55 protein-coding genes and 1 tRNA gene (1 of these 56 cut by a window edge) are annotated in these 57,355 nt (G+C 64.7%); 37 read left to right on the forward strand and 19 right to left on the reverse strand.

Annotated elements, in window-relative coordinates; all coding sequences use genetic code 11:
• On the forward strand, window positions 1–641 hold a 641-nt coding region (locus A8G08_RS27895; RefSeq protein WP_245672597.1), incomplete at its 5' end, for a hypothetical protein.
• Window positions 642–724: 83 nt separating this feature from the next.
• Here A8G08_RS27895 and A8G08_RS03330 read toward each other — a convergent pair.
• On the reverse strand, window positions 725–1,570 hold the full coding sequence (locus A8G08_RS03330; RefSeq protein WP_068270127.1) for a crotonase/enoyl-CoA hydratase family protein: 846 nt from the start codon (window positions 1,568–1,570) through the stop codon (window positions 725–727).
• 76 nt (window positions 1,571–1,646) lie between these two features.
• On the opposite strand from A8G08_RS03330, the gene A8G08_RS03335 reads away from it, so the two are divergent.
• The 3 genes from A8G08_RS03335 to A8G08_RS03345 all read left to right on the forward strand — a co-directional run bounded on the left by A8G08_RS03335 (window position 1,647) and on the right by A8G08_RS03345 (window position 5,745).
• A complete protein-coding gene (locus A8G08_RS03335) occupies window positions 1,647–3,293 on the forward strand; it encodes an acyl-CoA synthetase (protein WP_068270135.1) in 1,647 nt (548 codons plus the stop codon).
• Window positions 3,293–4,408 (forward strand): NAD(P)H-dependent flavin oxidoreductase, encoded by a 1,116-nt coding sequence (locus A8G08_RS03340; RefSeq protein ID WP_068270138.1) that lies wholly within the window; start codon window positions 3,293–3,295, stop codon window positions 4,406–4,408. The genes A8G08_RS03335 and A8G08_RS03340 overlap by 1 nt, the downstream gene beginning before the upstream one ends.
• A 65-nt stretch (window positions 4,409–4,473) precedes the next feature.
• Window positions 4,474–5,745 carry an MFS transporter gene (locus tag A8G08_RS03345; RefSeq protein WP_245672599.1) on the forward strand — a complete coding sequence of 424 codons (1,272 nt, stop codon included), beginning with the start codon at window positions 4,474–4,476 and terminating at the stop codon, window positions 5,743–5,745.
• Between the two features lie 146 nt (window positions 5,746–5,891).
• Here A8G08_RS03345 and A8G08_RS03350 read toward each other — a convergent pair whose 3' ends face one another.
• Genes A8G08_RS03350 through A8G08_RS03360 form a run of 3 tightly spaced genes read right to left on the reverse strand, consistent with a single transcriptional unit; the run spans window position 5,892 to window position 9,832 of the window.
• Entirely contained in the window at window positions 5,892–7,490 is a 1,599-nt protein-coding gene (locus A8G08_RS03350) for a long-chain-fatty-acid--CoA ligase (RefSeq protein WP_068270141.1), read from the reverse strand.
• 1 nt (window position 7,491) lies between these two features.
• Window positions 7,492–8,604: an acyl-CoA dehydrogenase family protein gene (locus A8G08_RS03355; protein WP_068270143.1), complete on the reverse strand. Its 1,113-nt coding sequence runs from the start codon at window positions 8,602–8,604 to the stop codon at window positions 7,492–7,494.
• 28 nt (window positions 8,605–8,632) lie between these two features.
• Entirely contained in the window at window positions 8,633–9,832 is a 1,200-nt protein-coding gene (locus A8G08_RS03360) for an acyl-CoA dehydrogenase family protein (protein WP_068270146.1), read from the reverse strand.
• A gap of 345 nt (window positions 9,833–10,177) precedes the next feature.
• Between A8G08_RS03360 and A8G08_RS03365 the strand changes: the two genes are divergently transcribed.
• The 12 genes from A8G08_RS03365 (at window position 10,178) to A8G08_RS03420 (ending at window position 21,633) form a co-directional block, all read left to right on the forward strand.
• Complete coding sequence (locus tag A8G08_RS03365) at window positions 10,178–10,369, forward strand: ferredoxin (RefSeq protein WP_068270263.1); 192 nt, start codon at window positions 10,178–10,180, stop codon at window positions 10,367–10,369.
• A gap of 58 nt (window positions 10,370–10,427) precedes the next feature.
• On the forward strand, window positions 10,428–11,333 hold the full coding sequence (locus A8G08_RS03370; RefSeq protein ID WP_068270149.1) for a 3-oxoacyl-ACP reductase: 906 nt from the start codon (window positions 10,428–10,430) through the stop codon (window positions 11,331–11,333).
• A gap of 228 nt (window positions 11,334–11,561) precedes the next feature.
• A complete protein-coding gene (locus tag A8G08_RS03375; RefSeq protein ID WP_068270152.1) occupies window positions 11,562–12,326 on the forward strand; it encodes an MlaE family ABC transporter permease in 765 nt (254 codons plus the stop codon).
• A gap of 4 nt (window positions 12,327–12,330) precedes the next feature.
• On the forward strand, window positions 12,331–13,185 hold the full coding sequence (locus A8G08_RS03380) for an MlaE family ABC transporter permease (RefSeq protein ID WP_068270153.1): 855 nt from the start codon (window positions 12,331–12,333) through the stop codon (window positions 13,183–13,185).
• A gap of 16 nt (window positions 13,186–13,201) precedes the next feature.
• A complete protein-coding gene (locus A8G08_RS03385) occupies window positions 13,202–14,371 on the forward strand; it encodes an MCE family protein (RefSeq protein ID WP_068270154.1) in 1,170 nt (389 codons plus the stop codon).
• Window positions 14,368–15,393 carry an MCE family protein gene (locus A8G08_RS03390; RefSeq protein ID WP_068270155.1) on the forward strand — a complete coding sequence of 342 codons (1,026 nt, stop codon included), beginning with the start codon at window positions 14,368–14,370 and terminating at the stop codon, window positions 15,391–15,393. Before A8G08_RS03385 ends, A8G08_RS03390 begins: the two co-directional genes overlap by 4 nt.
• Complete coding sequence (locus tag A8G08_RS03395) at window positions 15,393–16,442, forward strand: MCE family protein (RefSeq protein ID WP_068270158.1); 1,050 nt, start codon at window positions 15,393–15,395, stop codon at window positions 16,440–16,442. Before A8G08_RS03390 ends, A8G08_RS03395 begins: the two co-directional genes overlap by 1 nt.
• The gene (locus tag A8G08_RS03400) at window positions 16,439–17,710 is read left to right on the forward strand and encodes an MCE family protein (RefSeq protein WP_068270161.1); all 1,272 of its coding nucleotides are present in this window, start codon (window positions 16,439–16,441) and stop codon (window positions 17,708–17,710) included. Before A8G08_RS03395 ends, A8G08_RS03400 begins: the two co-directional genes overlap by 4 nt.
• On the forward strand, window positions 17,707–18,972 hold the full coding sequence (locus tag A8G08_RS03405) for an MCE family protein (protein WP_425394524.1): 1,266 nt from the start codon (window positions 17,707–17,709) through the stop codon (window positions 18,970–18,972). The genes A8G08_RS03400 and A8G08_RS03405 overlap by 4 nt, the downstream gene beginning before the upstream one ends.
• Window positions 18,969–20,390: an MCE family protein gene (locus A8G08_RS03410; protein WP_068270164.1), complete on the forward strand. Its 1,422-nt coding sequence runs from the start codon at window positions 18,969–18,971 to the stop codon at window positions 20,388–20,390. Before A8G08_RS03405 ends, A8G08_RS03410 begins: the two co-directional genes overlap by 4 nt.
• Entirely contained in the window at window positions 20,387–21,124 is a 738-nt protein-coding gene (locus A8G08_RS27900) for a hypothetical protein (RefSeq protein WP_084435912.1), read from the forward strand. Before A8G08_RS03410 ends, A8G08_RS27900 begins: the two co-directional genes overlap by 4 nt.
• Entirely contained in the window at window positions 21,121–21,633 is a 513-nt protein-coding gene (locus A8G08_RS03420) for a hypothetical protein (protein ID WP_068270167.1), read from the forward strand. The genes A8G08_RS27900 and A8G08_RS03420 overlap by 4 nt, the downstream gene beginning before the upstream one ends.
• Window positions 21,634–21,724: 91 nt before the next feature.
• On the opposite strand, the gene A8G08_RS03425 is transcribed toward A8G08_RS03420, so the two are convergent.
• Window positions 21,725–23,194 carry an alpha,alpha-trehalose-phosphate synthase (UDP-forming) gene (locus A8G08_RS03425; RefSeq protein ID WP_068270170.1) on the reverse strand — a complete coding sequence of 490 codons (1,470 nt, stop codon included), beginning with the start codon at window positions 23,192–23,194 and terminating at the stop codon, window positions 21,725–21,727.
• Window positions 23,195–23,260: 66 nt separating this feature from the next.
• Window positions 23,261–23,431: a hypothetical protein gene (locus tag A8G08_RS27365; protein ID WP_169823253.1), complete on the reverse strand. Its 171-nt coding sequence runs from the start codon at window positions 23,429–23,431 to the stop codon at window positions 23,261–23,263.
• 207 nt (window positions 23,432–23,638) lie between these two features.
• Between A8G08_RS27365 and A8G08_RS03430 the strand changes: the two genes are divergently transcribed.
• A complete protein-coding gene (locus A8G08_RS03430; protein ID WP_068270176.1) occupies window positions 23,639–24,442 on the forward strand; it encodes an alpha/beta fold hydrolase in 804 nt (267 codons plus the stop codon).
• 173 nt (window positions 24,443–24,615) lie between these two features.
• On the forward strand, window positions 24,616–24,852 hold the full coding sequence (locus tag A8G08_RS03435) for an MbtH family protein (RefSeq protein WP_068270179.1): 237 nt from the start codon (window positions 24,616–24,618) through the stop codon (window positions 24,850–24,852).
• Window positions 24,853–24,863: 11 nt separating this feature from the next.
• Here A8G08_RS03435 and A8G08_RS03440 read toward each other — a convergent pair whose 3' ends face one another.
• Both A8G08_RS03440 and A8G08_RS03445 read right to left on the reverse strand, forming a co-directional pair.
• Complete coding sequence (locus A8G08_RS03440; protein WP_084435913.1) at window positions 24,864–26,375, reverse strand: threonine/serine exporter family protein; 1,512 nt, start codon at window positions 26,373–26,375, stop codon at window positions 24,864–24,866.
• An 11-nt stretch (window positions 26,376–26,386) separates the two neighbouring features.
• The gene (locus A8G08_RS03445) at window positions 26,387–26,767 is read right to left on the reverse strand and encodes a nuclear transport factor 2 family protein (RefSeq protein WP_068270180.1); all 381 of its coding nucleotides are present in this window, start codon (window positions 26,765–26,767) and stop codon (window positions 26,387–26,389) included.
• Between the two features lie 63 nt (window positions 26,768–26,830).
• Here A8G08_RS03445 and A8G08_RS03450 point away from each other — a divergent pair.
• Window positions 26,831–26,905: transfer RNA gene (locus A8G08_RS03450), tRNA-Thr, on the forward strand.
• 17 nt (window positions 26,906–26,922) lie between these two features.
• Here the strand turns inward: A8G08_RS03450 and A8G08_RS03455 are convergent.
• The 4 genes from A8G08_RS03455 to A8G08_RS03470 are packed head-to-tail and all read right to left on the reverse strand — an operon-like array spanning window position 26,923 to window position 31,976.
• On the reverse strand, window positions 26,923–29,106 hold the full coding sequence (locus A8G08_RS03455; RefSeq protein ID WP_068270181.1) for a molybdopterin-containing oxidoreductase family protein: 2,184 nt from the start codon (window positions 29,104–29,106) through the stop codon (window positions 26,923–26,925).
• Complete coding sequence (locus A8G08_RS03460; RefSeq protein WP_068270182.1) at window positions 29,103–29,813, reverse strand: TetR/AcrR family transcriptional regulator C-terminal domain-containing protein; 711 nt, start codon at window positions 29,811–29,813, stop codon at window positions 29,103–29,105. Before A8G08_RS03460 ends, A8G08_RS03455 begins: the two co-directional genes overlap by 4 nt.
• Before the next feature lie 5 nt (window positions 29,814–29,818).
• Entirely contained in the window at window positions 29,819–30,895 is a 1,077-nt protein-coding gene (locus A8G08_RS03465; RefSeq protein ID WP_068270184.1) for a TIGR03857 family LLM class F420-dependent oxidoreductase, read from the reverse strand.
• Between the two features lie 4 nt (window positions 30,896–30,899).
• Window positions 30,900–31,976 carry a phosphotransferase family protein gene (locus A8G08_RS03470; RefSeq protein ID WP_068270272.1) on the reverse strand — a complete coding sequence of 359 codons (1,077 nt, stop codon included), beginning with the start codon at window positions 31,974–31,976 and terminating at the stop codon, window positions 30,900–30,902.
• 633 nt (window positions 31,977–32,609) lie between these two features.
• On the opposite strand from A8G08_RS03470, the gene A8G08_RS03475 reads away from it, so the two are divergent.
• Window positions 32,610–33,707 carry an NAD(P)H-dependent amine dehydrogenase family protein gene (locus A8G08_RS03475; protein ID WP_068270186.1) on the forward strand — a complete coding sequence of 366 codons (1,098 nt, stop codon included), beginning with the start codon at window positions 32,610–32,612 and terminating at the stop codon, window positions 33,705–33,707.
• 306 nt (window positions 33,708–34,013) lie between these two features.
• Here the strand turns inward: A8G08_RS03475 and A8G08_RS03480 are convergent, their stop codons facing one another.
• Both A8G08_RS03480 and A8G08_RS03485 read right to left on the reverse strand, forming a co-directional pair.
• Window positions 34,014–35,345, reverse strand: a complete 1,332-nt coding sequence (locus tag A8G08_RS03480) for a deoxyguanosinetriphosphate triphosphohydrolase family protein (protein ID WP_068270189.1) — start codon at window positions 35,343–35,345, stop codon at window positions 34,014–34,016.
• A gap of 11 nt (window positions 35,346–35,356) precedes the next feature.
• A complete protein-coding gene (locus A8G08_RS03485; RefSeq protein ID WP_068270192.1) occupies window positions 35,357–35,608 on the reverse strand; it encodes a hypothetical protein in 252 nt (83 codons plus the stop codon).
• A gap of 42 nt (window positions 35,609–35,650) precedes the next feature.
• Here A8G08_RS03485 and A8G08_RS28220 point away from each other — a divergent pair, with 42 nt between their 5' ends.
• Window positions 35,651–35,782 carry a hypothetical protein gene (locus tag A8G08_RS28220; RefSeq protein WP_281182113.1) on the forward strand — a complete coding sequence of 44 codons (132 nt, stop codon included), beginning with the start codon at window positions 35,651–35,653 and terminating at the stop codon, window positions 35,780–35,782.
• A gap of 277 nt (window positions 35,783–36,059) precedes the next feature.
• Here A8G08_RS28220 and A8G08_RS03490 read toward each other — a convergent pair whose 3' ends face one another.
• Together A8G08_RS03490 and A8G08_RS03495 are read right to left on the reverse strand one after the other, a co-directional pair.
• The gene (locus A8G08_RS03490) at window positions 36,060–37,106 is read right to left on the reverse strand and encodes an LLM class flavin-dependent oxidoreductase (RefSeq protein WP_068270195.1); all 1,047 of its coding nucleotides are present in this window, start codon (window positions 37,104–37,106) and stop codon (window positions 36,060–36,062) included.
• A 38-nt stretch (window positions 37,107–37,144) separates the two neighbouring features.
• Window positions 37,145–38,353 (reverse strand): cytochrome P450, encoded by a 1,209-nt coding sequence (locus tag A8G08_RS03495; RefSeq protein ID WP_068270275.1) that lies wholly within the window; start codon window positions 38,351–38,353, stop codon window positions 37,145–37,147.
• A 117-nt stretch (window positions 38,354–38,470) separates the two neighbouring features.
• Here A8G08_RS03495 and A8G08_RS03500 point away from each other — a divergent pair, with 117 nt between their 5' ends.
• Window positions 38,471–39,097 (forward strand): TetR/AcrR family transcriptional regulator, encoded by a 627-nt coding sequence (locus A8G08_RS03500; RefSeq protein WP_068270198.1) that lies wholly within the window; start codon window positions 38,471–38,473, stop codon window positions 39,095–39,097.
• Between the two features lie 7 nt (window positions 39,098–39,104).
• Here the strand turns inward: A8G08_RS03500 and A8G08_RS03505 are convergent, their stop codons facing one another.
• Entirely contained in the window at window positions 39,105–39,707 is a 603-nt protein-coding gene (locus A8G08_RS03505) for a TetR/AcrR family transcriptional regulator (RefSeq protein WP_068270200.1), read from the reverse strand.
• A gap of 112 nt (window positions 39,708–39,819) precedes the next feature.
• Here A8G08_RS03505 and A8G08_RS03510 point away from each other — a divergent pair, with 112 nt between their 5' ends.
• From A8G08_RS03510 to A8G08_RS03555, 10 genes are all read left to right on the forward strand, one after another.
• Entirely contained in the window at window positions 39,820–40,989 is a 1,170-nt protein-coding gene (locus A8G08_RS03510; protein WP_068270203.1) for a spirocyclase AveC family protein, read from the forward strand.
• Window positions 40,990–40,993: 4 nt separating this feature from the next.
• Complete coding sequence (locus A8G08_RS03515) at window positions 40,994–41,809, forward strand: CbbQ/NirQ/NorQ/GpvN family protein (protein WP_169823255.1); 816 nt, start codon at window positions 40,994–40,996, stop codon at window positions 41,807–41,809.
• A complete protein-coding gene (locus A8G08_RS03520; RefSeq protein WP_068270208.1) occupies window positions 41,806–43,503 on the forward strand; it encodes a nitric oxide reductase activation protein NorD in 1,698 nt (565 codons plus the stop codon). Before A8G08_RS03515 ends, A8G08_RS03520 begins: the two co-directional genes overlap by 4 nt.
• Before the next feature lie 3 nt (window positions 43,504–43,506).
• Complete coding sequence (locus A8G08_RS03525; protein ID WP_068270278.1) at window positions 43,507–44,484, forward strand: NAD-dependent epimerase/dehydratase family protein; 978 nt, start codon at window positions 43,507–43,509, stop codon at window positions 44,482–44,484.
• Between the two features lie 142 nt (window positions 44,485–44,626).
• Window positions 44,627–46,294 carry an FAD-binding protein gene (locus A8G08_RS03530; RefSeq protein ID WP_157108386.1) on the forward strand — a complete coding sequence of 556 codons (1,668 nt, stop codon included), beginning with the start codon at window positions 44,627–44,629 and terminating at the stop codon, window positions 46,292–46,294.
• Window positions 46,295–46,333: 39 nt separating this feature from the next.
• Entirely contained in the window at window positions 46,334–46,774 is a 441-nt protein-coding gene (locus A8G08_RS03535; protein ID WP_068270210.1) for a YkvA family protein, read from the forward strand.
• Window positions 46,775–47,001: 227 nt separating this feature from the next.
• Window positions 47,002–48,363 (forward strand): aromatic ring-hydroxylating oxygenase subunit alpha, encoded by a 1,362-nt coding sequence (locus A8G08_RS03540; RefSeq protein ID WP_068270215.1) that lies wholly within the window; start codon window positions 47,002–47,004, stop codon window positions 48,361–48,363.
• A 44-nt stretch (window positions 48,364–48,407) separates the two neighbouring features.
• On the forward strand, window positions 48,408–48,872 hold the full coding sequence (locus tag A8G08_RS03545) for a hypothetical protein (RefSeq protein ID WP_068270217.1): 465 nt from the start codon (window positions 48,408–48,410) through the stop codon (window positions 48,870–48,872).
• Between the two features lie 23 nt (window positions 48,873–48,895).
• Entirely contained in the window at window positions 48,896–50,179 is a 1,284-nt protein-coding gene (locus tag A8G08_RS03550; protein WP_425394525.1) for a cytochrome P450, read from the forward strand.
• Window positions 50,176–50,370 carry a ferredoxin gene (locus A8G08_RS03555; protein WP_068270223.1) on the forward strand — a complete coding sequence of 65 codons (195 nt, stop codon included), beginning with the start codon at window positions 50,176–50,178 and terminating at the stop codon, window positions 50,368–50,370. The genes A8G08_RS03550 and A8G08_RS03555 overlap by 4 nt, the downstream gene beginning before the upstream one ends.
• A 19-nt stretch (window positions 50,371–50,389) precedes the next feature.
• On the opposite strand, the gene A8G08_RS03560 is transcribed toward A8G08_RS03555, so the two are convergent.
• On the reverse strand, window positions 50,390–50,995 hold the full coding sequence (locus A8G08_RS03560; protein WP_068270283.1) for a TetR/AcrR family transcriptional regulator: 606 nt from the start codon (window positions 50,993–50,995) through the stop codon (window positions 50,390–50,392).
• 244 nt (window positions 50,996–51,239) lie between these two features.
• Between A8G08_RS03560 and A8G08_RS03565 the strand changes: the two genes are divergently transcribed.
• The 5 genes from A8G08_RS03565 to A8G08_RS03585 all read left to right on the forward strand — a co-directional run bounded on the left by A8G08_RS03565 (window position 51,240) and on the right by A8G08_RS03585 (window position 56,834).
• Complete coding sequence (locus tag A8G08_RS03565) at window positions 51,240–51,764, forward strand: nuclear transport factor 2-like protein (RefSeq protein ID WP_068270224.1); 525 nt, start codon at window positions 51,240–51,242, stop codon at window positions 51,762–51,764.
• Between the two features lie 35 nt (window positions 51,765–51,799).
• A complete protein-coding gene (locus A8G08_RS03570) occupies window positions 51,800–53,002 on the forward strand; it encodes a cytochrome P450 (RefSeq protein ID WP_068270225.1) in 1,203 nt (400 codons plus the stop codon).
• A 393-nt stretch (window positions 53,003–53,395) separates the two neighbouring features.
• Window positions 53,396–53,656, forward strand: a complete 261-nt coding sequence (locus A8G08_RS03575; RefSeq protein ID WP_068270228.1) for a hypothetical protein — start codon at window positions 53,396–53,398, stop codon at window positions 53,654–53,656.
• A 182-nt stretch (window positions 53,657–53,838) separates the two neighbouring features.
• Complete coding sequence (locus A8G08_RS03580; RefSeq protein ID WP_068270229.1) at window positions 53,839–56,199, forward strand: heavy metal translocating P-type ATPase; 2,361 nt, start codon at window positions 53,839–53,841, stop codon at window positions 56,197–56,199.
• Between the two features lie 14 nt (window positions 56,200–56,213).
• Window positions 56,214–56,834 carry a DUF305 domain-containing protein gene (locus A8G08_RS03585; protein WP_068270230.1) on the forward strand — a complete coding sequence of 207 codons (621 nt, stop codon included), beginning with the start codon at window positions 56,214–56,216 and terminating at the stop codon, window positions 56,832–56,834.
• A gap of 3 nt (window positions 56,835–56,837) precedes the next feature.
• Here A8G08_RS03585 and A8G08_RS03590 read toward each other — a convergent pair whose 3' ends face one another.
• Window positions 56,838–57,355: the end of a sensor histidine kinase gene (locus A8G08_RS03590; protein WP_068270233.1), read on the reverse strand. Its footprint extends 604 nt past the window's final position; only the last 518 of its 1,122 coding nucleotides appear in the window; the start codon falls outside the window, past its right edge; its stop codon occupies window positions 56,838–56,840.

Genomic DNA, 57,355 nt, shown 5'->3' on the forward strand with positions numbered 1-57,355 from the left:
GACGCGTGCAATCTCGGGACTTCTTGTATGTCGAACGGACAACGAGACTTCCGCACCCAGAGATGCGCAGTGGCCTCCCGTGCGCACCGATCGCTCGAGCCGTCGTGGATGCGGCGAGGCGAACGACGACGCTCGATACGACGCGGGACGTGATCGCACGCGCGGTCCAGCGCGGGGCGACATCAGTCCCAGACCTCGCCGTCGAGCTCGAGGATGGGAGTAATCGGGGCTCGGCGTTACCGCGAATCGCGATCTCCGAGGTCGGTGCGGACGTTCACTCGGTGGCGGAGATCGAAGCACGCGAATTGTGGTCCCGCAGTGGGCTACCCGAGATGGTCTTCAATGTCGACGTGTACGACGCCCGGGGACGGTTCATTGCACGTCCAGATGGGTGGATTGATTCGGTCGCATTCGCGTGGGAGATCGACTCGTTCGCATGGCATCTATCGCCCACCCATTATCGCGCGACGCTCGAACGGCGAGCGGTAATGCAATCGCACGGCATCATCGTGTTCTCTACTGCACCAACAATGATCCTGAAAACGCCAGAGCGGACGCTGCGCAACCTTCGGGCTCATTATGAGCTCGCTGCACAGCGCCCGCGTCCGCGTGTTTCGATCCGACCTCGGGCGGCGTCGTGAACGGAAGATTTGTTGAGTTAGACGGAGTGAACGCTTCCGTTCACTCCGCCCAGAGGGAGTGCAGCGGGAGTGCGATCGAGGACTTACTTGCCCTCGAAGTTCGGCTTCCGCTTCTCCTTGAACGCCTTCGGGCCTTCCTTGGCATCGGCGGACTTGAAGACCGCGATACCGATCTCGGCGTCGAGCTTGAACGCCTCGTTCTCTTGCATGCCCTCGGTCTCCCGGATGGTGCGCAGGATGGCCTGCACGGCGAGCGGGCCGTTGTTCGCGATGATCTCGGCGAGCTCGAGTGCCTTGGTGAGCGCCTGGCCGTCCGGAACGACGTGGCCGATGAGGCCCATCTCCAGCGCCTCGGGGGCGGTGATGTGACGGCCGGTCAACAGAATGTCGGCGGCGATGGTGTACGGAACCTGGCGCACGAGGCGGACCGCGGAACCACCGAGCGGGTAGAGGCTCCACTTGGCCTCGGAGACGCCGAACTTGGCGCTTTCACCGGCGACGCGGATGTCGGTGCCCTGGAGGATTTCGGTGCCGCCGGCGATGGCCGGGCCCTCGACCGCCGCGATGAGCGGCTTGGTCAGGCGACGGCCCTTGAGCAGTGCGTCGATGCGGGACATGTCCATCAGCCCGCTGCCGCCGGTGCCCTTACCGAACGAGTCGCCGGGGTGGCTCTGCGTCATCGCCTTGAGATCGGCACCAGCACAGAACGCTCCGCCGGCACCGGTCAGGATTGCGACGCGGATCTCGGGATCGTTGTCCACCTGGTCCCAGGCGTCGCGCATGATCGCGGTCATCTCGGCAGAGAGCGCGTTGCGGGCCTCGGGACGGTTCATCGTCACGATCAGCACGTTGCCGCGCTTCTCGACCAGGCAGTGCGGCTGCGCTGCCTCGGTGGAGTTGGTTGCGGTGGTGTCGGATGGGGAGGACACTGGCTGCTCCGATACAGGTGTGAGGTAGGTCTCCGGGCGTCTTGCACGAAACGGTAACACGTTCTATTTTTAGGCCGTGGCTTACAACATCGCAGACCTTGTCGAACACGCTATCGATCTCATGCCGGAGCGTGTCGTACTCGCTGACGACCACCATGAGGTGACCTACGCGCAGCTGGAGGACCGGGCCAACCGTTTGGCCCACTACCTGCAGGAACAAGGTGTTGTAGCCGGCGACAAGGTGGGCATCTACTCGCGCAATACGTGCGAGGCCATCGAGGCGATGATCGCCATCTTCAAGCTGCGCGCGGTGATGGTGAACGTGAACTACCGCTACGTCGAGAACGAGTTGCATTACATTTTCGACAATTCGGACATGGTGGCCCTCGTGCACGAGCGCCGCTACTCGTCGAAGGTGGCCGCGGTCATCGGGCGCACTCCGGCGCTGAAGACCACCGTCGTGGTCGAGGACGGCACCGACGAGGCATTCGATGGCATCGAGTACGAGGCTGCCCTCGCGCAGTCCTCGCCCGAGCGTGATTTCGAAGAGCGCAGCGGCGACGACATCTACATGCTCTACACCGGTGGCACCACCGGCATGCCCAAGGGCGTCATGTGGCGGCACGAGGACGTCTGGCGCGTGCTCGGCGGCGGCATCAACTTCCTCACCGGCGAGTACGTCAACGACGAGTGGGAGCTCGCGCGACAGGGCGCTGAGAACCCGCCGATGACGCGCTTCCCGATCCCGCCGATGATTCACGGCGGCTCGCAGTGGGCCACGTTCCAGAGCCTCTTTGCCGGCAGCAAGTGCGTGATGATCCCAGACTTCGACGCGCACGGCGTGTGGCAGGCGATCGACAACCACAAGATCAACCTGATCTTCATCACCGGTGACGCGATGGCGCGCCCGATGCTCGACGCGCTGAAGGAAGGCAACCCGAACACGGGCGAACCCTACGACCTGTCGACGCTCTGGATGATGGCCTCGAGTGCGGCGCTGTTCTCGCCGGCCCTCAAGGACGAGTACGTCGATCTGCTCCCGAACCGCATGATCACCGACTCGATCGGTTCATCCGAGACCGGCTTCGGTGGACTCAGCACCGTGACGAAGGGCCAGCACGACGGCGGGCCGCGCGTCAAGATGGATGCCTCCACCACGGTCCTCAACGACGACGGCTACCCGGTCACGCCGGGCTCCGGTGAGATCGGCTTCATCGCGCGCAAGGGTCACATCCCCCTCGGTTACTACAAGGACGAGGAGAAGACCAAGGCGACGTTCAAGGAGTTCCACGGCGTTCGCTACTCCATCCCCGGCGACTTCGCGCGGGTCGAGGAGGACCTCACCGTCACCATGCTGGGCCGCGGCTCGGTGAGCATCAACAGTGGCGGCGAGAAGATCTACCCCGAAGAGGTCGAGGGCGCGCTGAAGGCGCACCCGGACGTGTTCGACGCGATCGTCGTCGGCGTGGCGGACGAGCGTTGGGGCCAGCGGGTCGCCGCGGTCATCCACCCGCGTGAGGGCAAGCGCCCGACGTTCGCCGAGCTGCGTCCGGTCCTCGAGAAGGAGATCGCCTCCTACAAGTTCCCGCGTTCGTTCTGGTTCGTCGACGAGATCAAGCGCTCGCCGGCCGGCAAGCCCGACTACAAGTGGGCCAAGGAGCAGGCGGAGTCCCGTCCCGCGGACGAGGTCGCCGAGGCGCCGAAGCAGGCGGAGTCGGTCTGATGCGTTCACCCCTGTGCGACCGGTTCGGCATCGAATACCCGATCTTCGCGTTCACGCCCTCGCAGGACGTGGCGGCCGCCGTCACCCGTGCCGGCGGCATGGGTGTGCTCGGCTGCGTGCGGTTCAACGACGCCGATGAGCTCGACGAAGTCCTGACCTGGATGGACGAGAACACCGACGGCAAGCCGTACGGCGTCGACATCGTCATGCCGGCGAAGGTGCCCACCGAGGGCAAAGCCGTCGACCTCGACCAGCTGATTCCGGCCGAGCACCGAGCGTTCGTCGAGCGCACGCTCGCCGAGCTGAACGTGCCGCCGCTGGACACCAGCGCGGAGCATGCAACGGGCGTTCTCGGCTGGCTGCACTCGGTGGCCCGCTCGCACGTGGACGTCGCGCTCAAGCACCCGATCAAGCTGATCGCCAACGCGCTCGGCTCGCCGCCGCCGGATGTCATTGCGCAGGCTCATGAGCACGGCGTGCCCGTCGCGGCGCTCGCGGGCGCGGTCGAGCATGCCAAGCGGCACCGGGAGAACGGTGTCGATCTCGTGATCGCGCAGGGCTACGAGGCCGGTGGGCACACCGGTGAGATCGCCTCGATGGTGCTGTGGCCCGAGATCGTCGACGCGGTCGGTGGCGAAAACGTCCTTGCCGCAGGCGGAGTCGGCAGCGGTCGGCAGATCGCCGCGGCCCTTGCACTCGGTGCGTCGGGCGTCTGGATGGGCTCTTACTGGCTCACCGCCGCCGAGTACCGGCTCGGCAGTGCCGCGAATGGAATCTCGACCACCCAGCGCGCGCTGCTGAAGGCCACCTCGGCCGACACGGTGCGCACTCGGATCTATTCCGGCAAGCCCGCCCGTCTGCTCAAGACCAAGTGGACCCAGGCCTGGGCCGCGCCGGATGCGCCCGAGGCGCTGCCGATGCCGCTGCAGAATCTCCTCGTCAGCGAGGCGCACCAGCGCATCTCGGCCTCCACCGACCCCGATGTGGTCGCCATGCCGGCAGGTCAGATCATCGGTCGGATGAACGAGATCAAGCCGGTCGCCGACATCTTCGCCGAGCTCCTGCGCGAGTTCGACGAGGCTGCCGACCGCATCCAGGGTGCGCGCGAGAAGTAGTTCCACAAGCAACACACGCGAATGCGCGGCTGTATCAGCAGCCGCGCATTTTGCGTTTGCTGTCGGTGGCAGACGCGAAGATGGTCGGCGTGCGAATTGGCCGAGCAGACCTGGGACGGCCGTTCGCGTGGTTGTGGGCGTCCTACGCGGCCAGCGCGTATGGAACCGGGCTCGGATTCGGCGCATTCGCTATCGTCGCCATTCAGGTACTACATGCCAGCCCGGTGGAAGTCGCGGCACTGTCGTCATTCGGGTTGGCGATCGGCGCGCTGCTGGCAGTGCCGCTCGGGCCGTGGATGGAGGTTCGCGAGAAGCGGCCGGTGATGATCGCGGCGGATGTCTGCCGATTCGCGGCGCTCGTTACGATACCCATCGCCTATTGGCTGGGTGTACTGACGTTCCCGCAACTGCTGGCGGTCTCCATCGTCGCGGCGGCCGCGAAGATCGTGTTCACCGCGGCGAGCGGAAGTTATCTCAAGTCGATCCTCCCCGAGGACCGAATTGTGTTGGCGACGAGTCGATTCGAAGCCGCAACATGGTCGGCCACGATCGTCGGGCCACCGCTCGGCGGTCTCGCGATCGGCCTCTTGGGTCCGGTCGTCACGATCCTTCTCGACGCGGTCAGCTACTTGCTATCCGCGCTCGGCATCGTCGCGATCCGGCAGCGTGAGATGCCGCCGGTCCGGCGGATGACGCAGTCGAATCGGTGGAGCAGCATCGCCGAGGGCTGGCGCTACATCCTCGCGCACCGCACGCTGCGCCGACTGTTCGTCAACACCATGGCCGTCAATGGCCTGATCATGGCCACCGAACCGTTGCTGGCGGTCCTGATGCTCGGACACCTCGGCTTCTCGGCCTGGCAGTACGGCCTCGTGTTCGCCGTGCCATGCATTGGCGGTCTGATTGGTTCGCGACTGGCGCCGCGAATTTCCCTCCGATTGGGCCAGCAATCGGCGATCCGGGTGTTCGGCACGCTGCGGGCGTGTTGGCTGCTCGGGTTGGTGTTCGTCCAACCGGGTCCCGCAGGCCTTGCGATCGTGATGATCACCGAACTCGGATTGATCATCTGCGCAAGCATTTTCAACCCGGTCTTCGCGGCCTACCGGTTGAACACGGTCGACGCCGGACGCCGCACGCGGGTGCTCGCCGCGTGGTCGATCACCACGAGCCTCAGCACCGCCGCGCTCACCCTGCTGTGGGGGCTGCTCGCGCATTTCACGGGACCGCGCATCGCCATTGCGGTCGCCGGGATCCTCTTGCTGTGCACGCCGATCGTGCTGACGCGGACCATCGCACAGTCTGCGCCGCGCGAAAGTGTCAACGCGAACGCGCGCTAAACGGGTGCGAATTGTGTTCGTGGGTGCGAAGTTTCGCCCCCGTTTGGAAGATTCGCACCCGTTTGGGCACTGCTCACCGGTGCAAAACTTGTTCGTGGGTGCGACGTTTCGCCCCCGTTTGGAAGATTTGCACCCGTTGGGACTGCTTAGGCGCGCTCGAACCCATCGCCGGACCGGATCCACATCGGGTCGTTGCACTGCGTGCCCTCTGCGGCAAGCACCCGGGTGAGCACCTTGAATGTCGCGGTCTGGGGGAGATCGGCGCACACGCGCACGAACCGCGGCCACTGCTTTGGCCCGAGGTCCGGCTGGGCGCCGAGGAATTTCGCGAACTGAGCGGCGTCGAAGTCGCCGTCCGGCACCACTGCGGCCATCACCTGGTCGCCGCCGGCCGGGTCCGGTGTGGCGTAAACAGCGACACGTCGGAAGGCCGGATAGCGCAGCAGGATTCGCTCGATAGGCGCGGCTGCGAGGTTCTCGCCGTCAACACGCAACCACCCCGAGGTGCGGCCGGCGAAGTAGACGAAGCCATCCACGTCGAGGTAGCCGAGGTCGCCGCTGTAGTACTTGCCGTCGCGCATACGGTCGGCATCCGCGTCCGGATCGTTGTAGTAGCCGGCAAACGCGCCAGGCCCGTTGGTGTTGACCAGTTCTCCGATTGCCACATCGCCGTTGATCAGTCGGCCATCGGCATCGAACTCTGCCGGGGCGCAGACATTTCCGTCCCGGTCGAGAATCGCGACACCGGCCGGAAGCCGGCCGAGCGCACCTGCGGGTGCGGCGGGATCGGGGGAGATGGCGACGCCGCCCTCGGTGGAGCCGAACGCGTCGGAGACGCGCACGTCGAACCGGCGGGAGAATTGGTCGACGATTCCGGAGGATCCCTCGTTGCCGTACATGAAGCGCAGCGAGTTGTTCGCGTCGTCTGGCTGCTCAGGGGTGGCGAGCACATAGCTGAGTGGCTTGCCGACGTAGTTGGCGTACGTCGCGCCGAACCTGCGGACGTCACGGAGGAAACGCGACGCAGAGAACTTGGGCCGCAGCGCGATTCCCGCGCCCGCGGCAAGGCCGACCGACCAGCCGGCCATGATCGAATTCGAATGGAACATCGGCATCGCCAGGTACACCACATCGGACGTACCAAGGCCGAAACGCTCGGAGAGCATCGTCCCGGGGAACGCGATCTTGCGATGCGTGCAGCGCACCGCCTTGGGATCGCCGCTGGTGCCCGAGGTGAAGACCAGCATCAGCAGATCCTCGGGATCGGCCGCTGGGTTGGGAATCGGGCTGCTGCGATGAGGTTCGAGAAGTGCCGCCCACTCATCGGAATCGATGTCCAGCACCGCGATATCGCCGAGGTCGAGACCGTCGAGCAGCTCGCGATTGCGGGTGTTCGTGACCACGATGCGGCAGTCGGCGTGCCGAATGTCGCGGGCCAGCGCCTCGCCGCGCCGGGTCGAATTAAGCCCGACCAGAACGCTTCCCGACAGTGCCGCGGCACCGAGCAGGAAGGAGAACTCCGGCACGTTGTCGAGCAGGACGCCGAAATGTCGGGGCCCGTCACCGTCGAGAAGCGCGTCGAGCAACGCGGCTCGGTCGGCGCTGAGCTGAACGTGCTCCGCCCACGACCAAGCGACCTCGCCCGTCTCGTCCGGAGTGGCGTCGACGGTGGCGAGGCCGCGATCGTGCACGTCACCGAGCCGCAGAAGCAGCTCGGTGACGGTGGCAGGAGCGGGAGCAGTCACCTCAGGCTGGGGTGGCCGCGAGGATGGCCCCGAGCCCACGCAGCTGATCGGTCGCCGAGCCGAGCGCGAACTCGTTGTGCTTGGCGGCCAGGAAGTAGCGGTGCACCGGGTGTTCCCGATCCAGGCCGACGCCGCCGTGCACGTGAATCACGGTGTGCGAGACACGATGTCCGGCATCGGCGGCCCAGAATTTCGCCGTCCGAACCTCGGCCTCGGCGGGCAGTCCTTCGGAGATCGCCCACGCCGCCTGGGTGAGCGCGAGGCGCACGCCCTTCACGTCGATGTAGGCGTCGGCGAGTCGCTGCGCCACGGCCTGGAAGCTGCCGATCGGGCGCTCGAACTGAACCCGCTCGCGGGCGTAGTCGGCGACCAGCTTCAGTGCCTCTTCGAGGGTGCCGAGCTGGCTTGCCGTGAGACCCACCGCGGCGCGGGTCAACACGAAGTCGAGCACCTCAGAGCCCTGCTCCACGGTGCCGACCAGCTCACCGGACGCCCGATTGAGCTCAACGATGAACTCGGGGCTGTAGTCGACGACGTCCTGCGCGGACACGACGACACCCTCGGCGGAGGGATCGACGACGAACACCGCGACACCGGCATTGGTTGCGGCGGACACGAGGATCCGCGCGGCCCGGTCGGCGACCGGGACGGTGATCTTCGTGCCGGTCAGCGCCCAGGCGCCGTCGATGTTCTCTGCGCGGGTGACCGGCGCGGAGAGGTCGTAATTCATTTCCTCGGCCAGGGCCGCGGTGAGAACGTCCTCGCCGGTGCCGGCCCGCTGAGCGAGCTCGCGCTGCGCGTCGTTGCCGAACTCGGCCAGCGTCGCCGCGCTGATCACGATGGACGGCAGGTACGGAACGGCGGCCAGCTTGCGGCCGAGTTCGCGCAGCACCGTGGTCTGCTCGAGCACGCCGAGGCCGCTGCCGCCGACGTTTTCGGGCAGGGCAGAGGCGAGCACGCCCGCCTCTGCGAGCGCGCGCCACAGCGCGTCATCGAAGCGGCCGCCGTCGACGCGGTCGAGTTCGCGCTGCCGCTCCGGCGTGGCGAGCTTGTCCACGATCTGCCGGGTCAGTTCTTCGAGGTCCTGCTGCGCCTCGGTTGGAGTGAAGTCCATGATTCCTCGCGTTCCAAAGATTCCGGGATCAGCGCTTGGCCGGGGGCTGGGCGAGCGCGGTCATCGCGATGATGTCGCGCTGCACCTCGTTGGTGCCGCCGCCGAAGGTCAGAATCAGCGCCGAGCGGTGCATGCGCTCGAGCCGGCCGCGCAGCGCGACGCCACGCGAACCCTGCCGCAGTGTCGAGATCGGGCCGAGCACCTCCATGAGCAGGCGGTAGGCCTCGGTGGCCAGTTCGGTGCCGTAGACCTTGCAGGCCGAGGCATCCCATTTCGCAGGAGCGTGCGCACTCTCGCCGCCCTGCGAGGCGCCCCAGGCGATCTCCCAGTTCATCAGCTTCAGGTACTCGACCTTGGCGTGTACGCGGGCGATGTTGATCTGCACCCATTCCTGGTCGATGACACGAGTGCCGTTCGCGGTCTTCGTGTTCTGCGCCCAGTCGAGCACCTCGCTCACGGCGAGCTGTAGCGCGCCCGCGGAAGTCAGTGCGACGCGCTCGTGGTTGAGCTGGTTGGTCATCAGCCCCCAGCCACCGTTCTCGGCGCCGACGATCGAGGTCGCCGGGACGCGAACGTCCTGGTAGTAGGTCGCGCTGGTATCCGGGCCGGCCATCGTGTGCACCGGCGTGTAGGAGAAGCCCTCGGCGGTGGTCGGCACGATGAACATCGTGATGCCCTTGTGCTTCTTGGCCGTCGGATCGGTCCGGCACGCCAGCCACACGTAGTCGGCGTAGGGGATCAGGCTGGTCCACATCTTCTGGCCGTTGATGATGAAGTCGTCGCCGTCGCGCACCGCGGTGGTGCGCAGGCTGGCCAGGTCGGTGCCGGCGCCGGGCTCGGAGTAACCGATCGAGAAGTGCAGTTCACCGGCCGAGATCTTTGGCAGGAAGAACTTCTTCTGCTCCTCGCTGCCGTAATGCATGATCGTCGGGGCGACCGAGTTGATCGTCAGGAACGGCACCGGGGCGCCCGCGATGGCAGCCTCGTCGGTGAAGATCAGCTGGTCGAGCATCGAGCGGTCCTGGCCGCCGTACTCCTTCGGCCAGCCGAGGGTGAGCCAACCGTCGTGGCCCATTTCGCGCACGACGTCGCGGTACACGTTGCCCGTGCCGTATTCGCCGGTCTGGGCGCTGAGGGCCTCGCGACGCTCCGGAGTGATCAGCTTCGCGAAGTACTCGCGCAGCTCTTCCCGGAGGCGCTGCTGCTCCTCGGTATAGGTGATTCGCATTCGTTCCTCTTCCGCTGTGCTCTCCCCGGGCGTCTACACCGGTTTTAGTGCCCCGTCAAGGAAGGTCCGACGGGTTCTCCGCGGCCCAGGCCGACGCTGGCCGCGTTGTCGTCGTCGCCGATACAAACCCGGTATCGGCTCCTCCTCCGCCTTGCCGGCGACCCCCTGCATCCACGGATAACCGCGCCTACCTCCTGACGCGGCACTAGAACAGGTTCTCGCAAGCGACCCAATCATTGCATAGGCGGTGAAACAGGTTCTAGTCTGAATTGCATCGGCGACCGGACGGCCCTAGTGAGGCGCGTGCCGGCGCTACGGAACAGCGTGAAGGTATGGAGGCAGACGGTGAAGATCGGTGTTGACTGGGATCAGTGCGAGGCCAACGGCGTGTGTGTCGGGGTGGCCCCTGACTTGTTCGATCTCGACGACAACGATGAACTGCACGTCCTCGAGGGCGACGTGCCGGCGGATCGCGTTGAGGATGCGCGCGCCGCGATCGCGCAGTGCCCGAAGGCCGCGCTGAACGAGCAGGCCTGACCGCCTCGGGCAATTTCCGCTCTTGCCCGAAACTGAAACAGGTTCTAGAGTCGGCGCGGTGAGCGAGCCTGTAACGAATCTGGACGGCAAAGTAGCAATCGTCACCGGCGCGGGCGCCGGGCTGGGACGCGCGGAAGCAATCGCGCTCGGCAAGGCGGGCGCTTCGGTGATCGTCAACGACCTCGCCCTCAACGACACGGTGGCGGACACGATCGCCGAGATCCGTGCCGCGGGTGCGAAGGCGGAGTTCGTCGCGGGCAATATCGCCGAGCGGGCAACCGCGGATGCGCTGATGGCGACTGCGGACGAGCAGTTCGGCGGTGTGGACATCGTCGTGAACAACGCCGGCGTTGTCCGCGACCGGATGCTCTTCAACATGTCCGACGAGGAGTGGGATCTCGTCATCGCCGTCCACCTGCGCGGTCATTTCCTGATGACCCGCAATGCGGGTGCGTACTGGCGCGCGAAGTCGAAGGAAACCGGTGCGCCGGTCTACGGACGCCTGATCAACACCTCTTCGGAAGCCGGGCTTCTCGGTCCCGAGGGTCAGCCCAACTACGGTGCGGCCAAGGCCGGCATCACCGCCCTGACGCTGTCGGCAGCGCGTGGCATGTCGCGTTTCGGCGTGCGTGCGAACGCGATCGCGCCGCGTGCACGGACCGCGATGACCGAGGGTGTCTTCGGTGGTGCGCCCGAGGGCGAGGTCGATCCGCTTTCGCCGGATCACGTCGCCACGCTGGTCACCTACCTGGCCTCCCCGGCCGCCGAGGGCGTGAACGGACAGCTCTTCGTCGTTTACGGCGGCATGGTCGCGCTGATGGCGGCACCCACCGTCGAGACGCGATTCGACGCGGCCGGCGGAGAGTGGTCGCCCGAGGCTCTTGCGGGGGAGATGGGTCGGTACTTCGCCGATCGCGATCCTGCACAGACCTTTTCGGCCAGTCAGGCACTCAAGCTCGACTAGTCGATGCTCGCCCGTTGCGCCCCAATTTGCTGCGCTTTTGCTGGCCGGCGAGATCGGCGCGACGGGACGCCAAAATGGGGCGTTGTATCTGTTCTAAAAGACGCGGTGCCTGATCTGCATAAGGGCAGATCAGAGCGCTGCGCACGCACTAATTGACAGCCGAACGTGTTCCAGTAATATGACCTGGACCACAATCGGATACCGTGATCGCCGGAGGGAGGGACAGGGTTGAACGACCTCCTGGCGGTTCCGTTGCGCGCGGTGGGTGGATTCTTCGACATCACAGCGGATACCGCAAGAGCGTCGCTTCGCCGTCCGTTTCAGGGACGTGAGTTCATCGATCAGTCGTGGTTCGTAGCGCGGGTATCGATTATCCCGACGCTGCTTGTCGCGATCCCGTTTACGGTGCTGGTGAGCTTCACGATCAATATCCTGCTGCGGGAAATCGGTGCGGCGGATTTGTCCGGTGCGGGTGCGGCCCTCGGGTCGGTGACCCAGGTCGGACCGATCGTCACCGTGCTGATCGTCGCGGGGGCAGGTGCTACCGCAATCTGCGCGGATCTTGCCGCGCGAACAATTCGCGAAGAGATCGACGCGATGCGAGTCCTCGGCATCGACCCGATCCAGCGACTGGTTGTGCCGCGTGTGCTGGCCTCGATGGTCGTGGCACTGCTGCTCAACGGCCTGGTCTGCACTATCGGCATCCTGGGCGGTTTTCTCTTCTCGGTGTTTCTGCAGGGCGTCAATCCCGGTGCGTTCGTCAACGGGATCACGCTGCTGACCGGGCTGGGCGAGCTGATCATCTCCGAGGTGAAGGCCGGCCTGTTCGGCCTGATCGCGGGCTTGATGGCCTGCTATCTGGGGCTGAACGTGCGCGGTGGCCCGAAGAGCGTGGGAGACGCAGTGAATCAGACCGTCGTATTCGCATTCATGGCGTTGTTCGTGGTGAACGTCGTCGTGACCGCGGTCGGTATCAAGCTGACGGCTGGGTGATCTGATGGTTGCCGAATCCCTCAACTACCGGTTCCCGGCAGTGCGGCGGCAATACCGCCGCACGATGGGTGCTGTCGACAACCTGGGCGAGCACGCCGTCTTCTACGGCAAGTCGATCGGCTCCGCGCCAAGGGCGATCATGCATTACCCGCGCGAGACGATCCGGCTGATCGCCGAGATCTCGATGGGCACCGGTGCGCTTGCCGTGATCGGCGGCACCGTCGTGATCGTCGGCTTCCTGACGCTGTTCACCGGCGGCACGATCGCGGTGCAGGGCTACAGCTCGCTGGGCAACATCGGCGTCGAATCACTGACCGGCTTCTTCGCCGCGTTCATCAACGTGCGTATCGCAGCGCCGGTGATCGCGGGCATCGGTCTTGCCGCGACGATCGGCGCGGGATCCACCGCGCAGCTGGGCGCTATGCGGGTCTCGGAAGAGATCGACGCGCTGGAAACCATGGCGATCCCGTCGATCCCGTATCTGGTTTCGACCCGCGTGGTGGCAGGCATGATCGCCATCGTTCCGCTATATGCGCTCGCGGTAATCGCGTCGTTCCTCGCGTCCCGGTTTGCGACCGTCCTGCTGTACGGGCAGTCCGGGGGTCTGTACGACCACTACTTCTCGACGTTCCTGATACCGACGGACATCTTGTGGTCCTTCGTCCAGGCGATCGTGATGGCGTTGGCGGTCATGATGATTCACACCTACTACGGCTACAACGCGACCGGTGGACCGGTCGGCGTCGGCGTCGCCGTCGGTAACGCCGTCCGGGCCTCGCTGATCGCGGTGGTCACCGTGACCCTGCTGATCTCGCTGGCGATCTACGGCATGTCCGGCAACTTCAATCTTTCCGGCTAGAACACGAGGGGGTGAGATGAGCGAGAAGTCCTGGTTCAAGCGGCTGGCCGCCCTCGGGCTGGTGGTCGCGCTGGCCGGTGTCGTGACGGTGTCGCTGACGATGTTCGTCGGCGGTTTCACCGAGACGGTTCCGGTGACGGTCGTTTCGCCGCGTGCGGGCCTGGTTATGGACCCGCAGGCGAAGGTGAAGATGCGCGGAGTCGAGGTCGGCCGCGTCGCATCGATCACCGAGAACGGCGAAGAGGCCGTGCTCCACCTCGATATGAACCCGGACAAGCTCGAGATGATCCCGGCCAATTCGACCGTGAACATCCGCTCCACCACCGTGTTCGGCGCCAAGTACATCAACTTCGTGCCGCCGGCCGAACCCGACTCGGAGGCACTGGAGGCGGGTGCGACTGTGCCGGCCGATAGCGTCACCGTCGAGTTCAACACGCTGTTCCAGCACCTGTCCGATGTGCTCGTCATGCTCGAGCCGGAGAAGCTGAATGCGACTCTCGGCGCGATCTCCGAGGCACTGCGTGGGCGCGGCGAGCAGATCGGCGAGCTGCTGTCGAACACAAACTCGTACCTGAAGGAAATCAACCCGAGTCTGCCTGCGCTGCAGGAGGATTTCTCCAAGGCCGCCGACGTCACCAACCTGTACGCCGACACGGCACCCGACCTGCTCCAGGTCGTCTCGAACGCGACCGGAATCGGCAACACGATCGTCGACGAGCAGGACAACCTGGATGCGTTGCTGCTCAACGCGATCGGTCTCGCCGACACCGCGAACGTCGTGCTGAGCAACCCGGACCTGCCCACCGCGATCAACGTCCTGCGCCCGACGCTCGACCTGCTGAACCTGTACAGCCCTGCGCTGTATTGCACGATCGTCGGACTCGGTAATGCGGTGCCGAAGGCCAACCTGGTCATGGGTACCTACCAACAGTCGATCCAGCTGAACACCGGCTTCACCTACGGCGTCGACCCGTACACGTATCCGGACAGCCTGCCGAAGGTCAACGCGACGGGTGGACCGAACTGTGCCGGCCTGCCCGAGCGGACGCCGGAGGATCCGAACGCGCCGTTCATCGTCACTGACAACGCGAATGTGCCGTACGTGCCGAACACCAAGTTCAAGGTGAACGGTCCGAAGATCTTCCAGATCCTCTTCGGCGAACTGGAACCGCAGGGGCACCGATGAAAAACACCGCAACGACCGTCAAATTCGTCTCGTTCGCACTGGTGATGGTGCTGATTTTCGCCGCGCTCGCGATCGTGTTCAGCCAGGCCCGCTTCGCCGGTACGACGAACTACCATGCGGTTTTCACCAGCGCCTCGGGCATGAAATCCGGGTCGAAGGTCCGCATTGCGGGCGTTCCGGTCGGCACGGTGGGCTCAGTCGAGGTAGGTAGTGACAACCTCGCGCACGTCGAGTTCGACGTCGAGACGAAATACCCGGTGCTGCAGAGCACCAAGGCGACCATCCGCTACGAGAACCTCGTCGGTGACCGCTACCTCGAGCTCATGGAGGGACCCGGTTCCACAGAGAACCTCGGCTCCGACGGCACCATCCCGGTGGAGCAGACTGCGCCGGCGCTCGATCTGGACCTGCTGCTCGGCGGATTCAAGCCGCTGCTGCGCGGCCTCGATCCCGACCAGGTGAATTCACTGACCGCGGCGCTGATCGAGGTATTCCAGGGCCAGGGCGACACCCTCGTCTCGCTGCTCGGCAAGACCGGGTCGTTCACCAAGACGCTCGCCGATCGTGACGCCGTTATCGGCAGCGTGATCGACAACCTGAACATTGTCCTGAAGACGGTCGACGAGCGAGGCGACCAGTTCTCCACGACAGTCGATCAATTGCAGCGGCTGATCAGCGGCCTCGCCGCCGACAAGGATCCGATCGGCGCTGCGATTCCACAGCTCGCCAGTGCGACCGGTCGACTGGCAGATCTGCTGCAGGGCACCCGCCCGTCGCTGCACGAGACGCTGGTCCAAACCGAGGGCCTGGCAACGACTCTCGACGACAACAGCGCAACGTTGGAGAACACCATCAACGCGCTGCCGGACGCGTTCAAGCGACTGGCTCGGGTCGGCGCCTACGGATCGTTCTTCCAGTTCTACGTGTGCGCGACGACCGCACGGTTCTCCGGCCCGGACGGCAAGATCATCAAGGTCAACTTGCCGGGTGCGGATACCAGCGCAGGAAGGTGTGCCGGCTGATGGACAACCGAATTCGTATCGGTCTCGTCGGCATCGTCGTGGCCGTTTCGATTGTGCTCGCGACGCTGCAGTACGAGCGTTTGCCGTTCTTCCGTTCGGGTATCGAGTACACCGCCGAGTTCGCGGACGCGGGCGGCCTGCTCGCCGGTGATCAGGTCGACGTGGCCGGTGTCAAGGTGGGCACCGTGAACGGCGTGAAGCTGGAGGGCCAAAAAGTCGTCTTGCGATTCACCGTCAAGGAGAAGATCAAGCTCGGCGACCGGACCGCGGCCGCGATCAAGACCAATACGGTGCTTGGCCGCAAGTCGCTGGTGATCATCCCTGAGGGTGAAGGCCGGATGGAGCGGGACGACAACATTCCGATCGAGCGCACCAACGCGCCGTACTCGCTCAACGATGCGCTCGGCGATCTGTCGACCACGGTTCGTGATCTCGACACCGAGCAGCTCAATGAAGCACTGGACACGATGTCAGAGGCAATGGCGGATACGCCGGCGCCGCTGCACGAGGCGCTCGACGGCGTGAGCCGGTTGTCGCGCAGCCTCAACGCCCGGGATGAGCATCTGCGTGAATTGCTCACGCACGCACAGGGCGTTACCAAGGTGCTGGCGGACCGCAGCCAGCAGATCAACGCGCTGATCCTCGACGGCAACGAGCTCTTCGGCGAACTCACCCGCCGCCGTGACGCCATAGCGGAGCTGATTTCCAACATCTCCGCTGTCTCGCAGCAGCTCACCGGATTTGTGCAGGACAACGAACAGGTGATCGGCCCGGCGCTGGACAGGCTCAACAATGTGACCGCGCTGCTGCAGCGCAACGCCGACGCAATTGGCGAGGGGCTCGTGCGACTCGGGCCGTACGCCACATCGCTTGGTGAGGCGGTCGGCTCCGGTCCGTATTTCCAGGCGTTCGTGCAGAACTACGGTTCGGGCAAGATGTTCCAGGCGCTGATCGATGCCTTCGTCTGGCCGGAGCATCTGCCCGACGATCTGCGTAACTACCTCACGAACCCGCCCCCGTCCATCCAGCTGCAGGACCCGCCGCGATGAACAGACTCAAGAGCATCCCGCGCCAATGGATCGCCGCCGTCGTGATTGTGGTGGTCGCGATCGCCGCGATCACGATTTCCTACAACGTCTGGCAGGCACTGCGCTTCGATAAGGTCACCGCGCACTTCACCGGTGCGACCGGGCTCTACCCGGGCGACGATGTGCGTGTGCTCGGCGTGAAGGTCGGCAAGGTGGACGACATCTCGCCCGGCGAGGACTCCACCACTGTCACGATGTCGCTGGACAGCAACGTCAAGGTCCCGGCCGACGCGCGGGCGGTGATCATCGCGCAGTCGCTCGTGTCCGGCCGCTTTGTGCAGCTGGCGCCGGTGTACGTCGATGGGCCGACGCTCGAAGACGGCGACGATATCCCGTTGGAGCGCACCGCGGTTCCGGTGGAATGGGACGAGATCAAGACTGAGCTGACCAAGCTGTCCACTGAGCTCGGCCCGCAGGCCAACGGTGAACAGGGCTCGTTCGGCAACTTCGTCGACGCGGCCGCGGACAACCTTGCCGGTGGCAACGCCGAGTCGCTCAACTCGACTCTGACCGAGCTTTCGCGCGCGATGGGTATGTTCTCCGACAAGCGTGAGGACCTGTTCGCGACCGTCCGCAACTTGCAGGTCTTCGTGTCGGCGCTGGCCAACAGCAACGAGCAGATCGTCCAGTTCGGTGGCCGGCTGGCATCGGTTTCCGATGTGCTGGCGTCGAGTTCGGACGAGCTGGGTCAGGCACTCAACGATCTCGATGTCGCGATCGTGGAGGTGCAGCGGTTCATCAACGACAACAATGACCGACTCACCACCGGCGTCGACCAGTTGGGACAGGCCACAAAGGTTCTCGTGGACAAGCGGCCCGAACTCGAGCAGGTGCTGCATATCGCGCCGAACGCGCTCGCGAACTTCTACAACATCTATATGCCCGCGACGGGATCGCTGGTGGGCGTGATCGGCCTCAACGAAATCGCCAACCCGGTCGCGTTCCTGTGCGGCGCTATCGAGGGCACCGAGACCAACGATTCCCAGCGCTCGGCCGATCTGTGCCGCCAGTTCCTGGCGCCGATCTTCCAATCGGTCATCGTCAACTACCCGCCGATCCTGACCAATGTGGCCAGCAACGTTGCTGCGTTCCCGGACCAGATCGTGTACCAGCCGCCGAGCGTGCGGAACGAGGTTTCGCCCGAGGCGAGGGCCGCGACGCCGCCCACGACGCCGGCGTCGGGTGCAACGGATCTCGGTTCGCTGATGTTGCCGGGAGGTGGACGGTGATCCGCACGATCTCGAGGTCGCGCCGCGCTGCGAGCGTGACCCTGGTTGCCACGGCCGTGGTGCTCGGCACCGCGGGCTGTGAGTGGACCGGCCTGAACTCGCTACCGTTGCCCGGTGCCGAGGGGACCGGCGAGGGCGCGTACGAAGTGATGATTCAGATGCCGAATGTCACGACACTGACCCAGAATTCGCCGGTCCGCGTCAACGACGTGACGGTGGGCTCGGTCTCGAAGATCGAGGTACAGGACTGGCACGCGCTGGTCACGGTGAAGCTCGACGGCGACGTCCAGCTGCCGGCCAACACGACCGCGAAGATCGGCCAGACCAGCCTCCTCGGCTCCAATCACGTCGAGCTGGCACCGCCGGTCGATCAGCCGGCCGAGGGCACGCTCGAACCCGGCGACACAATCCCCCTCGATCGGGCAAGCGTCTTCCCGACCACGGAGCAGACGCTGTCCTCGCTGTCGGTCGTGCTCAACGGCGGCGGCTTGGCGCAGCTGCAGGACATCACGCACGAGCTGAACGCGGCGCTGGACGGCCGCGCGGGAGATGTGCGGGAGCTGTTCCCGCAGTTGAACGAGCTCGTCACGCGCCTCGATGACCAGAGCGCCGACATCGTCGCCGCACTCGATGGACTCGATCGCCTGTCGGTGGAGTTCGCCGCTCAGCAGGACACCATTGCCACCGCGCTGGACCAGATCCCGCCCGCGCTGCAGGTGCTCGTCGCGCAGCAGCAGAACATCTCGGATGCGGTGATCGCGTTCGGGCGGCTGAGCGAGACCGTCAACTCGGTGCTCGACCAGACCGGCGATAATCTCCAGGCCGACATCGAAGACCTGGAGCCGATTGTCACCGCGCTCAACCGGACTGGCACCAAGCTGATCGAGGCACTGCCCGCTCTGATCACGTTCCCGTTCCCGATCACCAACATGGACAAGTGGCTTTTGGGCGATTACGCGAACCTGGTGATCAATATCGACCTGACCAACCAGCGTCTCGACTCCAACTTCCTGACCGGAACCGGGCTCGGTGGCCGCCTGGGCGGCATCGAGGGTCTGGTCGGTACGACGGCGACCGACACCGCGGGACGGGCGACCGACCCGGTGCAGGGACCGCTGCAGACCACCACCGCGGCGGCGCCCAGCCCTAATGCCCCTGCGCCGCTGAATATTCCGGGTCTGCCGCCGATCCCCGGTCTGACCGCTCCGCTGCCAGGCGCGGAGCCTGCGCAGCGACCAGAAGGCACTGGAGGTGCTCGGTGAACCTGACCCGGTTCGTACGCGGGCAGCTGCTCGTCTTCTCGGTGCTGACCGTCATCGGTTTGATCGTGATGAGCATCGTCTACATCGGCGTTCCCGCGATGCTCGGCTTCGGCCGCTACTCGGTGACTGTGGAACTCGCCGCGACCGGCGGGCTCTACCCGCACGCCAACGTGGCCTACCGCGGCACCAATATCGGCAAGGTCGAAGAGGTGCGGCTGACCCCGGTCGGCGTCGACGCCAAGTTGTCGCTCGACAGCAGCTACGACATCCCCGAAGACGTCGAAGCGTGGGTGAAGAGCGTTTCGGCCGTCGGTGAGCAGTACGTCGACCTCATCCCGAAGAGCTCAGGTGGGCCGTACCTGTCGCAGGGTGACGTGATCCCGGTGCAGGACACGAAGTTGCCGCAGGACGTCGGGCCGATGCTCGACCAGGCCGACCGGCTGCTGCAGAGCGTCAAGGACACCCGCCTGCAGGAACTCGTCGACAGCGCTTTTGTCGCGTTCAACGGGACCGGACCGGACCTGCAGCGGCTGCTCGATTCGGCCACCCTGCTCATCCAGGAAGCCGACGAGAACGTCGACCAGACGAAGATCCTGATCGACCAGATCGGTCCGTTGCTCGACACGCAGGTCGAAAGCAGCGATGCGATCCGTTCGTGGACCGCAGACCTCGTTCGGTTCACCGATCAGCTTCGCATCAGCGATCCGCAGTTGCGCTCGCTCATGGAGAACGGGCCGTCCGCGGCTGCCGACGCGAACCGGCTGTTCCAGGAGTTGCAGCCGACGCTGCCGCTGCTGCTGGGGAACCTGGTGAGCGTGGGACAGGTCGCGGCGACCTACAACGCCAGTCTCGAGCAGGTCCTGGTGATCTACCCGCCGCTGATTGCGGCGCTGACCACGGCCCTGCGCGGCGATCCCCAGAATGGCGCCATGGCGGACTTCCACCTGTCGGTGGGCGATCCACCGGCCTGCACTACCGGCTTCCTGCCGCCGAGCGCATGGCGTTCGCCGACGGACTTCAGCGTCCCGGAGACGCCGCCGGGCCTGTATTGCAAGACGCCGCAGGACAGCAAGTTCGTGGTGCGCGGCGCACGCAACACACCCTGCATGGAAGTACCCGGTAAGCGGGCCGCCACCGTGGAGCAATGCAGGAGCCCCGAGGGCTTCCAGCCGGAGGGCACCAACCCCCCGATCCAGAAGCCGCCCGCGCCCGGCGTGGCGCCTAGTTCCTACACTGGGCCGAAAGCCACGGATCGACCGGCTGCCGACCAACCCAGAACAGGAGCACGTCAGTACGACCCAACGTCCGGTACGTACGTCGGCCCCGACGGACGCACCTACAGCCAGCCCAACCTCGCCTCGGGTACCCCCAAGGCGGTCTCGGACTGGCAGACGTTGATGACGGAACAGCAGGGATGACGGAAAGCAACGACAGCGAACAGCAATCCGATGGTCGGCTGCGGCGACGAGCCGTCCGCCGATCGGGTCCGCCCGTCGATGAGACCGGTGGGGCCGTGGAGGCCGCGCCGATCGAGTCGGTGAAAGCCACGCCGTCCGAGGCGGCAGCGGCCACCTCGGCGGTCGAGAATCCTCCGGCTGAAACGCCTCCGCCCGGCGACACCGCTTCGGTCGAGGCGGTTGCCGACGAGGGTGATTCCGGCTCCGGCAGGCGCGGGCTGCAGCTCGTGGGTCTGATCGCCGCAGTGGTCGTGCTGCTCGGCCTGCTCGGAACCACCGGCTGGCTGGCGTACGAGAAGCAGCAGGCCGACGCGCTCGACCAGAAGCGCAACGAGTTCATCGAGGCGGCGAAGGTCTCCGCAACGAACCTGACCAGCATTCACGTCGACACCGCCAAGGACGACGTGCAGCGAATCCTGGACAACGCCACCGGCGAGTTCAAGGAGGAGTTCGACGGCCGCGTGGAGCCATTCGTCAGCGTGGTCACCGAAGCCAAGGTGAACACCGACGGTGAGGTGCTCGAGGCCGGCCTGGAGAGCGAAGCCGGTGACACCGGAAACGTGCTTGTCGCGGTGCGCTCGATGGTGACGAACGCCGGCACCGACAAGCCGCAGCCGCGTGACTTCCGGCTCCGGATCACCATCGTCGAAGAGAACGATCGGATGATGACCTCGAAGGTGGAGTTCGTCGCGTGAGTACCGAAACCACCAACAAGAAGCCGAATAAGTCCCGGCGGATCGTCTTTGCCGTCCTCGGCGTCCTGATCGTCGCCGCGGCCATTGCGGTCGGATTCCTGGTGCCGGGCTACCTGGACAACCAGGCAACCGAAGACGCGCGCGTGGCGGCACCCGAGGCGGCGGCACGCCAGGCGGAGGCGATGCTTGGCTACCAGTTCGACACCGTCGAGGCCGAGCTGCCGAAGGCCGCGGACGGGCTGACCGGGGACTTCAAGGACGAGTACGCGCAGCTCATCAACGAGGTGATCATTCCGGGCGCCAAGGAGAAGCAGCTGACCGTCAAGGTCTCCGTCCAGGCCAAGGGCGTCGTGAACGCGTCACCCGACGACGTGACGGTGCTGCTGTTCGTCAACCAGGTGACCACCGGTAAGGACACCCCGCAGGCAGTGGCCTCCGGCAGCCGGATCCGGATGAACATGCACAAGGAAGACGGCGTCTGGCTCACCTCGGAGTTGACTCCGCTGTAGAAGGCTCCAACCGATCGCGCACCTTCTGTGGTCAGCGCGCATGCCCAGGCGTGCGCGGCGACCCGAGAAGGTGCGCGATTGTGTTTGGCCGCTAGTTCTGCTGCGGGTCCAGTTCGGGGCTGCCCATCAGTGCCTGCCCCGCGATGCCGCCGTGCGTGAGGGTGTCCAGGAACGCGCGGGCCCACAAATCCACATCGTGGGTCAGGACCTGACGGCGCATCGACCGCATCCGCTTGCGACCGTCGTACTTGTCTTGCTCGATCGCCGCCACCATCGCGTCCTTCACGCCTTCGAGGTCGTGCGGATTGCATTGGTATGCCTGACGTAGTTCGGCGGCGGCCCCGGTGAACTCGCTGAGCACGAGCGCGCCCCCGAGGTCGGAGCGGCACGCGACGTACTCCTTCGCGACCAGGTTCATGCCGTCGCGCAGCGGGGTGACCAGCATGACGTCTGCGGCAACGTACGACGCGATCAGTTCGTCGCGCGGCACGGGCTTGTGCATGTAGTGCACGACCGGGTGCCCGACCCTGCTGAATTCGCCGTTGATCCGCCCGACCTGGCGTTCGATGTCGCCGCGCATCTGAATGTAGCTTTCGACGCGCTCCCGGCTCGGCGTCGCGAGCTGGATCATCACGGTCTTCTCGGGGTCGACCCGGCCCTCCTCGAGAAGTTCGAGTAGCGCGTTCAGGCGGACGTCGATGCCCTTGGTGTAATCGAGCCGGTCCACGCCGAGCATGATCGTCGTCGGATTGCCAAGTTCTGTGCGCATCTCCCGGGCGCGGCGGCGCACGCTGCTCCGCCGCGACGATTCGTCAAGGGTGCCGGAGTCGATCGAGATCGGGAACGCGCCGACCCGCACGGTTCGGAATCCGACCTGTACGACGCCGAAACGCGACCGCACACCCACGTTGCCCCGTGAGGTGGACTGCCCCGCGAGCCTTTTGGCCAGGTAGAGGAAGTTCTGGGCGCCGCCGGGGAGGTGAAAGCCGATCAGATCGGCACCGAGCAGTCCCTCCACGATCTCGGTCCGCCACGGCAGCTGCATGAACAGCTCGACCGGCGGGAACGGGATGTGCAGGAAGAAGCCGATGGTGAGGTCCGGACGCAGCATGCGCAGCATCTTGGGCACGAGCTGGAGCTGGTAGTCCTGGATCCACACCGTGGCGTTCTGTGCCGCGACCTTTGCGGTTTCCTCCGCGAACCGCCGGTTGACCTCGACGTAGGCCTTCCACCATTGGCGGTGGTAGGTCGGGCGCACGATCAACTCGTGATACAGCGGCCACAGGGCTGCGTTGGAAAAGCCCTCGTAGTAGTCCGCGACCTCCGCTGAACTCAGCGGGACCGGGTACAGCTCGAGGCCGTCCTGGACGATCGGTTCAACCTCTACGTCGGGTACTCCCGGCCATCCGATCCAGGCACCCTTGTTGCTGCGCAGGATGGGTTCCAGCGCCGTGACGAGTCCGCCGGGGCTGCGCTTCCAGCGGGTGGAGCCGTCGGGCAGAGTTTCGAGGTCGACGGGCAGTCGATTGGCCACGACGACGAAATCCGAGCCTTTGGGCACCTTGTTCCTCGCTGATTCGGAGGGCTAGCGCACGGAGTCCCCGCGCACGCGAAGCGGCGGAGCGAACTACTCGGAGCGGTTGATCGGTCCAATCCCCAGCATCGCGAGCAGCATGCGGCACTCCTCGGCGTCTTCTGCGTACGCGGCTACGACGCGCTGCGCCTGGCGGGCGGTCTCGTCCGCAACGGGTTCGAGTTCGCCGTCTGCGATGTCTTGAGCCGTCGTGTTCGCGGCCATGATGTTCCTTCCGGTTGCTCGGGGCTAGCCCCGAGCATTATCGAATTGCCCAACGACTCTATGAGATACGCGGCCTCGATTGCCACTCCCCGTCGATGGTTTCGCAGGTTGCCCGCTCGCGTGCCCGGTTGGCGGACTCTCCGAAGACGCGATACGGCGGTGAACTACGGTTGATTGGCTACGTTCCATGCGCAGAAAGGACCCTTGATGCCGGTCGCAACGGTCAATGGGATTGGACTGAACTACCAGGTCAAAGGGTCCGGCCCGCTCGTCGTCCTGGTGATGGGCACGGGCAGTCCGGGCCGGGTGTGGGATCTGCACCAGACGCCCGCGCTGGTCGCCGCCGGATATCAGGTGTGCACCTTCGACAACCGGGGCATCGCACCGTCGTTCGAAAGCCCGAACGGCATCACGATCGAGGATCTTGTCGCCGATACCGCGGCGCTCATCAAGCACCTCGATTCCGGGCCTGCTCTGATCGCCGGTACGTCGATGGGTGCGCGGGTGACCCAGGAACTGGCGTTGGCGCATCCAGGCCTGGTTCGTAAGGCGGTATTCATGGCCGGGCATGCGCGGCTCGATCAGTTCCAGAAGACGCTCTCGCTGGGTGAGCACGATCTCGACGCCATGGGCGTCTCGCTCCCGCCGAAGTACGACGCGGCCGTTACCGCAGTGATGAATCTGTCGCCGGCAACGCTGGCCGACCCGCGTGGCGCGCAGGACTGGCTGGATCTGTTCGAGTTCTCGGGCGGGCGGGTTTCCCCTGGCGTGCGTGCGCAGCGGCGGATGGACCACGAGTTCAACCGTGTCACCGCGTACCGGTCGATCACGGTGCCGTGCCTGTCAGTGGGATTCGCCGACGACCGGATGATCCCGCCGTATCTGTCCAAGGAGGTGGCGGAAGCGATCCCCAGAGCGCAGTATGTGGAGATTCCGGACACCGGGCATTTCGGCTATCTGGAGCGGCCGGCGGAGGTCAATAAGGTCCTGCTCGACTTCTTCTCCGAATAGGCTGAGTGGATAATGCGAAACCATGCGCACCGACTGGGTCGGCTGCGCACCCTTGCTTAGGTTGCACTAACCTGAAATTGGCCGCGTCATATTGTTAACGCAGTCCTTGCTACGGTCGAACAATAAGAGCGAGAGACCTCGAAGAACAGGGTCTCGAGACGAGTTGAGGTGAAATGAGCACTAACCCGTTCGACGACGAAGACGGTCGCTTCTACGTTTTGGTGAACGACGAGGACCAGCACTCGCTGTGGCCGACGTTTGCCGACGTTCCCGAGGGCTGGCGTGTCGTGTTCGGTGAGGACACCCGCGCGGCGTGCCTCGAGTACGTCGAGGCGAACTGGACTGACATGCGTCCGAAGAGCCTCCGCGAGGCGATGGCCGCCGACGAGGCTGCCCGCGCCGGCTCGTAGACCGAGCACAACTACCGATCCAGCTGCGTTTGCGCCCTGGCGGCCGGTCCCCGGCCCCAGGGCGCACGCAGTGGTCGTTGTGCTGTCCGCAGCGCCCAACCCGTCCGCCGCTTGATCCGCGGCCGACGCAGTGTTCGCGCACCCCATTCGCCGAGTGTGGCACCCGCAGCCAGGGCGCAACCGATGCCGAACGCGCCGGCCAGCGAACTGAATCCGACGAGCAGTTGATCGTTCAGCGAGGCGTAGAGCCCGCGATACAACGCCAAGCCAGGTAGCAACGGCGTGATACCCGCGACCGCGACGACAAGCGGCGGGGTGAGCGAGCGGCGGGCCATGAGACCACCGGCCAGGCCGACAACGGTCGCCGCGAATCCTGCCGAGAGAATCGGCCCGAAGCCCGCCTGCTGGAGCAGCAGGAAGCTGAGTGTGCCCACCGCGGCGCCGATTGTCGCCGCCCACAGCGCCCGGCGCTCGGCGTAGCTCGCCAGTGCGAACATCAGGGCCGCCACGGCACCGGCAATCACCTTCGTGGGAAGTTGCGTGATGTCGGCCGGGGCAATCGTTTCGATGACCGGGATCTTCGCGTCCAGTAGCTCCGCGAGCCGAAGGGTGATGGCGATGCCGGCGATGATGCCGCCGGTCGACATGATCACTTCCAGCAGACGGGCCGACGCGGTGATAGGAGCGCCCGTGATGGCGTCCTGGACGGAACCGACGAGCGAAAGCCCGGAGAGCAGCACGGTGATCCCGGCGGCGATGATCTGCGATGGGTAGAGGTCTATCCCGAGGTCGTCGGCGTAGGTGAAGAGCGCGATGGCCGGTGCTGCCGCGATCGCACCACCGACCATGTGCTGAAAGAAGAACGGCAGGCCGAACCGGTTGAGCAGGCGGTTGGTCCGGTCGATGGCCAGCGTCGTGAAAAAGCTGACCACCATCATGAGCAGTCCACCGCCGAGCAGGGCGGAGATCGCCCCCGCCATCCCGGCCCAGGCCAGCGACGCCACCCAGCGGTTGTAGGGATGCGGAGCCGCGATGATCTCGCTCAGCGCGCGGTGGGCGACCTCGGGCGGCACAACCTCGCGCCGGATCCGGCGGGTGAGCCGGTCGACAGCGGCGAGCCTGGTGAAGTCGTGGGAGCGGTAGTTGACGATCCGCATCGTGCTCGCCGGGGGCATCGTCGGTCCGCGCGCGGCGCTGATGGTGATCGAGTTGAACGTGACGTCGATATCGCAGCGGGCCAGGCCGTAGGTGGCCGCGATGAACTGCACCTGGGCGATCGTGTCCATCACACCGGTGCCGGAGGCCAGCAGGACCTCGCCAACTCGTACCGCGAGGTCGAGCACCGAGGCGACGCTGGCGTCGTCCGCCAGGTCGATCGGTTGAAGCGGCGCGGGCGCTGCGGTGACCGCATCCGCGGTCGCTCGGTTGTCCGCCGTGATCGCGCGCAGGAGGCGACCGGCGATGTACCTGAAACGACGTTCGGCCGGCTCGGTTGTTCGGTCCTCGGTAGGTAAGTCGGTCATTCCGCCACGGGTCAGCTATCGGGAACGAGGTCCCCTTCGGTCATATCGGTTGCGGACAGAGCGGTAGCCAGATCATCGTGCCGGTAAACCGAGGTGACTCTGTCGTGCACCACACGAAACGCCGTGGCGATCGTTGCGGTCTTGCCGGGACTAGCTGTCCAGGACGCGTCTTGCTCAACGACGACCACTCCATCGTGGTAATACAACCGGCCCGGAACGAGCCGTATTCCAGACTCGCTTGCCCAATCCCGCAGCGCGGCAAGGCCCTGCGATGCCCCCTGCGGCCCGCCGAGTTCGACGTCGTCGCTGGACAGCTCGAGCAGTGTGTCGAAGTCCGCATCGTTGAGCGCGTCATGCCAGGCGAGGACGGTGGCGATCTCGGATGTGCTCATGCTCTGCAACCTAGCCCGTGAGGGCGGTATGACGCAGGCGGATATGATGGGTCACGCTTTTCCGCCTCCTTAGCTCAGTGGTAGAGCACTCGCCTTGTAAGCGAGCGGTCGTCAGTTCAATCCTGACAGGGGGCTCCACTTGTGCCCGTGCACGTTCACTGCGGTACGGCGACCGGTTCGATTCGGACCGGCACGCCGTTGAGTACCGACATCCCCGCGAGAACCTCGAGGTCGCCGGGGCTGTTGGAGGTCAGCACGTTGACGCTGGCGCCGGGCGCAGAATTGGCGAGTTGCCATCCGCCCCGGTGCCCCCAGCCGTGCGGGACCGCAATCGTTCCCGGCTGCACCTCGTCGGTGACGAGCACTTCCGTCTCGATCGACCCGCTGGGCGAGGTGATCCGAACCTGGTCACCGTCGTAGAGACCGGCCTGCCGCGCGTCGACGACGTTGATCCGCGCACGATGCCGACGATTGCCCCTCATGAGGGTCGGGCTGTTGTGCATCCAGGAGTTCTGCGAGCGCAGCTCACGCAGGCCGATCAGACGCAGCGGGAACGCCGGGTCGGCCGGCTCTCGCGCACCGAGGCGCTCGACCTCGTCGAGGATCTGCGGCGGGTCCAACCACACCTTCTTGTCGGAATGCCGAACTACCTCACCGAGGAGGCCGGCCGGCGCATGCTCGGACACGACGATGCCGTGCGGGTTCTCGCGCAAACGCTTGGGGTTCAGCCCGCCCCTGCGCAATCCGAAGCGGTCGCCGTGAGGCCCCACACGCAGCAGCATCTCGATCATGCCGCGCGGGGTGACCCTGATGAGGCCGCGGCGGTCCAGCCACGCGAGGACGCCGTTGACCCGCTCGAGCGGGCCAGTTGCGAAAAGCGACAACCCCATTCGGCGGGCGATGTCGCGGTACACCTCCCACTCGGGGCGGGCCTCGCCATATGGCGCCACCACGGGCTCGGTGCCCTGCACGAATACCGTCGGCGAGCATGCGGCGAAACCGATTGGGAGGTCGTGCCGTTCGAGCATCGTCGTTGCCGGCAGCACGTAGTCGGCGTGCTTGTTGGTCTCGTTGACGTAGAAGTCGAAGGACACGCACAGGTCCAATTCGCCGATTGCCTCGGCCAGGGCGTCGCCGTTGGGCACCGACAACACCGGGTTTCCGGCAAGCACGAACAGTGCGCGCATCCGGCCGGCACCCGGCGTGGTGATCTCCTCGGCCATGACTGCCGCGGGGAAGGTTCCGTTGACATCGGGGAGGCCACCGATCCGAGATCGGGCGGTGTCGTAGGTGAGACGGTCGGCGCGCTCGGCGAACTCCTCCAACGGGATGACGCCGCGCGACAACAGCGTGCCACCGGGGCGGTCGAAGTTTCCGGTGACGAGGGTGAGCGCGTCGAGCAGGAAGCTCACGAGGGTTCCGTGCCGGCCGAGGCACGCGCCCGTGCGTCCGTATGCGGTCGCGGTAGGTGCGTTTGCGAAATCCCGGGCCAATGCGCGCAATTCGGCGGCAGGAACGCCGGTGTGCGCCTCGGTGCTTTCGGGCGTGAACGGGAGGCACAATTCGCGAAGTGTCGCCCCGCCACGTGCCTGCTGCTCTGTTGCGGTGGCGTCGTCGAGTCCTTGATCGAAAATGACCTGCAGCATCGACAGCAGGAGCCAGGCATCCGAGTCGGGTCGAACGGCGAGATGCTCGAAGGCGCGGGCGGTTTCGGTTCGCCGTGGATCGACGACGACTACTCGGCCACCGCGCCGGACGATGCCGCTCAGATCGTCCTTCATGCGGGGCGCGCGGACCGCGCTGCCGTGCGACACCAACGGGTTCGCGCCGAGCATGAACAGGAAGTCTGTCCGGGGCAGATCGGGGAACGGCAGTTGGCTGACGGCGCCGTACAGCAGCTTGCTGGCCACGAACCGGCTGTTGATGTCCTGGGATCCCGCCGAGTACAAGTGCTTCGACCCGATACGCGCCATGAACAGGCCCGGCCACAGGCCGGTCGCATAACTGAATGCAGCGGGATTACCGAAGTACTGGCCGACCGATTCGCCGCCGTGGGTGCCGATGATCGCAGCGAGCCGGGCCGCGATGTCGTCGAGCGCGTCGTCCCAACCGACAACGTCGAAGCCGCCGTCGGGCCGCCGGCGCAGCGGGTTCAGAACGCGATCGGGGTCGTTCTGGACATCGGTGAAAGCGACACCCTTGGGGCAGCAACGGCCCTTCGACAATGGGTTCTCCGGGTCGGGACGCAGCGATATCAGACGTTCGTTTTCGACAGTTGCGATCAATCCGCACAACGGTTCACAGATGCGGCAGTAGGTAACGCGTTGTTCGACGGTCATTTCTGTGGCTTTCGTGGTGAGCGCTGCGGGCGCTGAACCGGTTCGGGAGGCAGGCCGTGCTGGGCCTCGATACCTCTGAGCAACAAGGTGATTCGACGTTGAAAAGCTTCGTCCTCGAACGGGTCGTATCCGGCCTTGCCGATGGCGCGCAGCGTCGGGTAGTCCTCCGGGGCAGCTTGTGCGGTCAGCGAGAAGATGCGGGCGAACCAGGGCTGCCCCTTTTGGCGGTGCACGTACTCACGGTGAGCTTCGCTGACGGCGCCCAACGCCATTTCGACGACCGCGGAATACACGTCGAGGGCGTCGGCCGGTGCGAGGCCTTGCGCGTGCAGGCCGTCGAGCGCCTCGCCGACATTGGCCATTTCGCCGTCGTACTCGACACCATCGCTGATGAACTTCTCCAGCAGTGTCGGTTCGGCGACAAGCGCCGTCCGGATGTAGGACGCGTAGCTTCGCAGCCAGACCGCCCAGTGCTGTCCCTCGTAGCGCGGCGGGGGCGAGCTCTGCAAGGTGTGGCGGGCGACCAGGGCCAGCAACTCGTCCTGGTTCTTCACATGGTGATACAGGCCGGGCAGGCTGACACCGATGTGTTCGGCGACGCGGCGCATCGTGGCGTTCGTCGGCCCGATCTCGAGGACGGCCTGCGTGATCATTTGGATGTCGATTCGGCGCGGACGGCCGCGCTTCTGCGCCGGGACTTCCCGCATGTCGTTCAGCGTGACTCCTCGCGCAGGCCGCGGTACTCGCTGAGAACGGGCGCCAATTCGTCGGGCGTAGCGCCGTGCAGGATCACGCGGTCGGCGCCGTAGCCAATCTCTGCGCGGACGCGCTCTGCGCAATTGCGTGGGCTGCCGGTAGCGGCTGGTTCGAGCCATTCGGCCGGGATCAGTGTGGCGATGTGTTCGATCTGATCGGCAGTGGCTTTGCCGTCGATGCCACCGGCGATCGATTGCACAACCGCGTCGTCGCGAAAGCGTTGCAGCACAGCCGGGTCCCAGCCATTGGTGCGCACCATCAGATCGCCGTAGCCCTGCAGGTAGGTGGCGAGGCGCGCAACGGTCTTCTTCAGCCGCAGTTCCTCGGGCAGGTGATCGCCCACGGTCGCCAAACAGGACCACACTCGTACCTGGTCGGGATCGCGCCCCGCCTTCTCTGCGGATTCTTTGACCGTTCGCACGGACCGCTGCAACGTTTCAGGGGTGAAGTAGGTGTGCAGGATGACGTCGTCGAAGGCGCGCCCGCCGAGTTCCAGTGTCCGCGGGCCGAAAGCGACCAGGGCCAGCCGGATGTCCTCCTTGAAATCGCTGTCCAGGAACAGAATTGGATAGTGTCCGATCGGCCCGTTGTGTCCGACGATCGCCTCGCCGTGCCACAGCCGTCGCATAACCGAGGCGAAATCTTCCATTTGATCGGTGGTCACGGCCGGAATTCCGAATGCCGAATAGATTGCGCCGATACCGCGCCCGATGCCGAGGGTGAAGCGGCCGCCGGAAAGCCTGTGCAATGTCGTTGCCCACGAGGCGGTGATGAGTGGGTGACGTGTGTTGTGATTCGTCGCCGCGGTGGCGATTTGCATGCGCGAGGTGACCGCGCACGCGGCACCCGCCAGCGATGAGGCCTCCTTGATGTTCCAGCGCTCGGAGATGAACGCGGTGCCGAGGCCGAGTTCTTCTCCGCGCCGGGCCTCGGGGATCAAGCTCGCGGGACCGTCGCCGCCGGCCCCTGCGAGGAGGTAGAAGCCCAACTCCTCGAGAACGCCGGACGCTGGGGTGGGCTGGGTGACTGTCATGCGGTCAGGCCCCCGCACGTTCGCGGATCAGCGCCAGCGCGTCGTGCGCACGGATCGCATCACACCCGCGCGAAAGCATGGTGAGGACCATGTCGTCGCCTCGGTCCGTCGCCGCCGCAAAGGCGAAGCCGAGTGTGGTCAACAGCGGCACCTGCAGTAGTCCGATTCGGTAATCGGTCCAGCACTCGGCGTCGGAGTAGTCGTGGACACCGTGTGCCCGTAGTGCCTCGTAGTAGTGGGTGACGAGTTGTCGCTCGTAGCGGCCTCGCTGCTCGGGCGGCAGGCTGGTGGCGAGGAAATAGGACAGGTCCCGCGCAGGCAGCCCCACCGAGAGCGTCTGCCAATCCACGATGGTGACGGTGCCCCGATCCGAATCGAACATCATGTTGTCGAGCCGGTAATCACCGTGCAGCAGTGCGAAGCGATCGGGTTCGAGCAACAGCCATGGCTCCACGAGGTCGGCCGCTGCCAACAGGGTGTCGCGGTCAGCCGGAGTTATCTGCGCACCCAGCCGCTCGAGTGTTGTCTGTGTCGCAACGCGGGCCAATTCGCCCATCCCGTAGGCGATGTCGCGATCGGCCCGGGGCATTGTCGCGGCCGGAAAATGGAGCCAGGCCGGATCGCACCATCGGGGGCCGTGTAACCCCGCGAGCGCCGCCACGGCCAACCGGGCCAGCGCAGGATCGCAGCCTGCGAGCTGATCGCCTTGCGCCGCGGGAGCGAGGTCGCTCATCACCAGAACGAAATCTGCACCATCGCGGGCGATTTCGCAGTGGTACACGTTGGGCAATGGCACCGCGACAGTGTGCGCGACATCGCGGTAGAACCCGTGCTCGGCGCGATAGCCGAGGGCGACGCGTTCCCGGACGGACTCATCCTGGGAAGGCAGCTTCACGATGACGGTCTCGGGCAGATCCGTCGCTGGGCTGCCGTATCGCAGATGCGCACGGTAGGTCGCGCCGGTCTGGCCGGTGCCGACGGGTTCGACGGTGACCGCCTCGACGGGAGTACCGAGGACTGACGCCAGCCACGGCGCCGTGACGTCGGCAGGGCCGTGCGGGAGCGTGTGCGTGACCGGCATTCGTCCGTTCAACTCCTTGTGACCTGGGTCATATCAAGTGAATTTCGATAATATGTATCAAAATCCAGCCCAGGTCAAGAGTCGCGCCAATCCGGTTTGTGCCGACCCTGCGGACGACGATGGCCGCCCCGCAACAAGCAGGGCGGCCATCGTGGACAGTCGAGCGGGACTCAGTAGCTGGCGTTTCTACCGCCAAATACCCCGGTCATCCCACTGGCCGGGCGGTACTCCGAAGAGTTTCATCAGTTGCCCCGGCGGGATTCCAAGCAACTGGCCCAGATGTCCGGGCGACAGATTCAGGTCCGCACTCGAGTTCGGAACATTCGGCCACACTCTCACGGGGTCGGCCTGGGCCGCCCCGGCGCCAAACCCCAAGGCGGCAGCCCCCAACGCGCCGGCCACTACGGTTGTTCCTAGCGTTTTCTTCAGCTTCACAGGGCTCATTCCTTCCGCAATCTTCCCCGGATCCCACCTTAGGAGTTACCGGCGGTTGTCACCGATCCATTCATCCGTCTACCCAGTGCGGGGGTGCCGAAACCTTGACGCTTGACCACCGGTGACCGTGCCTTCATGCTTTGGACGCGCGCGTCGGGAGCGGTAGGTACCTGCTTTGACTACAGACAGGGGACCCTGATGGCCGAGGGAGCACCGTTGCGAGTGGTCGTCTGGTCCACCGGAGGAATCGGGTCGATCGCGGTGCGTGCTGTCGCCGAGAATCCGAGCACCGACCTCGTCGGGGTGTGGGTGCATTCGGCCGACAAAGCGGGCCGCGACGCTGGTGAGATCGTCGGAATCGGCCCGATCGGGGTAACCGCCACCACCGATGTCGACGAGCTCATCGCGCTACATCCCGACTGCGTCGTTTATGCCGCGAGCGGGCCGGAGCGCGACGCGGCTGCCGTGCCGGACTATGTCCGGTTGTTGGAAGCCGGTATCAACGTTGTCACCACGACCGTCAACCGGCTGATCTACCCGCCCGGTTTCGAACCGGACATTTGGCGAAACCAGTTGGCGGAGGCAGCTCAGGTCGGCGGGGTGTCGCTGTATGCGAGTGGCATCGAACCTGGCTTCGCCGCAGACCATCTCGTGCTGATGCTCGCAACGCAGTCCAAGTCGATCCGCACTATCAGCGCGAGCGAGATCGCGTTGTACGACGACTATCCGGTGGCAGAAACGATGATGGACGCCATGGGATTCGGCCGGCCGCTCGATTACATGCCGGCGCTCGCGTATCCGGGAACCATCGCGTTTCAGTGGGGTCCGGGGCTTCGGCTGATCGCGCACGGTCTGGGGTTACAGATCGACGAAATCCGGGAGACCTTCGACAGGGTTCCCACCGACCGCGATCTGCACGTGGCATTCGGTACCGCCGAGGCCGGCACGTGCGGGGCGCTGCGCACCCGAGCCACCGCGGTCATCGACGGCCGGGAAGCGATCACGATCGAGCACGTGAACCGGCTGGCACCCGATCTCGGCGTGGAATGGGCTGAGCCCCTGGATAATCCGGTGTACCGGATCCGCATCGAGGGCGAGCCGGATATCGCGTGCGACATGACTGCGTCCCTGCGCGATCCGAAGGCGTCTGGATCTGTGATGGATGGCGGGGCCGGCGCAATGGTGTCGACGGCGATGCGTGTAGTCAATGCCATCCCCTACGTGGTCGAGGCAAAGCCGGGCCTGGTGAGCGCGCTCGACCTCCCGCTCACGCTTCCCCGCAACGTGTTGCGCTAATTGGGCGACGAACCTTTCATCATGTTCAATGGCTTGCCAGATCCAGCCCTTTCCGGCGCCGCGGATACGGGAGTGACACCGAAACGACCTCATCCGCATCCCGTCAGTTGTCTCGCGAAACCCCACGGTTGACCGCCGTACAAAGGGACCGTAGCTAGAGAGGGAGAATCGCAAGTACTGGCGGGGATTTCGCCACAACGGGCTCTTTCGTCATGCTCAGCGGATTCGCGGGAGATACCGTCAGTTCGCCTTCACCACGCGTTGATGTTCGCCTGTTTTGCCCAACGCAGGTGAACAATTCAGCCTCTACCTGAGGATTGCCTCAAGGACAGTTCCTGATGTTCGCCCGGTGATGCGCGAATAGATGGCGAATGCCTGTCGCTCTGAGAGGCTTGCGACGATGTCGCACGCGAGGCGCACGTACGCAGCCTCCGCCGTCTCGTGCGCGTCCATCCGCGCCTCGTCCTCACGATACGATCTTGCCCAGGAAGGTAGTGCATGCGGATTGCTGGTGACCTGATCACGGTAGTAGTTGAAAAGGCATCGCACGAGTTCCCGCTGGCCGCGTTGTTGCGCAGCGAGGGCTGGTGATTCGATGACATAAGTCCACGCGAAGCTCTTGAGAAGGTTGATTTCGCGCCGCATGTCCGGATCCTCCACTAGCCCACCATCGGGCGCCTTCGTTAACCCGGTCATGTAGAGATTGATCTTGCTCGGAATGAGGTTGTTCATCGCGCCTCGAGTTGTCGCTTCAACCCATGGCTCCGTGGGGAACTCGCTGAATAGTGTTTCGGCGGTCGCCTCATACTCAGCGCTATCGAATGGGCGCCCTTCCTTGGTCCATCTTGTGAAAGTTCTATCGAGAAAACGGGATTGTTCCTGGTCGGCCCCTTCACCACGCGCGAGCCTGTCGAGTGGAATTAGTCCGACTCGGAAGAAATCATCAACGTCATGTAACGCGTACGCGACGTCATCTGCCCAGTCCATGATCATTGCTTCGGGTGTCTGGACCCCAAGTGCATCGGCCGGAATCCCTTGTCGTGTCCAGTTGAAATATTCTTCGTCGGGATCGTCGAACGTCCCATATTTCCTATGGTGATATCCCGACGTGGACCGCGGCCAGGGATATTTCGACAAAGCTTGAAGTCCCGCTCGGGTCAGATCCAATCCATGGTGGCTTTCCGAGCGGTGTGCAAGGCTCGTTACGATGCGAAAGGATTGCGGATTTCCCTCGAATCCGGCTGGCAAGTGCGCGTCCCGTACGAGTTCGTCCAACTCCTCTTCGGCTACATGCCCGAATGGAGGGTGGCCCAAATCATGTGCCAGTGCAGCTGTCTCGACGATGTCGGGGTCTACCCGGGTTGCCAGATCCGCGTCGTCTGCAATGAGTCGCTCGGCCAATCGGCGCGCGACCTGAGCAACTTCCAGAGTGTGCGTCAGGCGATTGTGGAACAGCTCAGTTTCGTGGCTGCCAACGACCTGGGTGACCTCCGCTAGCCGCCGGAATTGGGGGCAGTACAAGACGCGGTCACGGTCCCGTTGGCCCGGTGTCCGAGGGTCAGGTGGTGTCTTGGCGCCATCTGATGAGTACTTCCGCGCGAACCTGTTATTGGCGCCGCCGGAAGTGGGTGCGCTCAAAAGCGTTGCGGCTAGACGCGGTCGAGGCGACCGTTCGCTGCGCGCGTGATCCGGTTCTCCGAGATCAGTTGCCAGTACGCCTCTCTCACTACGGATGGCGGCCGCTTTGCTGACACTGCGCGAATAACTGCGACTGCCGTCGCGTCATCGCCTTTCTCTGCGACCGTCTCCAAGATGTCGTTCTCGGTGTCCTGGAGCAAGTCGGTGCCAGCAGCCATTTCGATCCCTTTCGCTCCGGATGTCTTGATGTCGTCATTCTGCACGAGAACACTGACATCGTGCCGGGAAATCCGTCGGTGTGTCGAATGGCGACCGTGTCAGGGCGCCTGGCCTGGGGAAACTCGGTGGCCAGCCCACTGGCAACGGGCGTTGTCGACTTCGGGGCGCACGGCGCCGGTGGCGACGACATGTGGACCCAGGCTTTCCGCTCTGCCTAAACTCGGCTTTGACACTACGCCCGGGCAGCCGCCACGCCATGACAACAACCCGATGGTCATGGTGCCCGTGGGAGGTGTGTCTCACTCCGTTCCGGCAAGCCGCCATCGACGTCAAGGAGACGGATGACCTCGGGCTCCGGCGAAGCGCCATCGGTCCAATCGCCTGTCGGAGCTCCGCACGACTGCACGGTGCTGATGTCGGATGATGCCAAACTGGCTTGCGGGTCTTGCGGCAGCCAATCTCCGGTGCGAGCCTTCTACAGGCGTCGAGGCCGCCCTAGCTGTCGGACGGGATTGATGTCATGTTGGTCAGCGCGCCACCGAGATCGGGCCCTGCTGTTGGGGCCGCCACGGAACCTGCTTGCGACATGACCTGTTCCGCAACGCGTTCGAGATAGGGCCATGCCATCTCCGGCGGGAGCCCGCCGCACAGCGGCGAGAGGGTGAGCATCTGTCCGGCGGCCACCCGCTCGATTGCCTCGGGAACCGTGAAGATGCGGTGCGAGGACGAAGTCTCGCGGAGTTCCTCAACTGTCCGGGCCACCGAGATGCCCGCGGACGTCGTGTTGTCCGGATTCCATTCGGCGTAGCACTGCGCGTCATGGAGTAGATAAGGCCCAATCTCGTCCCATGCCTGATCAATGTCCTCGGCGACGAAGCTGACCGACGGTGTATCGCGCGGTGGGAGCAAGGTGATCCCGGGCTGGTGCCCGTGCTCGCTGCACGACTGTTCGTATTCCTCCTGCATGCCGGGAACACTGGCTTGCGCAAGGAAACTCAGCCCGTAGCGGCCGGCCCGCCGAGCCGCCGCCAGGCTGCCGCCGCCCCACATGAGCATGGGACCGCCGGGGGTGAAGGGGCTCGGCGTGGCGTGGATACGGCGGCCGTCCAGTTCGACGACCTCCCCGGCGAGCAAGCGGCGAAGCAGCGAGACGTTCACGTCGGCAATGCGTCCGCGCTGCCGGACGTCCTTGCCGAAGTGCTCGAATTCCTCCGGGCGGTACCCGAGGCCCAGGGTGATCGACGTGCGCCCGCGGCTGATGAGATCCACCACCGCAATCTCTTCGGCGAGGCGAACGGGTTCGTAGAACGGAACGATGACGATCGCGTTGATGGCGAGCGATCGGGTCCGGGCAGCGATGGCCGCGGAAAGGATCAACGGTGTCGGAAGGTACCCATCCGGGCTGGCATGGTGTTCGCACACAACCGCGGCAATGCAGCCGTGTTCCTCTGCCCAACCGGACATGTCGAGTGCGGCTTGGTAGAGATCGGCCGCGGGGGCGCCGACGGATGGGGCGCGCATATCGAATCGCAGCGAGAACACGTTGCTCCTCAGCTAATTGGGCACATTTGCGGGATAAGTCACCAGGCGATGGGCAGTTCGCGCACGCCGTAAATCTCCTTGCCGCCGTGGTACTCGAGCTTTTCCGGCGCAGTTGTCATGCGAAGCCCGGGCAGTCGTCGGGCCAACGTGGCGAACGCGATCTGCATTTCGGCACGCGCGAGGTTCGCCCCGAGGCATTGATGCACGCCGTATCCGAAGCCGAGATGTCCGCGGATATTCCGCTCGATATCGAACTGCTCGGGCCGCTCGGCGAATTCGGGGTCCCAGTTGCCGGCGGGCAGGTTGAACAGCATGACCTCACCGGCGCGGATCAACTGCCCGCCGATGGTGACGTCCTCGCGCGCGACGCGGTCCACCAGGCTGTGTACGACGGTGAGGTACCGCATCAGCTCGTCGACCACATTCGCGACCAGTGCGGGATCCTCGTTGTCGCACAACTGGTTCCAGACGTCCGGGTGCTCGAGCAGGCACACTGTTCCCAACGCGATCATGCTTGCGGTGGTCTCGTGGCCGGCGGAAAGCATGATGAGCGCGGTCATCGTCACCGTTGCATGGCTGACCTCCCCGGTAGCGACGTGGTCGGTGACCAGTCGGCTCAGCAGATCATCGCCTGGTTCGCGTTGTTTGCGTTCCACCAGTTCGGAGAGGTACGCCAGCAGTGCAGCGCTGGCCGCCCACTGCGATTCCATGCCGGCAGCCGCGTCGAGAGTCTTGGCGCTGAGCTCTTCGAATAGCTTGTGATCCGCGTACGGCACGCCGAGGAGTTCGCAGATCACCGAGGAGGGCAGGGGTAATGCGAAGTCCCGTACCAGATCGGCGGGCGACCCCTTCGCGATCATGTTGTCGAGAAGTCCGTCCACCTTTTCCTGGATGTAGGGCCGCATCGCATCGACTCGTCTGGCAGTGAAGTCGCTGGTCATCATGCGACGCAGGCGATTGTGTTCGGGATCGTCCATTCGCGGAAAAATCAGCGGCAGGTCGTCGCCCACAGGCTGCGCGCCGAACGTGTTGAGGTCCGCGCTGACTCGAGGGTCGGTCAGTGCCGCTCGAATGTCCTGATAGCGGCTGATTACCCACACCGGTTCGCCCCGCCAGGACGCGCGTTGCAACCCGTCGGACTCGCGCCAATCGGCGAAAGCGGCCGGCGGGTGCAGGGGGCAATGCGCATCGCGCTGCACCGGCATCGCGGGTAGTTCGTGGTGCTCACCGCTTGTGGAGGTCGTCATCGCCGCTCCGTCCCGAGAACGCACAGTTGGCCATAACCGACAGTTGGGCTGTCAATTCGGTCCGACTGTAGGACGCCAAGAAGTGACAGTCAACCTGTCACTTAGTATTCTGATCGGGTGTCGACCTTTGCGGATCGGGGATTGCGCGCTGACGCTGCGCGAAACGCGGAACGCATTGTGGCCGCGGCCCGAAGTGTCTACGCCGAGGTTGGCCCCGACGCCTCGCCCGAGGCGATCGCAGCCGCCGCAGGTGTGGGCGAACGGACGCTGTATCGGCGGTTTCCCACCAAGGCAGACCTGCTGCGCGCGGCGCTCGACAGTGTCGCCGAGGAACTCGATCCCACGATCGAGAAGGCTCGAGCTGACGAGAATCCGGTCCGCGCGATCGCGGACATCCTCGAGGCCGCGATAGCCCTGGCCGCCCGCGAACACAACATTCTGGCCGCCGCCCGGCGGCTGGGATCGCTGACCGACGACTATCCGACGCACCTCTACGAGACGCTGTACGACCTCACGCGCCGCGGACAGCGGGCCGGCCTCATCAACCCCGACATCGTCGCCGAAGACCTGCCACGGATCATCGGCATGCTGCACGGTGTGCTGCCGACCATGGACACGAAGGGCGACGGCTGGCGCCGCTACGTCACTCTCATCCTCAACGCGATGACCACCGGCGAACCGAGCAAGCTGCCACCGGCAAGCCCGATTTCCTATGCGGCAGAGCTGGATCGGTGGCCGAGCTAGCGGGCCGTCAAGGCATCTTGATCGCGGAGGCGTAGAACTCGACGAACGTGCGGTAGAGGTCGATGTCGTTGAGCTGACTGTTGAGTTCGACCGAATCGGTGCTCGCGATAATCGCGTGCGCGAAAGTTGTCGGAGAGATCAGCAGCGTTCCGCCGAGTCGGTCGATCCCCTCGACAATGAACTTCGCCAGCGCCTCGACGACCTCTGCTCGCCTGGCCTCGACGCGTTCCCGGGCCTCGGGGTTCCGCAAGAGGTAGAGGTTGAACTCGAGCCCCAGCGCGGCGGTCTCGGGCCCCCGGTCATGGCTCAATTGGCGCCACCGTTCGGCGATCTCTTCGATCTCGCGCGCCCCGAACTCCGTTTCGGATGCCATCACCTCGGCGAATTTGTCGAAGTAGCTACGCCAGTACCGGTCGCTCACGGCAAGGAACAAGTCCTCCTTCGTAGCGAAGTACTTGTAAATCGCGCCTTTGGAGTAGCCGGCGGCGTTGGCGATGTCCTCCAAGGTGGCCGCGACGAATCCCTTTTCCGCGAACACTTGCTCCGCGGCGTCCACGAGGAGCCCGCGTGTGCGCTCGAGGCGTCGCTGTCGCGTCCATGACTCAACCACGAGGCAAATATTGCCACACAAAAGCCCTTTCGTCGGCCCATTGGTCACTCATATACTCACGAGGATCTTTTCAGACAGACAGCAGCTCACCCATGCATGGGAAAGGACAGACGTGAGCGATTTGTCGAGCAAGAAGGCGCCCGCCGTCACCGAGTCTCTCGGTGGATCGGCCACGTTGGGTACAGAAGTAAAACCATCGACCAAGCCCGTTTTGATCTGGGCAACCATCGGTGGGGCCCTTCTGGCCTTCCAGCTGTATGTCTGGCTGAAGTGGATGACCGGACCCAACTTCGAGCGGGTCCTGCCCGGTCCCAGTGATCCACCGATGTACATGAAGACGATCCTCACCATCTGGACCGCCGTCATCTGTATCGGCCTGCCGATCAGCCTGTACTACTTCATCGTCAAGCCGTGGCGGCAGGAGCGGAGAATCACGCTCGACGGCATGCTGCTGGTGTCGATGGGTCTGATGTTCTTCCAGGACCCGCTGCTGAACTACTTCAACACCTGGAGCACCTACAACACGTGGATGTGGAACCGCGGCTCGTGGGTCCAGGACATTCCGGGTTGGCAGTCCTACGGCGAGCCCGGCGCCATGATGGCCGAGCCCGTGCTGATGAACGCGCCGGGCTACTCCTTCGGCGTCCTGTTGTGCACGATTCTGGGCTGCTGGGTGATGCGCAAGGCCAAGACGCGCTGGCCGAGTATCAGCACTCTCGGCTTGATCGGCATCGTGGTCGTCTGGGCGTTCTTCTTCGACCTCGTGATCGAAGGCCTCTTCTTGATGCCGATGGGCCTGTTCACCTACCCGGGCGCCATCCAATCGCTGTCGATCAACGCCGGCACCTACTACCAGTGGCCCCTCTACGAAGGGCTGATGTGGGGTGGCGTCCAGGCCGGCCTGTGCTGCCTGCGCTTCTTCACCGATGACCGTGGCCGCAGCTTCGCCGAGCGGGGACTCGATCGCGTCCGGGGCGGCGTCGTCAAGCAGCAGATCATCCGCTTCCTGGCGATCTTCGCCGCGGTGAGCGCGATCTTCTTCACCTTCTACAACCTGCCCGCACAGTTCTTCGCCATGCAGGCCGAGCCGTGGCCCGAGGACCTCCTCGAGCGCTCGTACTTCACGATGAACATCTGTGGTGACGGGACCGACCGAATTTGCCCCGATCCGTCAATCCCTATGCATCGCAACGGGTCCGGGTACATCAATACCGAAGGCCAACTCGTCATGCCGGAAGGCGTCGAGATCCCGAAGACTGTTCCATTTGAGAAGGGAAACTGAAACGTTGACTGCCACATCTGAAGTCGCGAGTTCCACCGTGGACGCGCCGTCGTACTGGGCCGTCGGGGACGAAGTGGAGATTTTCCGCGCGGCCGCCAGCCGTGGTGTTCCGGTTCTGTTGAAGGGCCCAACGGGATGCGGCAAGACCCGCTTCGTCGAATCGATGGCCCACGCACTCGGCCGGGAATTGATCACCGTTGCCGGACACGAGGACATGACCTCGGCGGACCTCGTTGGACGGTTCCTGCTCAAAGGCGGCGAAACCGTATGGGTGGATGGGCCGTTGACGCGGGCCGTCCGTGAGGGCGCGATCTGCTACCTGGACGAGATTGTTGAGGCGCGCCAGGACACAACGGTCGTCATCCACCCGCTGACCGATCACCGCCGGCAGCTTCCGATCGATCGGCTCGGGACCTCGTTGACGGCGGCTCCCGGTTTTCAGTTGGTCATGTCCTACAACCCCGGCTACCAGAGTGTGCTGAAGAACATCAAGGAATCCACCCGGCAGCGGTTCGTTGCCATCGAGCTCGGCTTCCCGCCCGCCGACATCGAAACGGAAATCGTCGCTCACGAATCCGGCGTCGATCTGCCGACGGCACAGGCAATCGTCCGAGTGGGTCAGGCAATTCGGAACATCGAGGCGTCGCCGCTGCGCGAAGTGTCGTCGACCCGAATGCTGATTCTGGCCGGCGTGCTCGTCAACGAAGGGCTGCCGCTGCGTACCGCCGTCCAGTCTGCCGTCGTCCAGGCCCTCACCGACGATGCCGATATCGTGCGCGCGCTGGGCGAACTCGTTAACGCGGTGCTGCCCGAATCATGACGGAAACCGAGTCGGCGGGGCCGGAGCGGTTCCGGCTCCTCGCCAACTACATCGCCGGTAGGTCGATCAATATTGCCGAGGCGCCCGCCGGCTCGTTGGCCTACATCAACACAGACGCGATCCTCGTGTCTCGGGGTAGCTCGGTCGATGAGCAGCGTCGCGAGGTGCTGGTGCAGAGCGCTCTCCTGGGAGCGGGCAGCCTCGACGCCCGGCTGATGAAGGTTTTGCGGGCGCGTCCGGCGGTGGCGCGCCGTTATCTGTCGCTCGAGGGGCGACGAGTGTTGTCCGATCTGGCAGAACGTATGCCGATCGCCGCCACAGCGCTCCCTGAAGACGGGAAGTCCAGTACCGCGACCGCGGACGAATCCCTCGAAATCGCCAAAGGGAACGCGGAAGTCGCCGAGCCGCCGGCGTGGTTCGGAATTCTCAAGCCGTCGCAATTGGTGTCCCTCTCAGGGCCCGGTACCAAAGCGACAGACAAGGATATGCGCCTCGAGTTCGACCTCTCCGATCTTCCCGAGACCGAGGATGAGGACGAAGATGACCAGTCGAAGTTCAGTGAAAGCAAGATACTCAAGCTCTTCGACAACCCATTGTTCAGCAACAAAACGATGGCGGACTTCCTCCGCAAGCTGATGGGCACCTCGCGAACCCCGGGTGAGGAAGCAGCCGGCGGCGAGCTACAGATTCGCTCGGTACGTCGGAGCGCGAAGGCCGGTCCCGACGCTCGACCGCTCGCGACGCCAATCCATTTCACCGATGACGGAAAGCCCGCCGCCGCGCTCGGCATCCACGGTGCGCTCCACCCGGAATGGGACACGTTCAACAACTGCTACAAGGAAGACTGGTGCCGGGTTCTCGACTTCCCGCTGGCGGTCCCTGCCGATGTCGCCGACGCAGGCGTGATTCACGATGAGGTCCTTCGACGCCGCCTGTCTCGGGTTGGTCTGGGCCCCAAGGTGTTGCGCAGCCGCGCCGATGGAGACGACCTCGACATCGAGGCGCTCATCGATCTGTTCGTCGATCTGCGCTCCGGCTTCTCGCCACCCGAACACATCTATACCGAGCGTCGCAAACTTGCGCGCAACCTCGGCGTGCTGATCCTGCTCGATGCGTCGGGGTCGGTTACCGAAGCCGATGGGGACGGCCTGGCTGTACACGAGCACCAACGACGGGCGGCCGCGACCATCGCGGCCACACTCGAGGAACTGGGTGATCGGGTTGCCGTCTACGCGTTCCGGTCCGAGGGCCGGCGCGCGGTTCATTTGCCGGCGATCAAGACGTTCGGGCAGCGGTTCGGTGCCCTCGGCCGCGCTCGGCTGAACCAGCTCCAACCCTCGGGCTACACGCGGCTCGGTGCCGCCATCCGTGGCGCGGCCGAAATTCTCAAGACCGAGGCTGGCACGCCGAACCGGCTGCTGCTCGTCCTCTCGGATGGCTACCCCTATGACCAGGGATACGAAGGCAAGTACGCCGAGGCCGACACCCATAGGGCTTTCGAAGAGGTACGCGCGGATGGTGTTGCGGTGCTGTGCCTTTCGATTGGCGCCACGGCAGACACCGATGCGCTCGCGCGTGTCTTCGGTTCTGCCAGCCATGCTAGTGCTGAAAAACTGTCCGACTTGAGTCCCCGGATGGACGAGCTGTTCCTCTCGTCCCTCAAGGAACTCGCTGTGTCCAAATCTCGGGGGTAAGTGATGAGAGTGTTGTTGACAGGGGCGATGGGCAACATCGGCCTTTCGACCCTGAAGGGGTTGCTTGCCGAAGGCCACGAGGTCGTCGCCTTCGACCTCGACTCCAAGCGGGCGCGCAAGTCCGCGCGGAGTTTCGACGAACGGGTGCGGTTCGTGTGGGGTGACATCACCGACCGCGACGGGCTGCGGCTTGCGCTCGACGGCGTCGACGCGGTGGTCCATCTCGCGGCCATCATTCCGCCGCTCGCGGATAACGCGCCGGATCTTGCGCGGCGGGTGAATCTCGAAGCGACCGTGAATTTGATCGCGGAAATGGAGGCGTCGCCGACGGCCAAGCGATTGGTCTTCGCGTCGTCGATGGGCATCTTCGGCGACATCCAGGACCGTGAACCACCGCTTCGTGTCGATACTCCGGTTTCGCCGACCGACGAGTACGGGCGTCAAAAGATCAAGTGCGAGGAAGCGATTCGGGAATCGGGTCTGCAGTGGAGCATTCTGCGGCTGGCGGCGGTGACGCCGATTCAGCTGAAGCCGCAGGACCCCACCATCCTGTTCGAATTCAGTCCGGATGCGCGCATGGAGTTCCTTCATCCGGATGACGCCGGTACGGCGTTCGCCCGTGCGGTTGCGTGCGAGGAGGCGGTCGGGAAGATCCTGTTCCTCGGTGGTGGCGCCAATTGCCAAACGACCTACGTGGAGTTCGCCACCGCGCTGCTGAAGACGATCGGACTTGGCCCGGTGCCGATCGAAGCTTTTGCGCGAACAACTCCGCCGCGCTTCTACGGCGACTGGCTCGACACCGAGGAGAGTCAGCGTCTGCTGCAGTTCCAGACGCGGGATATCACCAATCAGATTGCCGATATGAAGAAGGCCTTCGGCCTGATCTCACCAATCGTCCGTCTCGTCCGCCCGCTCGCGACGTGGTACGTCGTTCGCAAGTCTCCCTTCCTGGAGGGGAACAAGCGCGCTTCGGTCGGCTAACAGGGGAACACGCTCGGCCGACATTCACGTCCGCCGAGGTAGTGCGCTCAGTCACATCCGTGCGCTCTGTCACAACGGGCGCTGGTACCTTCTCCTTCGCCGCCGGCGAGACGTGGCATGCGAAAGGTAGAGGGAAACCTCGATGTGCAGGGAGAGGTTTTCCGACGTCGTGAAGCCTATTGACGAGTCGACTCCGGTCGTGACCACCGACGTTGTTGTTGTCGGGTTTGGTGCCGCAGGCGCCTGTGCGGCAATCACGTCCCGCGAACAGGGTGCCGATGTGATCGCCATGGACCGTGCCAACGGTGGCGGCGCGACCGCGCTGTCCGGCGGAATCATCTATGCGGGCGCCGGGACTTCCGTGCAGAAGGCGGCCGGCGTCGAGGACACCGTCGAGCAGATGATGGCCTACCTGCGCCTCGAGGTCGGCGACGCCGTCAGCGAAGAGACGCTGGAGAAGTTCGTCCGCACGAGTCCCGAGATGATTCAGTGGCTGAGCGACCACGGCGTGCCGTTCGATTCCTCGCTGTGCCCCTACAAGACTTCGTTCCCAAATAACAACTACTACCTGTACTTCTCGGGAAGCGAGAACTCCGGCGCGTACCGCCGCCACACCCCGCCGGTTCAGCGCGGCCATCGTGTGAAGGGCAAGGGCACCTCCGGCAAGCAGCTCTACAAGCCGCTGGCCAAGTCCGCGCAGGACAAGGGCGTTCAGCTCATGCCGCACACCATGGCAACGGAACTGATTCAGGATGAATCCGGCCGGGTCATCGGTGTGGTTGCAAAGACTATGCAGTACGCGCCTTCCCGCATCCGCAAGCTTTACGCGGCGGCGTGCGCGGTCTCGGCCAAGCCGGGCATCTACTACCCGCCGCTTCGGGCCCGGATGGAGCGATCGCGCGCGGCACTCGAAGCGCGTTACGCGCGCCCGATCCGGGTCATGGCCCGCCGCGGCGTCGTGATCGGTGCGGGTGGTTTCATCGCGAATGCCAAGTGGATCAACGAGTTTGCGCCGCGGTACGCGAACGGACTTCCACTCGGCACCAGTGGCGACGACGGCAGCGGCATCGCGCTGGCCGGGCGCGCCGGGGCGATTTCGGAGCGTATGGAGAATGTCTCCGCGTGGCGTTTCATCACGCCGCCGAGCGCCTTCGTCGGCAGCATCGTTGTCGACGCCAAGGGCCAGCGGATCCTCGATGAAAGCCGGTACGGCGCTGCCCTGGGCCAGGCCATCGTGCGGAATCACGATGCCAAGGCCTGGATCCTCGCCGACGCCGATCTGATGTCCGAGGCTCGCCGCAATCTCATCAACCAGACGTTGTGGTTCCAGCGCGCCCAGGTCTCCGCACTCATGGCGCTCGACTCGGTGAAGGGCAAGTCGCTGCGCGATGTCGCCGCGAAGGCTGGCATCGACGCGGATGGGCTCATCGCGACTGTCGAGGCCCACAACAATGCCATCGACACCGGCACGGAAGACCCGGTCGGAAAGCCGGCCGAGTTGGCCCGCCGCGCCGCTCGCGGTCCGTTCACCCTGCTGAATATCTCCGTCCGGCCCAGCCTTATCAACCCGACCCCGATGCTTACCCTCGGCGGCGTTCGCGTCGACGAGAACAGCAGCGCCGTGCTCAACGAATCGGGCGATCCGATTCGGGGCCTGTACGCGGTGGGCCGCACGGCCATCGGTGTCTGCTCCGATTCATACGTCAGCGGCCTCTCGATCGCCGACTGCGTCTTCTCGGGTCGGCGGGCGGGACGGCATGCCGCTGAGCAGGCTGCGGATGTCTCCGTGGGCCTGCCCGAGTCCGCCTGACCTGCTGCCTTCGTTGTTGCCGGTCGTACAGTAATTCGTGTGACCGGATCGGTCTGGTGGGACCTGCTGATCGGTGTGATCGCGGCGCTGGTGGTGATCTGGGCTGCCCTCGTCATCGCGCTGGTAGTCCTGGGCCCGCGCGGTGGAGCGCTCACCGCGGCGTTGCGCATCCTGCCCGACGTGCTGCGCCTCATCAGGCGCCTGGCAGCCGATGACGCGCAGCCCGCCGGCATTCGGATTCGCCTGGCATTGCTGTTGGCCTACTTGGCAATTCCGTTCGATCTGATCCCCGATTTCATCCCGGTGATCGGCTACGCGGACGACGTCATCATCGTCACCCTCGTGCTGCGCGGTGTCGTGCGCCGGGCCGGGATCGACGTCGTTCGGTCGAAGTGGCCCGGCACCGATGACGGCTTCGCGGCGTTGTGCAGCCTCACGGGTCTGGACGGATCGCGTCGGTCCACCAGCACTACGGACTGATTTCCTGCGCCCTCGCGCAACGCCCGAGAGTGCGGCATATCTCGTTTAGATACGGTCTTGTATCTCAAATACAGGTCCGTATAGTTGTGGGCGAGGTCACTCGCGAGGCTCGATGGCGGCTCGTCGCCTGTCCGTCGCCTCCGGCCTCGGACCGTGACGACAGCCCATTCGGCCACGGACCGCCGGGCAGCTCCCTGCGGCTCTCGTGCCAGCCAAGGAGGACGGACATGCAGTCGACGAAGCCGGGCGAGTGGGTCGATACCGGAACGCGCCTCGAGGAAATCGACTTCACGCAGTGGCGGATGAACATTCCGACCGACCGCTACACGTCGCCCGAGATCGCCGAGAAGGAGCACGAGCGGATCTGGCTGAAGGTCTGGCGGGTGGTCGGGCGCGAGAACGAGCTGCCCGAGACGGGGGATTGGAAGGAATACAAGATCGGTGACCAGGCCTACGTGATTGTGCGCGGAAAGGACGGTGTCATCCGCGGTTTCGTCAACGCGTGCCGTCACCGCGGCAATCAGCTGTGCACGGGCGGCGGTGGCAACATGAAGCGCTTCCTGTGCCCGTACCACCTGTGGTCCTACGACCTCGACGGTCGGCTGCGCGGTGTGCTGCGCGAGAAGGAGAACGTCGTCACCCCGCCCGAAAAGGAGGGCCTGTCGCTGCTGCCAGTTCCGGTCGAGTGCTTCGCCGGATTCATCTTCCTCAACCCCGATCCCGCCGCGGAACCGCTCTCCGAGTACATCGGACAGGAGATCGCCGACCTGCTCGCGCCCTACCGTCTCGACGAGATGTACACGGTCATGGATGTGCGAGAGTCGTTGAACTGCAACTGGAAAGTAGTGATGGATGCCTTCGAAGAGGGCTATCACATCTCGGGTATCCATCCGGAGTTGCTGCGCGTGATCATGATCGATCCCAGCACCAGTCGGTACAAGTTCTTCGATAAGCACAGCGTGTCGATGGCACCGTTCGATGTCGCGAATGCCTCGACGTACGGAGCGCAGGAGCAGGTCGACGGAATTCTGGAGCTGCCCGGGACCTTCCCGTCCGTGCAGGCGCACCTCCCGCGGTTCAAGGAACTGGTCGACGAATACCGAACTACCGAGGGCGAATTGGAGTTCCCCGACGGGGTCACTGCGCGCACGCTGCTGCAGCGGGCCACTCGCGAGACGTTGACGGGAATGGGACTCGACGTCGGCGAACTCACCGATGCGCAGATGAGCGACAACCACGGCTGGGTGTTGTTCCCGAACTTCTTCATGACAATCCGCGCCGGCGAGGCGACGATCATCATGGCCGAGCCCCATCCCGACGGGGATCCGAACAAGTGCTTCTGGCACATCAAGAGCTTCATGTGGCTGCCGGAAGAGTTCCGCGAGGGTTTCAAAATCGAGCCGGTCCAGGTCGAGGAGCCGGGCAGCTACCAGTACTTCCTCGCGTTGCAGCAGGACTACGAGCAGATGCCGCGCCAGCAGGTCGGACTGCGTAACAACCGGCTCGAGTTCATGTCGCTGGTGAAAGAGGAGATCGTCATCGCGCACTACCACTCGGTGGTGGACCGCTACCTCGAAGGCGCGGTCTAAGTCTTCGAATCCTGCAGTTAATCAACAACTTCGAGTGGAGTGGAATGAGCGAGATCGCAGATCTGATCGAGAACTACTCGGGTAACCCCCGAACGGTCCTCGAGTACAGCCAGGTGGTCGGGCGACTGGTGACGGCCGCCAAGGAACCGGGCTTCGGTGTTGACGGCTGGGCGCCGCTGTCCGAGCTCGTCGCGGTGGAGGACTTCGTGCGCGTCGGGAACTTCAAAGAGGTGATGAACTGGCAGGAATACACCTCATTTCTCACAAACTGGGCGAGTTCTGCCGAATGGGACTGCTCGTTCAAGCGAATCAGCGAAACTGGCGGCGTCGTGTTCCTCGAGCTCGAGGAGCGCAGCAAGATGGGAGCGTTCGAGAGCGTGGTGAATTCGCTGAGCGTCTACGAGTTCGACGCCGCGGGGCTGATCAAGCGCATCGATGTCTACCTGCAGATGGAATTGCCGAGCAGTGAACTCCTCCAGGGCTACGAAGGGGTGGACATTTCGCAATGACCGATATCGCGAGCACCGGCAACGTGCCGGACGACATAGACTCCGTTGATTTCTTCATGAACCCCAAGATCCTGCATGACCCCTACGACTACCTGGCCGCATTGCGCAATGAGTGCCCGGTTCGCCGGGAGACGCACCATGACGTGGTCATGGTGACCGGGCATCAAGAAGCGCTCGCGATCTACAACGACACCGAGCGCTTCTCGTCGTGTACCTCGGTCACCGGCCCGTTTCCCGGCTTTCCGGTCCCGCTCGAGGGTGATGACGTCAGCGACATCATCGCGGCCCACGCCGACGAACTGCCGTTCAGCGATCAGCTGCCCACCTTCGACCCGCCCAAGCACACCGCGCACCGTTCGCTGCTGTCGCGGATGATCACGCCGAAGCGGCTCAAGGAAAACGAAGACTTCATGTGGCGGCTGGCCGACAGCCAGTACGACACCGCATTGGCCAGTGGCGCATGCGATTACGTCGCCGATTTCGCGGCGCCGTTCGCGATGCTGGTGATCGCCGACCTGCTCGGAGTGCCGGAAGCCGACCATATCGAGTTCAGCAAGGCTCTCTTGACGTCGACCGGTCCGATCGGCAGCAGCGAGGGTGAATCCCTCAACCACACGCCGCTGGAGTTTCTGTATCAGAAGTTCTCCACCTACATCGAGGACCGGCGCGCAGAGCCGCGCGACGACGTGCTCACCGGTGTCGCTTCGGCGAAATTCCCCGACGGCAGTACGCCCGAGGTGATCGACGCGGTTCGGGTCGCGGCCAATCTGTTCGCCGCCGGTCAAGAGACCACCGTGCGATTGCTCAGTGCGGCGGTGATGATCCTCGCCGAGGATCAGGAGTTGCAGACGCGCCTGCGCCAGGACCGTTCCCTCATTGCGAATTTCATTGAGGAGTCGCTGCGGTTCGAGAGTCCGGTACGTGGGGATTTCCGGCTCTCCAAGACGCCGGTGAACGTTGGCGGGGTCGATCTTCCCGCCGGCACCACCTTGATGTTGGTGAACGCGGCCATCAATCGCGATCCGCGTCAGTTCGAGCATCCGGATGAGTTCGATATCGAACGCGGCAACGCGCGCACGCATGTCGCCTTCGGCAGGGGAGTGCACACTTGCCCCGGCGCGCCGCTCGCGCGGACGGAGGCCAGGGTCAGCCTCGAGCGCTTGTTCGACCGGACTTCCCGGTTCTGGATCGACGAGGAATTCCACGGCCCGGCCGATCAGCGCGAGTACCGTTACCTGCCCACGTTCATCCTGCGCGGTCTGACCAAGCTGCATATTCAGTTCGATCCCGCGGGCGACCGATCGTGAAAGTCCGGGTTGACGAAGACATCTGCGCCGGGCACGGCATCTGCGTTGCGACGTGCCCGGAGGTATTCCGGTTGACCGCCGATGGGTTTTCGGAGGTCATCGTGGATGTCGTTCCGCCCGAGCACGCCGCAGCTGCGAGGACTGCCGAGGAGCAGTGTCCCGAGAATGCGATCGAGGTGGAATTCGACTGAGCCGCTGTGGGTTAGGGGCTCAGTGGGGTTTCGGGGCCACGTTCGCCATCACCATCTGCAGGTAAGGCCCGTAGAGTTCGACGCCGTCGATGTGACTGTTGATGGTGATGCCTTCATTGGCTGCGATCAGCAGCCGGGCGAGTGCCTGCGCCGGCATCAGCAACGTGCCGCCCAACCGCTCGACGTGCGTGGTGATGTATTCGGCCAGCGACGCGATGGTTTCCTCGCGTTGCGCCGAAAGTCGCTCCCGTGCATCGGGATTGCGCAGCAGGAACAGCGAGAACTCGTAGCCGAGGGCGGCGCTGTCCGGGCCCGAGATGGTCAGCTCGCGCCACCGCTCGGCCAGCTTCCCGACATCGAGGTTGTCGAGGTCCTCGAACGAGGTGATGACGTCGGCGAAACTATCGAGAAAGCGCTTCTGGTGACGCTCGATTACGGCCAAGAAGAGATCTTCCTTGGTGCCGAAGTTCGAATAGATCGCGCCGCGCGTGTAGCCGGCGACATCAGCGATGTCCTCGAGCGCAGCGCCGCCGAAGCCCTGCTTGGCGAAGACCTCTTCGGCTGCGTCCAGCAACAGGCTGCGGGTGTGCTCGACCCGTCTTTGCCGCGTCCATCGTTCCGCCACGTGCCTCATCTTCCCAGGTGGTCGTCGGGGTGCGGGAGCGACGTGGCCCAACCGCACATACATCGTTGTATTTTAGATACACACTTGTATAGTTGTGGGCGTGTCGCCGGTATCGGCGCCAGATTTCAAACCGGGTCGGTCCGGCCAGCGCTCGACCCGCGAATCCTTGATCGAGCAGCGGAGTCATCAATCACTCCAACGCGATTCGTCGGACGTACCGGCATCTCGAAAGGAATCTCCTGCAATGAAACTGGAAGACCGCATCGCCAAGCACCGCCGGATGTGCGAGAGCTACCGCGACAAGTACGTGCTGCAGAAGGTCCAGGAGGGTGAGCGCTACGACGAGTGGGAGTTCGTCGATGATGCGGTCTACACGTCGCCCTACTTCGTCGCCGAGCAGGAACTCGTCCTCAAGGATGTCGCGACGCATTGGGATATCGCGGCCACGATCGAGGCGAAGGCTTATGGCAATGAGTTTCCCGATTGGCGGCCGATCGACCACAAGTTCTGGGTCGCCGACACCGGCTTCGTCATGCGGTACCGCTGGGAGGGAACGTCCGTCTCCACTGGAAAAGCGATGGGCTTCTACTCGATCAGCTTCGTCGAGACCAACGACGACGCACAGATCGTGCACTGGTCCACCTACGTCAACGACGAGGAGTACGGACCGTTCCTGGAACTCGCGATTGGTAGGCGCGGCCCTTTCCATGGCGACGAGTACATGCAGACGCTTGCGCAGCACTTCGAAAAGCACGGCCTGACGATGTGATTCGGCTGTCGGCCATCGGCGAATAGGAACAGAGCATGACGATCAGTGCGCCGGGCGCCTTGTACTACGACCCCTGGGATGTCGCCCTCAACGCGGATCCGTATCCGATGTTCAAGAGGTTCCGCGACGAAGCGCCGCTGTACTACAACGAGGCCCACGACTTCTACGCGGTGAGCCGCTTCGAGGACGTGAACCGCACGCTGGTGGATTACGAATCCTTCAGCTCATCGCGCGGGAGCGTGCTCGAAATCATCAAGTCGGGCATGGAGATCCCGCCGGGTGTACTGGTTTTCGAGGATCCGCCGATTCACCTGATCCACCGAAAGTTGCTCTCGCGAGCCTTCACGCCCCGCAAGATCAACGCGCTCGAGCCGTACATCCGCGAGTTCACCCGTAGTTGCCTGGACTCGGTGGCCGGCACCGGCACCTTTGATTTCGTCACGGATCTCGGCTCGGTGATGCCGTTGCGCGTGATCGGCATGCTCTTCGGCATTCCGGAGGACCATCAGCGCAAGGTGGCCGAAGACGGCGACAAGTTCGTCCGGACCGAGCGCGGCGGGCAGATGACCGACAACCCCGACGGTGCGATCACCGATGGTCAGGTGTTCGCCGATTTCATCGACTGGCGCGCAGAGCATCCCGCGGACGACCTCACCACCGAATTGCTCGAGGCCGAATTCGAGGACGAAACGGGCGTCACCCGCAGGCTGCGTCGCGACGAACTGCTCATGTTCATGAATGTCGTCGCGGTGGCAGGTGCCGAGACGACCACGCGACTGCTCGGTTGGATCGGCAAATTGCTGTCTGAACACCCGGACCAGCGCGCACTCCTGGCTGCGGACCGGTCACTCCTGCCCGGTGCGATCGAGGAGATTCTTCGGTTCGAACCGCCCGCGCTGCAGATCGCTCGCTATGTCACACGCGATGCCGAGTTCCACGGCACGACGGTGCCGCAGGGGAGCGCGCTCCTCACGCTGGTCGGTGCCGCGAACCGCGACGAGCACCGATTCGGTGATGACGCCGACCGGTTCGACGTCACACGCGTGCCGAAGCAACACATCACCTTCGGTGTCGGTGCGCACTTCTGTCTGGGGAACGCGCTCGCGCGCCTCGAGGGGCAAGTCGCGTTGGACGAGATCCTGAATCGCTTCCCGGAATGGGAGGTAGACCTCGTCGAAGCCGTCTTCTCGTCGGCGTCGGCAGTGCGGGGGTGGGACAGCATGCCTGCCCGCGTTTGACAGGCTGTGGTAGAAATGTGATTCGCGTCACGTTTACCGACGGAGCGAACGGGCTAATCACCGGTTGCGCACGTCGAAGGGCCCGCAGCAAGAACCCGTGAGCCCACACGACGGGGCGAACAACTTACCGGCAGCTGATTGCCGTTTTCCCCGGCGGCCCGGTCCTGCGACTACGCGGACCGGGTCGCCGCACGTCGCCGGTCGATCGCCATGCTATGCATGCGTGTGCTTCGCCCACGTGTGTGTGCGCAGTCGTCGTTTTCGAGTACTGAACTACGCGTGCCGACGCTTCGTTGAATTAATAGCGTCGGGACCGTAACTAACCGGAGGGGCCGGGAGATAGAGATAGGAGAAGCGGCTCGAGCCGGGCGAGACGCGAAGGAGGGGTACGAGATGATTGCAGTGACATTTCCCGAGGTAGAAGAGCGTTTGGTCACCGACCAGCACGAGCTCGAGGATCTGTACCAGGCTTTGGCGGACATCGACGAGGAGATTCTTCGTGCAGTGCGCCGTCGGTCCCAGTTGTCTCGCCAGATCAGTGACGTACCTCACCCGCACGTGTCGTTTCCGCACCGCGATCGCTTCGGCGCGCTCGGGTCCGATGGGCATGTCCTCGGTCGGCTGCTTCACCGGCTCGCACATCCGCACAGCTAAACGCGGAGGTCAGCGGGAGGTTCGATTCATTCGAACCTCCCGCTGACTCGTTTCACGGCCACTGGCCGCCACCTTCATCGATTCTTCACAGAACCACCGGTCGATCGACGGGGAGCGGGGGAAGGCTCTCACTGAGGGCGCACGACGGCGCCCAGTCGGTTGTGGCGGGAGCGTGAGGCTAGGTGGCATCGGGTCAGCCGTATCGGACAACTGTTCTCGAGGTGCGTGGGCCGCGCTGGGCCAGTTCCGTGGCGACGGTCGAGGCGGTATTGCTGCGGAGGCCCGGCGTCATCACGGTGGACGCGAACGCAGCCAATCAGACGGCAACCGTCGAGTATGACCCTACTCACACGTCCGTCGCCGAGTTGTCGAAGTGGGTCCGCGAGTGCGGGTATCACTGCGCCGGTCGATCCGTGCCCGACCACGTATGTGACCCCATGGCCGAGCCGGCGGTGCCCAGCGAGCATGCCGCACACCAGCAGCAGTCGCCGCACGACATGATGGGCCACGGTGGCCACGGCGAGATGTCGGTCGCCGACATGGCGCGCGATATGCGCAACCGGTTCCTGGTGGCCCTGGTCCTCTCGATCCCGATCACGTTGTGGTCGCCTATGGGCCGCGACATGCTCGGGTTCACCGTGGCAGCGCCCTTCGGACTGCGCGACGACGTCTTTGCGCTACTGCTGAGCCTGCCGGTGGTCTTCTACTCGGCCTGGATCTTCTTCGACGGCGCGGTCCGCGCGCTGCGGGCGCGCACGCTCGACATGATGGTTCTCGTCGCCGTGGCGGTCGGCACCGGTTGGCTCTACAGCGTCGGCGTGACACTGACGGGTGGCGGCGAGGTGTTCTACGAGGCCGCGACAGTGCTGACGACGTTCGTGCTGCTCGGTCACTGGTTCGAGATGCGGGCTCGCGGCGGCGCGAACGATGCCATTCGGGCACTCCTGGAGCTCGCCCCGCCGACGGCACTCGTGCTGCGGGACGCAGAGCCCGTCCAGGTACCGACCGCAGAGGTCGTCGTGGGCGATCTGCTCCTCATCCGGCCGGGCGCGAAGATCCCGGTCGACGGCATCGTGGCAGACGGGCAATCCGAGGTCGACGAATCGATGGTGACCGGGGAGAGCCTGCCGGTAGGCAAGTCTCCGGGCGCCGCGGTAATCGGCGCGTCGATCAACACCACCGGCACGCTGCGGGTGCAGGCGACCAAGGTCGGCTCCGACACCGTGCTCGCGCAGATCGTCGAACTGGTTCAGCAGGCACAGAATTCGAAGGCGCCGGGACAGCGCCTCGCCGACCGGGCCGCGTTCTGGCTGGTGCTGGTCGCGCTGATCGGCGGCACCGTCACGTTCGCAGTGTGGTTTGCGATCAGCGGCGAGGTGTCGACCGCGTTGCTGTATGCGATCACCGTCGTCGTGATTACCTGCCCCGACGCCCTCGGCCTCGCGACCCCGACCGCGATCATGGTCGGTACCGGCCTCGGTGCGCAGCGCGGCGTGCTGTTCAAGAACGCCAGCGCGCTGGAGACCTCGGCCCGAATCGACACCGCGGTGATGGACAAGACCGGCACCCTGACCAAGGGCGAACCCGAGGTGACCGACGTCGTCACCGACGGGATCGAAGAGTCGGAGCTGCTAGCTATCGCGGCCGCCGTGGAACGCGAATCCGAACATCCGCTTGCGGGCGCGATTGTTCGGTTCGCCGCCCAGCGAGGGATCGCCCCGGCACCGCTGAGCGCCTTCCGGAACGTGCCCGGGCAGGGCGCGGTCGCCGAGGTGGACGGGCACACGGTGGTGATCGGGAACGACGCGCTGATGAGGGCCGAGGATGTGGATGCCGCCACGCTTACCCAGCGGCGCGACGAGCTCGCCACGGGCGGGCGGACGGCGGTGTTGATTGCCGTCGACGGGCGCGCTGTCGCATTGATCGGGCTGGCCGATGCCGCCCGAGAAAATTCGGCCGGCGCGGTGGCAGCACTGCACGAACGCGGTGTCGAGGTTGTGATGCTCAGCGGAGACAACGAGGCGACCGCGCGACGCATCGCCGGGCAGTTGGGTATCGACCGAGTGATCGCCGAGGTGCTGCCCGGTGACAAGGCCGACCACATCGCCGCATTGCAGAAATCCGGGAAGTTGGTGGCCATGGTCGGCGACGGCGTCAATGACGCGCCCGCCCTGGCTGCCGCGGATCTCGGCATCGCGATCGGTGCGGGCACCGATGTCGCGATCGAAACAGCCGACCTCGTTTTGATGCGCTCCGATCCGCTCGACGTATCCACCGCATTGCAGATCGGCCGCGCCACCGTGGGCAAGATGCGGCAGAACCTCGGCTGGGCAATCGGCTACAACGCCATCGCGCTGCCGATCGCGGCCGGCGTCTTCGAGCCGTTGGGGTTTGTGCTGCGTCCAGAGATCGCGGCGCTGGCGATGTCGGGATCGAGCCTGATCGTCGCCGTCAATGCCCTTCTGCTCAAGCGCGTCTCACTGCCCGAGCCGACGGCCGTTGCGCCGATCGCCGCTCCGTCCGCGCACGCCAGTGCCGAATAGGAAGGAACACCACGATGAGGAATCGGACAATCGCAATTGCCGCCGCGATCATTGCGGCGGCAGCAATTACGACCGCGTGCAGCGACGACAACGATGAGGCAACTCACGGCGGCATGACGATGCACAGCACCTCCGCCACGTCGGAGGCCTCCGCTGCCGACCACAACGACGCCGACATCGCGTTCGCGCAGCAGATGATCCCGCACCATGCCCAGGCCGTCGAGATGAGCGAAATCGTGCTCGCCAAACCGGGTATCGATCCGCGGGTCACCGGCCTGGCCAACCAGATCAAGGCGGCGCAGGCGCCGGAGATCGAGCAGATGCAGTCGTGGCTGGCCGAGTGGGATCAGCCGAGCATGCCGATGGGCACGCACATGACAGCGCCTCCGATGCGCGGCGGGATGATGGGCATGATGTCCGAGCAGGATATGGCTGCCCTGCAGGACGCGGAGGGTGTCGATGCCGCAAGGTTGTATCTCACGCAGATGATCGCCCATCACGAGGGCGCAATCGACATGGCGCAGAAGGAGATCGAGTCGGGCAGCAACGCCGACGCGATCGCATTGGCTCAGGCGATAGTCACCACCCAGCAGGCGGAGATCACCACCATGGAGCAATTGCTGATGCAGCTGTAGAAGTTACGGGCGCAACCGCAGCGTGATCGCGAAGGTGGTGCCGGTGCCCGGGCCGTCGCTGTGCGCGGTAATCCGCCCACCGTGCGCATCGATGATCGCCTTGCTGATGGCCAGCCCGATACCCGACCCGCCATGGCCGCGGTCGCGGGCGGTGTCGACCCGGTAGAACCGTTCGAATACATGCGGAAGGTGTTCGGCCGCAATACCTTCTCCGGTGTCGGCGACCTCGATCGTCAGTTCGTTCTGGTCGGCGCTGGCGCGCACCACAATCCGTCCAGGAGTGGGGGTATGCCGCACCGCGTTGTCGAGTAGATTTCCCAGCACCTGCCCGAGCCGTTGTGGGTCACCCCAGAGTGCCGGCAGGCTGTCGGGCAGGTCGGATTCCAGGCTGATGCCGTCGGCGTCGTATCGATCCGACGCCGCGGCGAGCGCGGTGCGGATCAGAGCCTCGGGTTGTACCGCGACGGGTTCGATTGCCGCTTGGCCCTCCTCGGCGACGGTGAGCGTGGCGAGGTCCGCGC

The organism is Aldersonia kunmingensis (assembly GCF_001646865.1).
GTDB classification, from domain to species: Bacteria; Actinomycetota; Actinomycetes; order Mycobacteriales; family Mycobacteriaceae; genus Aldersonia; species Aldersonia kunmingensis.

Excerpts from the sequence above, each read along its gene's own strand:
- A8G08_RS03340 (WP_068270138.1), top strand. The coding sequence starts at position 3,293 with ATGCGTTCACCCCTGTGCGACCGGTTCGGCATCGAATACCCGATCTTC.
- A8G08_RS03355 (WP_068270143.1), bottom strand. The coding sequence starts at position 8,604 with ATGGACTTCACTCCAACCGAGGCGCAGCAGGACCTCGAAGAACTGACC.
- A8G08_RS03360 (WP_068270146.1), bottom strand. The coding sequence starts at position 9,832 with ATGCGAATCACCTATACCGAGGAGCAGCAGCGCCTCCGGGAAGAGCTG.
- A8G08_RS03380 (WP_068270153.1), top strand. The coding sequence starts at position 12,331 with ATGGTTGCCGAATCCCTCAACTACCGGTTCCCGGCAGTGCGGCGGCAA.
- A8G08_RS03385 (WP_068270154.1), top strand. The coding sequence starts at position 13,202 with ATGAGCGAGAAGTCCTGGTTCAAGCGGCTGGCCGCCCTCGGGCTGGTG.
- A8G08_RS03390 (WP_068270155.1), top strand. The coding sequence starts at position 14,368 with ATGAAAAACACCGCAACGACCGTCAAATTCGTCTCGTTCGCACTGGTG.
- A8G08_RS03395 (WP_068270158.1), top strand. The coding sequence starts at position 15,393 with ATGGACAACCGAATTCGTATCGGTCTCGTCGGCATCGTCGTGGCCGTT.
- A8G08_RS03400 (WP_068270161.1), top strand. The coding sequence starts at position 16,439 with ATGAACAGACTCAAGAGCATCCCGCGCCAATGGATCGCCGCCGTCGTG.
- A8G08_RS27900 (WP_084435912.1), top strand. The coding sequence starts at position 20,387 with ATGACGGAAAGCAACGACAGCGAACAGCAATCCGATGGTCGGCTGCGG.
- A8G08_RS27365 (WP_169823253.1), bottom strand. The coding sequence starts at position 23,431 with ATGGCCGCGAACACGACGGCTCAAGACATCGCAGACGGCGAACTCGAA.
- A8G08_RS03430 (WP_068270176.1), top strand. The coding sequence starts at position 23,639 with ATGCCGGTCGCAACGGTCAATGGGATTGGACTGAACTACCAGGTCAAA.
- A8G08_RS03435 (WP_068270179.1), top strand. The coding sequence starts at position 24,616 with ATGAGCACTAACCCGTTCGACGACGAAGACGGTCGCTTCTACGTTTTG.
- A8G08_RS03440 (WP_084435913.1), bottom strand. The coding sequence starts at position 26,375 with ATGACCGACTTACCTACCGAGGACCGAACAACCGAGCCGGCCGAACGT.
- A8G08_RS03445 (WP_068270180.1), bottom strand. The coding sequence starts at position 26,767 with ATGAGCACATCCGAGATCGCCACCGTCCTCGCCTGGCATGACGCGCTC.
- A8G08_RS03455 (WP_068270181.1), bottom strand. The coding sequence starts at position 29,106 with ATGACCGTCGAACAACGCGTTACCTACTGCCGCATCTGTGAACCGTTG.
- A8G08_RS03460 (WP_068270182.1), bottom strand. The coding sequence starts at position 29,813 with ATGCGGGAAGTCCCGGCGCAGAAGCGCGGCCGTCCGCGCCGAATCGAC.
- A8G08_RS03465 (WP_068270184.1), bottom strand. The coding sequence starts at position 30,895 with ATGACAGTCACCCAGCCCACCCCAGCGTCCGGCGTTCTCGAGGAGTTG.
- A8G08_RS03470 (WP_068270272.1), bottom strand. The coding sequence starts at position 31,976 with ATGCCGGTCACGCACACGCTCCCGCACGGCCCTGCCGACGTCACGGCG.
- A8G08_RS03475 (WP_068270186.1), top strand. The coding sequence starts at position 32,610 with ATGGCCGAGGGAGCACCGTTGCGAGTGGTCGTCTGGTCCACCGGAGGA.
- A8G08_RS28220 (WP_281182113.1), top strand. The coding sequence starts at position 35,651 with ATGGCGACCGTGTCAGGGCGCCTGGCCTGGGGAAACTCGGTGGCCAGC.
- A8G08_RS03495 (WP_068270275.1), bottom strand. The coding sequence starts at position 38,353 with ATGACGACCTCCACAAGCGGTGAGCACCACGAACTACCCGCGATGCCG.
- A8G08_RS03520 (WP_068270208.1), top strand. The coding sequence starts at position 41,806 with ATGACGGAAACCGAGTCGGCGGGGCCGGAGCGGTTCCGGCTCCTCGCC.
- A8G08_RS03525 (WP_068270278.1), top strand. The coding sequence starts at position 43,507 with ATGAGAGTGTTGTTGACAGGGGCGATGGGCAACATCGGCCTTTCGACC.
- A8G08_RS03530 (WP_157108386.1), top strand. The coding sequence starts at position 44,627 with ATGTGCAGGGAGAGGTTTTCCGACGTCGTGAAGCCTATTGACGAGTCG.
- A8G08_RS03540 (WP_068270215.1), top strand. The coding sequence starts at position 47,002 with ATGCAGTCGACGAAGCCGGGCGAGTGGGTCGATACCGGAACGCGCCTC.
- A8G08_RS03545 (WP_068270217.1), top strand. The coding sequence starts at position 48,408 with ATGAGCGAGATCGCAGATCTGATCGAGAACTACTCGGGTAACCCCCGA.
- A8G08_RS03565 (WP_068270224.1), top strand. The coding sequence starts at position 51,240 with ATGAAACTGGAAGACCGCATCGCCAAGCACCGCCGGATGTGCGAGAGC.
- A8G08_RS03570 (WP_068270225.1), top strand. The coding sequence starts at position 51,800 with ATGACGATCAGTGCGCCGGGCGCCTTGTACTACGACCCCTGGGATGTC.
- A8G08_RS03575 (WP_068270228.1), top strand. The coding sequence starts at position 53,396 with ATGATTGCAGTGACATTTCCCGAGGTAGAAGAGCGTTTGGTCACCGAC.
- A8G08_RS03585 (WP_068270230.1), top strand. The coding sequence starts at position 56,214 with ATGAGGAATCGGACAATCGCAATTGCCGCCGCGATCATTGCGGCGGCA.